We start from the raw sequence: 57,671 nt of genomic DNA, 5'->3' as shown, positions 1-57,671 counted from the left end.
ACCTATATACAGTTCAATAAATAATTCGATAAATGATTTTAAAAATTCCGAAAACAGAGACAAGGTAATATATCTGTTTTCAGATGGAGAACGTTCAGCAGATTCAGGAACACTTAATGTTAAACAAATCACGGAACAGAACATAACAATATATTCAGTCTTTCTTGAATCTAATGCATCAGAAAGCAGCAGAGCGGAGGCAAAAAAGACAATGCAGTACATAGCCGACATCTCAGACGGTGTGGCACTAACCGCACCGACAAATGATGAAATAACTGAATGCGTGGCAAAACTTGCAAACGACATATTCATGGTTGCGGGTAAAAACATAGAACTTAAGATGAAATTAAATAAAGACATAAATCCTGATGATATTGAATTCAGCAATGCCCCTGATGAAATAATAAAAAATGATGATGGCACAAATACACTCTTATTTAAGACGGGCTACATAAGCGTAGGTCAGGATAATAATATGGAAATGAAAATGCCGGTAAGTGTTTCAGGCAATGAAGAAATAATTAATCTTATGGATGAGATAACACTTTCATACACAAATGAAAATGATGAAAAGGTTGAGCTTAAACTTGATCCTTTAACCATAAAACGAAAAATTACAACTGAAATTGTTGAAACGGAACCTGAGACAAAACAGAGTACAGAAGAAGTAGATAAAAAGGGAATATATGCCAAAAATGTTATCCCAAAGGAAAGTGACGAGCAGGGCAAAGCCATTAAGGGAAATGTAAGTGTGGACAACACGGATATGGAAACAGGAGATACTGCAAAAATTTCTTATGTAATCGAAAATAAAGGACAGGAAAAGGAAAACGGCATTTTAAAAATAAGTGCAATAAACATAAAGAACAAAAATGTAACTGAATTGGAAAATAAGGAAACGAAAATCGGACAGGGAGATAAAATTACTGAAACCATAGATACAGACACTTCATTACTTGGAGAAGGAAATTTCTTAATCATATATCAGTTTGTGACAGATGATGAAGTATTTCTGATGGATGAGGCAGGATTTAAACTTACAGACCATGCTTATAATTTTAAAATTCAGTGTACCGATGGTGGAAGCATTATCTCTGAAACAAATGATGCCTATAAGGAGGGACAGAGCATAAGCCTTGAGGCAGTAGCAGATGAAGGATACATATTTGCAGGATGGGAGTGTGACTATGGAGCATTCTCTGACAGGTATGATAAATCTACAATGTTTACAATGCCGGGTAATGATGTAACGGTAAAAGCCATATTTGCGAAAAAGAAAAATATGGAAAATCACGACAACAGTATTAGTGAATACGTAACAAAAGATAATAGCGGTGAAAAACCGGGCAATGAAATTACAACACAAAAAGCCGTGAAAAAAGATGGAAATTCAAATGTTAAAGGCAGGTCGGAAAAGTCAGAAAAGAATTCTGCCACAACAAAGGGAAAGCATGAGAAGAATGCCAATATAAGTGGTAAACATAAAAAAGGGTATGGTAAGAATGACAGCATTAAGAAAAATAGTGATGGCATAAAAACATACAACGTGGATGAAAATAATCAAAACAACAAAGAAATAAAATCAGGCTCACCCGTAAAAACCGGTGATTTTGAAACAAGAAAAACAATTGCAGCATTGATGATTATTCAGTTCATTTCAATTATAGTCATTATATTTATGGCAGGAAAAAAGGAAAAAGAAGAACAATAGGGGTTAAAAAATGTATAAAGAGAAAAATTTTAACAGGGTTTTAAGTTTTATTCTGATAGTGGCAATGGTGACAGTGTCAATGTATGTGCCGGGAATAAAGCAGAATACCACTAAAAGTTCAGACATAAATGAAGCGTATCAGTTAAGTGAAGCAGAAGTTAAAACACAATCTGCAAAAAATGCTGAGAAGTTAAAAACATACATGGCTGAAAGTGTAAATAAAGTAAAATCAAAAAAAGAAACCGCAGAAAGTCTTAAAAATATTCTTGAATATGTGTCGGAACTTAAAAAATCTGTTACAGATGAAATGAACAAGGCACAAAAATATGCTAAAGAAGAAAATCTTAAAACAGTATTAAAGAGAGTAGAAGAAAGCAGAAAAGAAGTTAGCAAAGACTTTGCAGATACAGAAAATGACATAAACAGAGTGATAAAACTTTGTGACAAAAAAGATGTAAGCAACAAAGAACTAGATAATGAATACGCTAATCTTACAGATGAAGTCAGAAAGATAACGGAAAATGAAGACATAGAAACAAAAGTGCCCGATAAACCACATCAGACCTCTAAAAGTTATGATGTAAGTGAAAGTGTAGGAAAACAGACACCGGATAGCAGTTTGTACACGACATCTTTGTTAAAGAAAATAGAAAACGGAGAGTGTGATGGAGAGAGCACACAGGATGAAGCATTAATTTTAAGTGATGAGGCTAAAAAGATAGCCGATACGCTAAATACTCCTTATGAAATATATAAATATGTAAAAGATACAGTAGATTTTAAGCCTTATTACGGTTTAAGATATGGTGCTACAGGTACATTTACATGTAAGGTGGGAAATGATTATGATACGGCATCGCTTCTAATAGCAATGTTGAAATACAGAGGATTTGAAGCGAGATATGTAGTAGGAACAGTACAGATTGAAATAAAAGAGGCAATTAATCTTACGGGTGCAGACAATGAACAGGGCGCAGTTGATATTTTATCTATGCTTGGGATTCCGACAACGGTAGTAAAGACTGATGGAAAGATAACAGCCGTAAGAATTGAACATGTATGGGTAGAAGCGTACATTCCATATGACAGTTACAGGGGAAGTGGAAAAGTAGCCGGTGCAAAAGAATGGATTCCAATGGATGCCTCATATAAAAAATACGAAAAGCAGGAAAAGTTAAACTATGACAGTGATTTTAATGAGGAAATAAAAAAACTTAGTGAAGAATTAAAAAATGAAAACGCGACAGGGTTTAGTGAAAATCTTGAAAGCATTCAGGATAGGATAACTGAATACGCAAATGAAGAAAGTATTGAAACTGACACAATTCTTAGCAAAAGAAAAATAAAGGAAGACACTCTTAGCTTACTTCCGTCCGTACTTCCATATGAAGTAATAAAGGAAAATGCCGTATTTGACAGGGCACCTGAAAAGGCGAAGGCAAAGATAACATTTAAACTTACAACACCGTTTTACGGTACATACGCAATTGGAGATTCGGATAAAGAAGTAACATTTGAAGCAGCATCATTATATGGAAAAAATGTCTGGATTGAATATGTCCCTGAAACAGATGAAGATGAGAAGATAATAGAAAAATATGGCGATATATATAGCACACCTGCATATCTCATTAAGGTTATTCCATGCATAATGGCAGACGGGGAATGTGTTGCAAAGGGGAATGCAGTACGTCCCGGAACATATACAATATTTGGAATGGATATATATGAAGCAGGATGTGAAACAGTATCAGTTGACAATCCTCTTGTCGCGGGTGGAAGTTATGCGGTTTCATTTGATTATGGAAAAATAAGCGAAGCTGATTTAAGCGATGCAAAGACCGAACTGCTCAGTTTAAAGGAAAAACTTGAATCAGGAAAAGAAAGCAATGACAGGGCAATGGGGGAAACACTTTCAGGAATTGGCACAACATACTTTGCACAGCTTGATATGGCAGACAGTATGCTTGAGGGAATATTAAATGTTACAACATGGAGACAGATAAGTGAGGGAATTTTTGGATACAAACCAAGGGTCACAAGCATATTTGGTGCACCAATCGGAATATCTGAAGGCACAGTGTTTGTTGATATAGACACGGATACATATGGAGTTGCATACAACGGAGATAAAATCAGAACTTCTGAAGTAAACAATGATCAGGAAAATGAAAAAGACAGCAACGATGATAAAGAAAACAAGGTGGACCATAATCCGGTAAGGGATTTCATGGTATATAGCGGATTTGTAGGTTCATATCTTGAAAGCTTTGTCCTTGAGGAAACGGTTGGAACATTTGCCGTATCCACAATGGAAGTATTTAAGGTGGCGCTTTCAAGAGGCATGGAGCTTGTGAAGATAGATTCGCAAAATTCAGATGAGTTTGAAAAAATAAAAGCAGATGACAAGACATTAAGTGAGATGAAAAATGCAGTCAAAGCAGGGCGTACAATCATAGTACCAAGGGAAGAAATGTGTTACTATGGATGGAAAGGCACGGCATATATTGCACTTGATACAAGTACAGGCGAAGGAGCCTACATGATAAGTGGAAGTATGTGCGGTGGCAGTACGGCAATAAACATAATTGTGGGTACAATAAATGTAATAATCGCTGCATATGATCTTATTGCTGCGATAGATATGATTATTTTAGGCCTTGCAAATCCAGTGTTGCTGACAGTTGCACTTGTGTTTCTGGGAGTTGCCGTTTATGCATACATTGACAGTATGTTTACGCTGTTTATGTATTGCAGCACCGGAGAAGGACGGTACGGAGAAGAAATGATGACGAATCTGTACTTCAACGTGACGTTTGGTGTAATAACGAAGGTGGCGGGAACTTTAGGAAAGAAAGTCGTAAGGAAGATAGGGGACACGCTTGTGGAAATGGGCGTAGACAGTAAATATGTTAAAAACTTCTTTACGGAAGAATTTGGAGGAGTATCATGGGATGACAGCCCGGGAACAGGTGGTTCGGGAAGTCACGGAAGTGGAGGAAACGGAAGTGGTTCAGGAAGCCATGGAACAGGTGAAATACCGGGAGGCAGTTCAGGAAACCACGGAAGTGGAGGAACCGCAAGCGGTTCAGGAAGTCACGGAACAGGATATATTCCCGGAGGAGGAAGCCCGGATTACTGGAATTTCATTGATGCATGGGAGTTGCTTAGCAAAAAATACGGTGAAAAGGTAGCAAGCATACTGCAGGAGTTTGGAGAAGACGGACTAAAGCTTGCAGAAAAGTATGGAGATGACCTTGCAAGAATAATCGACAATCTGGAACCGACAGAAGCTAAAAAAGCAGTAAGCCTTATAAACAGTTATGGTGATGATGCACTGGAAATGTTTAAGGAAGGAAAAAGCTTTGATGAAGTAAAGAAGATTGTTGAGGGTGGTTTAAACTCTTATGCTGATTTTAGTAAAGCAATAAGCGATATTGGTATGAGAAGTGATTTGACTGATGCCCAGAAGATAAGAGAATTACAAAAATTGTTTGAAAGTTCGAATTATAAAGCTGATATCAATATACCAAGTGATATTCAGTATGTAAAAGGTTTTGATGCGAAAGGAAATGTAATATATGATTGGCCACCTAAATTAGGCTTTGATGAAAGCACAATCAAATCTATTTCCAGAACAGATGGGTTGCCTAATACTTGGGATAGATATGGATATATGGGAGGCTCTAATTTTGCAGATGTTCCTCCAACGGGTAAATACACATATAGTGAAAGAGCCATTCCTTATGTAGAGAATGAAGCAGCTTATCATACGGGAACTTTTAATAATGCAACGTATTTTGATAAAATAGATGCAATAAAAAATGGAGATATAGATGGATTGAATACAATTTTATCTAAGGAAGGAATAGCGAATGTTAATTCATCATATTTTAAGAATTTGCAAAATACATATAATGATTTTATTGAGGATACGACAGATGCAGTAGGAAGTAATATTGATGCCACTTACGGGTTAAAAGGAACAGCAGCTTCGTGGGGAGATATGTCTGGAGGAGCAGGACAATATGTTACTCCACTTAACGGAAATACCATGAAACGATTAGGAATTATAAATTGAGGTAGTACAAATGAATAGAAAAGAATTTTTGAAAATTAAAGAAGAACTACAATGTAAATTAGGAAAGTGGAAGTTGGAGATTGGCGATGAAATTTTTGCTGATTTTACAATAGGATGTTTTTATGATACATGTGAAAAGAAATGGAAAGTGTATGTCAATAATGAGCGAGGGAGACATAGAATTAGATTGATAACTGAAAACGAAGAGGAGGCTTTTGATGAATTGCTATCAATTGTAAACTTTGAGGTTGAAAATAATAGATATATTTAATTTTGCCTTTATAATAAGGAAATTCAAGACCTCATATTGAGTTTATTATGGTTATACTTTCGGACTCCCAACAACCTATAACTATTGCACGTCTATTAATTAACCATCATGGCTGTTGCGAAGCAATTAAGAATCCATGATGTTAATTTATAGACACTTGCGAAATTTTGCCGAGTTGGGTATACGAAAGGACATTGCAAATTCAATATGCTGAAGTAACGCACTCTTAGTAACAAAAAAATGTTGCAAAAAGGTGCGTTTTCCTGTGAAAGTATTATTATAAATGGTGCGGGTATTTTATAAAAGTCAGTATTACAAGCGGTATTTAAGACACATGGAAAAAATGTCTGGATTGAATATGTCCCTGAAACAGATGAAGATGATAAGATAATAGAAAAGTATGGCGATATATATAGCACACCTGCATATCTCATTAAGGTTATTCCATGCATAATGGCAGACGGGGAATGTGTTGCAAAGGGGAATGCAGTACGTCCCGGAACATATACAATATTTGGAATGGATATATATGAAGCAGGATGTGAAACAGTATCAGTTGACAATCCTCTTGTCGCGGGTGGAAGTTATGCGGTTTCATTTGATTATGGAAAAATAAGCGAAGCTGATTTAAGCGATGCAAAGACCGAACTGCTCAGTTTAAAGGAAAAACTTGAATCAGGAAAAGAAAGCAATGACAGGGCAATGGGGGAAACACTTTCAGGAATTGGCACAACATACTTTGCACAGCTTGATATGGCAGACAGTATGCTTGAGGGAATATTAAATGTTACAACATGGAGACAGATAAGTGAGGGAATTTTTGGATACAAACCAAGGGTCACAAGCATATTTGGTGCACCAATCGGAATATCTGAAGGCACAGTGTTTGTTGATATAGACACGGATACATATGGAGTTGCATACAACGGAGATAAAATCAGAACTTCTGAAGTAAACAATGATCAGGAAAATGAAAAAGACAGCAACGATGATAAAGAAAACAAGGTGGACCATAATCCGGTAAGGGATTTCATGGTATATAGCGGATTTGTAGGTTCATATCTTGAAAGCTTTGTCCTTGAGGAAACAGTTGGAACATTTGCCGTATCCACAATGGAAGTATTTAAGGTGGCGCTTTCAAGAGGCATGGAACTTGTGAAGATAGACTCAAAAAACATGGATGAGCTGGAAAGGATAAAGGCAGACGGCAAAACCATAAGTGAAATGAGAAATGCCGTCAGTTCAGGAAGAACAATCATAGTACCAAAGGAAGAAATGTGTTACTATGGATGGAAAGGCACGGCATATATTGCACTTGACACAAGTACAGGCGAAGGAGCCTACATGATAAGTGGAAGTATGTGCGGTGGCAGTACGGCAATAAACATAATTGTGGGTACAATAAATGTAATAATCGCTGCATATGATCTTATTGCTGCAATAGATATGATTATTTTAGGCCTTGCAAATCCAGTGTTGCTGACAGTTGCACTTGTGTTTCTGGGAGTTGCCGTGTATGCATATGTTGACAGTCTGTTCACACTTAGCATGTACTGTGCCACGGGAGAGGAACGGTACGGAAAGAAGATGATGACGGACCTGTTCTTCAACGTGACTTTTGCAGTAATGACAAAAGTGGCGGGAACTTTAGGAAAGAAAGTCGTAAGGAAGATAGGGGACACGCTTGTGGAAATGGGCGTAGACAGTAAATATGTTAAAAACTTCTTTACGGAAGAATTTGGAGGAGTATCATGGGATGACAGTCCGGGAACAGGCGGCTCAGGAAACCACGGAAGTGGAGGAACCGGAAGCAGTTCAGGAAGTCACGGAACAGGATATATTCCCGGAGGAGGAAGCCCGGATTACTGGAATTTCATTGATGCATGGGAGTTGATCAGCAAAAAATATGGTGAAAAGGTAGCAAGCATACTGCAGGAATTTGGAGAAGACGGACTAAAGCTTGCAGAAAAGTATGGAGATGACCTTGCAAGAATAATCGACAATCTGGAACCGACAGAAGCTAAAAAAGCAGTAAGCCTTATAAACAGTTATGGTGATGATGCACTGGAAATGTTTAAGGAAGGAAAAAGCTTTGATGAGGTAAAGAAGGTTATTGAGAGTGGTACAGAAACAATAAAATTTAACGAAGTTAAGACATTTACAGCAGAAGAAACTAATCAATGGTTTATTGATAATGTCAAGCCTGATTATAATCCACCATATAAACCTGGAACTTTAGTGAAGGAAATTGAACTTACTGAAAATACTACTTTTGTTAGAGTATATGATAATATGCCAGATGGATCGGGTATGTATGGAAGTTGGGTAATGAAAGCAGATGATATTAAAGGACTAACACCCTTAGAGATACAAAATAAGTTTGCTTTACCTAATACCCCTAAATATATATGCGATGTGGAATTGGAGGCTGGAACTCACATAAGAGTAGGCGAGGTCAATCCTTTAGATGGATGGGGGAATGGTGGTGGAACACAATATGATTTAATTGGGCAAAGAATTGGTGATTTTAAGAATGAGAGGCTTTTGGAGGGTAATTAAATGTATCAATACGAAAAGAAGCATATTGAAATCAACGGGAATAGTTATGATTTCGAATTTGATATTCGAGCTGTAGTCCAGTATAAAGAAAAGTTTATAGTATTACTTGGGATTCCATTTAATAGAACTGAGATTAATAACATTTATTGTTTGGATGCTCAAGCAAAATTAATTTGGCAATCAGAGGATTTATCTACTCGCTATCCAGAGTTAAAAAATCTTCTTCCTTATGAGCAGATAGGCATAAAAGATGATACTATTTTTGCATCGGATTTCTATGGACGTAATTATACAATTAATGTAGATAGTGGGAAGATAGAGGGATTTAATATTGTTAAGTAGTATCTTTAAAGAAAATTAATTATAATTTATTAGGGTTATACTTTCGGACTCCCAACAACCTATAACTCCTGCATGTCTATTAATTAACCATCATGGCTGTTGCGAAGCAATTAAGAATCCATGATGTTAATTAATAGACGCTAGCGAAATTTTGCCGAGTTGGGTATACGGACGAACATTACAAAATCAAAATAGAATATTTAGTTCCAATATGCTGATATAAACGCACTCCTAGCAACAAGAAAAAATGTTGCGAAAGAGTGCGTTTATATCAGTTTGTTAGGGAAGTAGATTTAGATACCATCAAAGAACGGCAGCCATACTGCAGGAATTTGGAGAAGACGGACTAAAGCTTGCAGAAAAGTATGGAGATGACCTTGCAAGAATAATCGACAATCTGGAACCGACAGAAGCTAAAAAAGCAGTAAGCCTTATAAACAGTTATGGTGATGATGCACTGGAAATGTTTAAGGAAGGAAAAAGCTTTAATAAGGTAAAGAATGTTGTTGAGAGTGGTAGAAAGGTTATTTCTTATACAGAATATGACAATATATATCAGAGTAGTATACATAATGCAGGCAAAGAAAAAGTAATGCTTGGAAAATATGATGGAGGTGATCCAACCAGTTATATAACAAAAGCAGGAGATGATTATACATATTTTAGTTTGGGGAATGAGTGGGATACTATTAAAACTAAATATGGATATACGGATGATGAAATGTTTAAATTGTTTAATGAGGCATTCCTAGATGATGGAATAAATGAAGGAAAAACATTTCAGTTTTCACATAATCCGATTAATGATACTGGTGCATTAGGAAAAGAGTATCAATACCTATTAAAAAATAATTACAAGTGGGATGCTGAAACTATGACAATGAAACCATAATATTAAAGGAGAATAACAATGAATGTAGATGAATTATATGATTTAGTGGAAGATTTTTTTGGATATAAAGCAAAGATGAGGTATATTAATTCTGCAACAAAGGAAGTGGCATGTGTATTATATGATTCTTTTTTGTTAAAATGTAATTTAGATGATCAGTATGGAAGATTTGGAGCGGGTTTGGAAGTAGGAAAAGAAGGTGTTATAACAGAATTTTTAGGAAAAAGTTGTTCGTTAAATAGCGATGTTGAGTCAATTAAAAAAAGTTTGCAAATTATTGATGATTATTGTAGACTTCGTTTGCCAGATAAGTTTTTAGATTCATATTATAAAGCTTATGTGCTTAGTCAATATGATGATTGCGACATATAGAAGATTTAAACTTTAATTATGTTTAAATTTTCGAACTTAAAGCAACCCAGACTTAATGAATGTCTATTAATTAACAATCATGGTTGTTCAAAAGCAATTAAGGATTCATGATGTTAAAATAATAGACTGTATCAGGTATTTATAAGATTGATTTAAGTTATAAAACAATAAAAACAGGAGACAGTATGATGAAAGATGGAAAATACGCAATTTATTTAGGAAATGAATATACAGCAGGGGAAACTCAAGAAGGAAAAATAGTGTTACGTTCAACAGACATAGAGGATGTGAAAAATGGTTTTGAACCGTGTAAACCGTTTAATATTAAATATATTGAAGATAAAATAGTATGTATGAAATTTGTAAATAGCTCCGAAATAACTGAATATTATAGAATAAGGACAATGGCAATTTATAAAGGTTTTGAATTTGAAATTGTTGAAGAAACAGAAGACAAGTTGTCTATAGTTACAATGATAGGTGATTGCAGGGAGTGGAAAAGATTAGGAATGAAGTGTATTGAAAGGTATGTATATCAGAAATGGATAAACAAAAATGAAGCAGAGATTAAAATAGTAAAGGAAAAATTTAAATTGTAATTATAAGAGCAATTTAAGGTAAATTAAGTAATTACGACAAGCGCATTCGAAAGGGAAATATTCGTTTTAGAATGCGTTTGTTGTAAAGATGAGAATAATCGACAGTCTGGAGCCGACAGAAGCTAAAAAAGCAGTAAGCTTTATAAACAGTTATGGTGATGATGCACTGGAAATGTTTAAGGAAGGAAAAAGCTTTGATGAGGTAAAGAAGGTTGTTGAGGGTGGCTTAGATACATCAATAAAAAATATAGACGAATTTATTGGAGGAAATAAATCATTTGATGATGTTTTAGATGATTATGCAAAAGTATATGCAGATAAAATTAACTCTAACCAAGCGTGGTCATGGGATGATACAATACCAGGAGGAGAGAATCTCACCAAAAAGCAAAGAAGTATTATTAAACAACAGGCTATAGATGCTGGATTAATTCCTGACATAAAGGTTACCAAAGTAGAAGGCATGAGATATGGCTTTGCCGATTTTGAATCTGCAGGAGTAGTAAAGGAAACACAATATTTGCCAGAAAACATGTGGAAGATGAGCGATGCAGAGCAGTTTAAATGGCTGGATGAACAAATTGGTGGAACTGTAGACGGATATACATGGCATCATACAGAAATACCAGGTAAAATGCAATTAGTACCAACAGGAATACATAATATAACAACGCACAATGGAGGACGAACTGCTGGAATGTGGGCAGATGCCCCTCGATAATAGGAGGATATAAAATGACGATACAAGATAATACGATTATTCAACCGATACCAACTGATGAATTATTAGCAGAAAAAGAGAGAAAATGGAGATTGGTTTTGCCAGCGGATTACAGAAATTTTGTTGTGAATTATAATGGTGGTATACCAAATGAAAAATCATTTGAGTGTAATAAACATAATTATGCAGTTACAAGATTTTTGTGTATTTTGAAGAATGTTCAAGAAACTCAAAATGGTTGGTATGATATAAGCGTTGTAGAATCCCAAATAGGAGAGCGTTTGACGGATAATGAAGATTTAATTGGAGTAGAGGTTCTGCCAATAGCAGAGTTATTCGCAGGAGATTATGTATGTTTAGATTATAGAAAAAGTAAAGAGAAACCTTCAATTTGTGTATGGAGCCATGAGGAATCAGAAGATTTTGCTCCTGTAACATACAAGGTAGCAGATACATTCTCAGAGTTTGTTGAAATGTTGGGATAAAAAAACAGAAAAAGGCTTTGAATTTAGAGTTATGGATGAAACAGAAGACAAGTTGTCTATAGTGGCTATGGGAGGCGATTATAGAGAGTGGGTAAGATTGGGAATGAAGTTTGTTGAAAGGTTTGTATATCAAAAATGGATAAACAAAAATGAAGCAGAGATTAAAATAGTAAAGGAAAAATTTAAATTGTAATTATGACAAGCGCATTCGAAATGACAATATTCGTTTTGGAATGCGTTTGTTGTAAAGACGAGAATAATTGACAATCTGGAACCGACAGAAGCTAAAAAAGCAGTAAGCCTTATAAACAGTTATGGTGATGAAGCACTGGAAATGTTTAAGGAAGGAAAAAGCTTTGATGAGGTAAAGAAGGTTGTTGAGGGTGGAATAGAATCTTTTGATAAATTCAATAGAGTGGCATGTGAAATAGGAAAAAGAAAAGATTTAGATAATGTACAGAAAGTACAGAAAGTACAGGAATTACAGAAGTTATTTAAGGATTCAAAATATAAAACAGATGTAAATGTACCTAAGGATGTTAAATACATAAAAGAATTTGATTCAAATGGAAATGTAATATATGATTGGCCAATGAAACTTGGATTTAAGGATGGAACAATAGAACCAATAACAAGAGAGAATGGTTTGTCTATAATATGGGACAGATATGGTTATATGGGAGGCAATAATTTTGCGGATGTGCCGTTGTCAGGAAAATATACCTATAGTGAAAGAGCAATTCCTTATTTAGAGAATGAAGAGGCGTATCATATCGTAACATTTAATGTTGACTCATATTTTGATAAAATAGATGCAATAAAGAATGGGAACATAGATGAATTTAATAAGATACTAAAAAAAGAAAATATTGAAGAATGGGACATTGAGGAGTTTGAAGAATTACGTTACGAATATAAAATTTTCATGAAAAATATTCAAAAAGAAATAGGTAATATAGATGCAACATATGGTGTAAAAGGTATTGCAAGCGCTTGGTCAGAGTTGTCTGGTGGAGCTAGACAATTTGTAATGCCATTAAATGGCAACATTATGAAAACAATTGGAATATTGTATGAATAGAGGTGTAAAGTGGAAAAGAGAATATTAATTTCTAAAATATTATTATTTAGAGATAAAATAGAAAGGTGGAGAATATGTATAAATTATATATCAAATGCTGATTTTGTTTTGGGATATGGATTTGATAAAGATAAGAAAATGTGGAAAGTTTATGAAAATAATGAAAGAGGATTAAAATACGAAGAATATTTTAAAAGTGAAGAGGAAGCATTGGAAAAACTTTATAAAAAAGTAAAATTTTGCTATAGAACAATAAAATAAATGACGAAGGAAAAGTATTTAAGATGGCGCTTTCAAGGAAAAATGAGCTTGTAAAGATAGACTCAGAAAACATTGAGGAAATGGTAGAAAAATGGAGAAAAGAATTGTTTATTAACTTGTGGGAATAACTAAAAGAAAATGGTGCAAGCGATTTCACTGATGTATGGGAATCATTAAGAGAAAGTTACGGTGAAAGAACGGCAGCCATACTGCAGGAATTCGGACAGGATGGTCTGAACCTTGCAGAAAAGTATGGAGATGACCTTGCAAGAATGATCGACAATCTGGAGCCAACAGAAACTAAAAAAGCAGTAAGCCTTATAAACAGTTATGGTGATGATGCACTGGAAATGTTTAAGGAAGGAAAAAGCTTTGATGAGGTAAAGAAGGTTGTTGAGGGTGGTTTAAGTGAGAGTGTTTTAAAAACTAGTGGAATAAAGACATGGGATGAAATATTAGATATGTTAACGAAAGAAGGGGGAGATGAAAATAAGATAAGTGAAATACTTTCTACTCCGAAGGGAAGTAGACCTGACCCAGCTACTTATTTAAGCAAAGAATACATAGATAGTCATCTTAGTCATTTTCAAGATGGTGTAACAAAAATTAAATCAAAGGCACCTGTTGATACAGAAGGTGTAGGATTAGGTACTTTTGTTATGCCTAAGTCGGTTGCAGATGAAGTAATTTCACAGGCTGGTGGTGATGTTTCAAGATTAGAGGAATTATTAGGTCTAAATCCAGGAGATTTGGGAACTAACCCTGTAAGAGTAGATATACCAAATCCTCAAAATATAAGAATACCAAGTGGAAATGAAGCTGGTGCATGGCCAGGTTATTGGACGCCAGGTGGTGTTATGGAAGCGGTTATTGACCCTGTACCAAAAACAGAATACATAGTGACAGAAAATATTTTAGGAAAGTAGTAAGATGTTTAAAATGGAAAAAATTTTTACGGGAAATGGAATTGAAATAGTAAAATGTGATAATAGTTACTATATGATTTATGATGCTGGCGAAATATGTGATAGAATGGAGAAAATCCAGATAACCGAAGAGGAAGTTGTCTTGGCTCAAAAAAGTACAATGGATGCATATAATATAATTATAAAGTATCAAAACGAGAAGATGTTTGGAGATAGCAAATAAACAGGATTTTTTATAATGAATAATACAAGTTTGTTAAAATATATGCAGATAAAAATACATTATTAACGATTATATTTTAGAAATCACAACAACCTATCACTCCTGTACGTTTATTAATTAATCATAATGGCTGCCCAGAAGCAATTAAGAATTTATGATGTTAATTAATAGACACACCTGATATAGGACATGTTCCCAGAGGAGAAAGCCCTGATTATTGGAATTTCACTGATGCATGGGAGCTGTTAAGACAAAGTTACGGTGAAAGAACGGCAGCCATACTGCAGGAATTTGGACATGATGGTCTGAACCTTGCAGGGAAGTATGGAGATGACCTTGCAAAGATAATCGACAACCTTGAACCTGCAGAAGCCAAAAAGGCAGTAAACCTGATAAACAGTTACGGAGACGAAGCATTCGATTTATTTAAGGAAGGAAAAGGTGCGGATGAAGTAAAGAAGATTGTTGAGGGTGGATGTAACACTATTAATGGATTAAAAATAATTGATGGAAAAGTTGATGGAAAGATTCCACTGGCAGAATATGAAAAGTATCGAGTTGATAGTGTGCATAATGCAGACTCGAATATAATGACATTAGGTAAGTACGAACCGACTATAAGGGCGGACGGAACTAAAGATTATTCAGTACCAGGAACAGGGTCATATACTGTTAAGGCTGGAAATACAACATATTTTAGTCTTGGAACGGAGTGGGATAAAATTACGGATACATATGGTTTAGATGCAACAGGTCAAAATATGTTTGACTATTTTAATAAGCCTGCATTAGATGATGCTGTAAGTGCTAGTAAGGAAATACGATTTTCACATAATCCAGAGGCATATGGAGAATGTGCGTTAAAATGGGAATGGGATTATTTGCAAGAAAAACATGGATATTTTGCGTTGGAGAAGAGAGGAGATTTTTGGTATGCAATTAAATGATTTTAATAAAATTAGAATGGAAATTGGGAGAAAAATAAAGCAATCATTTGGCAATAAAATAAGAGGTATGGAGTTTTATGATATAGTTGAGAAAACAGGACATTGGTCATTTAAAATATGTTTTATAGCATATAATTACTTTTCGGTAGTATTTAGTTATGAGCTTGATATAATTGGATTCTCGATAGAAGTTGGAAATGGGAAGTTACTAAGTGTAATTAATGAACATAATTGTTATTCGAATATGGATATGGATAGCTATTTACAAAATGTTATTGAAGAGCTTGAGTTGAGAATTCCTGATAAATATTTAAAGATTCATGGTTGGAAGTAGTTTTATAAAAGTATGTCTTCACTTAAGGAAAGCAACAAAAAATTTAACTACGGTCAAATAATCGGAATGGTTCTCACCGAAGGTGATGTAATACATGTAAATTAAAATGTAGACACTAGATCAAAAATTACCAATTGGGTATACATAAGGACATTTAAAATTAAAACTGAATTTTTTTTAGATTTAGAACCAATATTATTTTGATGATGGTGCAAAAAGATTTTATCAGAGATAAATAAATTATATACTTAGTAAAGGGTATACATTTGAATCAACTGGTGATGGCTTGTGGAAAGCTGTAAGAAAGTAGGTAAATATGACATGTGAAGAGGTAAAAAAAGTATTTTTTAAGTATGATGGCTCATTGTTTGCAATGGCCATGGAAGAAAAAGAAGTTTATGAGAACTATAAATTGTTAAACATTTCTGAGGAAACGGTTGAAAAATGGAGACAAGAATTGTTAAAGTTTGTTTGGAAATTGGTAAAAGTTCAAACATCTGATGAAAAAATAAAGCTCAGGTTGGAAAGAAACATAAAGAAATGTTATTTAATAAGTTCTAAGATAAATTATTCAACTTTTCCAATTTAAATTAGGCTTATACTTTTGAACATTCAACGACCTACAACTTCTGCACGTCTATTAATTAATCATCATGGTTGTCCAGAAGCAATTAAGAAGCCATGATATTAATTAATAGACACACCTGATACAGGATATATTCCCGGAGGAGGAAGCCCGGATTACTGGAATTTCATTGATGCATGGGAGTTGCTTAGCAAAAAATATGGTGAAAAGGTAGCAAGCATACTGCAGGAGTTTGGAGAAGACGGACTAAAGCTTGCAGAAAAGTATGGAGATGACCTTGCAAGAATAATCGACAATCTGGAACCGACAGAAGCTAAAAAAGCAGTAAGCCTTATAAACAGTTATGGAGATGAAGCACTTGAATTATTTAAGGAAGGAAAAAGTGCGGATGAAGTAAAGAAGATTGTTGAGGGCGAAGGTAAAGTAATAAGTCAAGAAGATAGAGCAAAAATAGATGCTTGGAATAATACACCTAGCGACGAATTGTATTTGAAATATAAGGATGTATTTGACAATCCTAAGTATTATGATCAAATAACAGGAGAAATTCATTGGCCTCAAAACAATGGCTTTGCGAGAATACCTATAGATGAAGTTTTACAATCTGGAACGAAGATATGGAAGTGATTTTGGCACATTTACTTCTCCAGAAGGGATTCCATATGAGATGAGAGCGCTAGCACCAGGAACTGACATGAAACCATATAGTGTATTTGAAGTTGTTGAACCAATTAATGTGAAGGCAGGTGAAATAGCACCATGGTTTGATTAACCAGGAGGAGGAATACAATATTTATTACCTGATACAGTGGATAAATTACTAGATGCTGGTATATTAAGGAGGATTAAGTAGTGACAATAATAGAATTAGAACATGAATTAGTACAATTGGGAATAGCGAGTGATTTGTATTCTATAATGACGAGTGGATTACCTAATGAAAAACTATGTATTGTAAAGGATGATAAATGGCAGGTTTATTATAGCGAACGAGGAAAGAAAAGTGGACTAAAAATATTTGAAACAGAAACGGAAGCTTGTGAATATTTTTTGCATAAAATAAAAAGATATGCAACTAAATAATTTTGATTATGGTTGTACTTTCGGATTCCCAACAACCTATAACTCATGCATGTCTATTAATTAATCATCATAGTTGCCCAGAAGCAATTAAGAATCCATGATGTTAATTAATAGATACTAGCAAAATTTTGCCGAGCTTGGTATAAGAAAGGATATTGAAAAATCAAGATAGAATATTTAGTTCCAATATGCTGATATAAACGCACGCCTAGCAACAAGAAAAAATGTTGCGAAAGGGTGCGTTTATATCAGCGTGTTAGGGAAGTAGATTTAGATACCATCAAAGAACGGCAGCCATACTGCAGAAATTCGGACAGGATGGTCTGAACCTTGCAGGGAAGTATGGAGACGACCTTGCAAAGATAATCGACAACCTTGAACCTGCAGAAGCCAAAAAGGCAGTAAACCTTATAAACAGTTACGGAGACGAAGCATTCGATTTATTTAAGGAAGGAAAAGGTGCGGATGAAGTAAAGAAGATTGTTGAGGGTGGATTAAGTGAGACCAGAGTGGTAGTAAGACAATTGATTATGTTAAATTAAGTGATGAACTTGGAAATAAAATAACACTTGATGGATACAAAATAATAAATATTAAAGATGCAACGACTGCTAATGCAGATTGGGCAGATATGGGGTATGATTTATCACCATATTTAATAGGAGATAGTGATATTGAAACTAAATTTATCAATATTCAAAAAAATATATGACAGTTTGTATTTGGATGATGGAAAAGAATTCAAATATATTGGATTTAAGGATACTAAAAAGAAAAAATTTTTTTAAAGAATTGCTCATAGCAATCAATCTTCTAAAGAATAAACTGAATGATGAATATATTATTGATGATAATATGGATTTTTTAAAGAAAATTATCATTTAACTTGAATTATGTATTCAAATAAACAAGTTGACTTTTTCTCTGCAATTTGATAGCATTACGTGGTACACTTTAGTTTGATAAAGTAGTAAAACAATAAATGAAAGAAAACATCTTTAATTTAGGAGGAAATTATGAGAAAATTAGTAGCATTAGCTTTATCATGTGCAATGGTATTTTCAATGACTGCATGTGGAAGCAAGGATAATGGAAGTAAAGATAACAGTAGTAAGAATGACAGTGGAAAAACAACATTTACAGTAGGATTTGATGCTGAATATCCACCTTACGGATACATGGATGATAGTGGTGAATATACAGGATTTGACCTTGAACTTGCACAGGCTGTATGTGATATTGAAGGATGGGAACTTGTAAAGACTCCTATCGACTGGGATTCAAAGGACTTAGAGTTAAATAATGGAAACATTGATTGTATTTGGAATGGATTTACAATGAATGGAAGAGAAGATGATTATACATGGTCAGACCCATATGTAAATAATGAACAGGTTATGATTGTTGCTAAAGATTCAGGAATTAAGAAGTTAGCTGACCTTAAAGATAAATACGTAGGTGTTCAGGCAGGAAGTGCAGCACTTGGTTTATTAAAAGAAGGTGGGGATCAGGAAGATTTAGCTAAGACATTTGCAGATTTACAGGAATATGCAGATTACAATACAGCATTTGCTGAATTACAGGCAGGAACAGTAGATGCAGTTGCAATGGATATAGGGGTTGCTAAGTATCAGATTGAATCAAGAGATGACGGATATGAAATCCTTGATGAGAAATTGAATTCTGAACAGTATGCAATTGGATTTAAGAAAGGCAATACTGAACTTAGAGATAAGGTGAATGCAGATATTAAGAAGTTGTATGAAGACGGAACAGTAACAAAACTTGCTGAAAAATATGGAATTGATGATATGATTTGCTTAGGAGAATAATCTAAGATAATCTGGAGGAAATAATGACTTTACAAACAGGAATGATGTTGTTAGCAGCAAAAATGCCATTGGATATGATGATATCTAAGATGTCAGAAGGTATGGTAGAAACATTAAAAATATTTTTTCTAACCCTTCTGTTTTCATTACCGCTTGGTTTGGTTATTGCATTTGGCAGAATGGCAAAAAACAGAATAATAAGATATATAGTAACAGTGTACATAGCAATAATGAGAGGAACTCCATTGATGTTGCAGGTAATGGCAATTTATTTTGGACCTAATTATTTACTTCATATTCGTATACCAAGAAGTTACAGATTTATTGCTATAATAGTTGCATTTGCCTTAAATTATGCAGCTTATTTTGCAGAAATATATCGTTCAGGTATTGAATCGATGCCTGTTGGACAATATGAGGCAGCAAGATTACTTGGATATAATAAGGCACAGACATTCTTTAAAATAATTTTACCGCAGGTTATTAAAAGAATTCTTCCATCAATTACAAATGAAGTAATATGTCTTGTAAAGGATACTTCACTTGCATTCTCAATTGCTTATTTGGAAATGTTTACAGTAGCAAAGCAGATTGCATCATCTAATACAAGCTTTACACCATTTATTATTGCAGGTGTGTTCTATTTTATTTTTAATAGTGTAGTTGCATGGGTAATGAACTTTGCAGAAAAGAAATTAAATTATTACAAGTAGGAGGGGAATATGAGCGTTTTAGAAATGAATAATATTCAGAAACACTTTGGTGATTTAGAAGTGTTAAAAGACATTTCCCTTTCAGTTAATAAAGGTGAAGTATTGTCTATCATTGGACCGTCAGGTTCAGGAAAGTCAACATTATTAAGATGTGCAGTTAATTTAGAAAAAATTGATGGTGGAAAAATAACATATAATAATGATGTGATGGCTGATACACAGAATGGCAAAGTAATGTATGCAAAGAAAAATGAATTAAAGAAAATCAGAGATTCATTTGGGCTTGTATTTCAGAATTTCAATCTTTTTCCACATTATTCAGTATGGAAAAATGTTATTGATGCACCAATTCATGTACAAAAAAGAGATAGGGCAGAAGTTGAAAAGACTGCGATGGAATTGCTTGAAAAAATGGGTATAGCAGATAAGAAAGATTCTTATCCATGTCAGTTATCAGGTGGTCAGCAGCAAAGAGTTTCTATTGTAAGAGCACTTGCAATGGAACCGGATATTTTGTTTTTTGATGAACCAACATCAGCTCTTGATCCCGAGTTGACGCAGGAAATTCTTAAAGTTATAAAAGAATTGGCAGATGAACATATGACAATGGTTATAGTTACTCATGAAATGTCATTTGCAAAAGAAGTTTCAAACAGAATTATATTTATGGAACATGGTGCTATTGTAGAAGATGGAACACCGAGTGAGGTATTTGCATCAGAAAATCAGAGAACAAAAGAGTTCCTTGGTAAATATAGAAATTTGTAAATTTAATAAATAAAGAAATTATAGCGTAGTGGTTTGTACCAAATCTAAAAAGGTTAGACATAAATCTGACAATTGTAGGTTGGAACAACAGCTACGCTTTTATTATTGTTATAGAAACTGTGAATTATATAATTACATTAAATTAGAGTTGCGAGTTTTTAGTTATAATACATTTAACAAATGATTGCATTTTTTAGAAAAAAACTGAAAAATTTTATTTCTGGTTATTTTGCATCACATAATATGTAGTTGACATACAATACTATACACCATATAATATATATAACAAAATAATATGGAGGAAAGCCTATGATATTTAATACAGGAGCTGATTTATTGGATGCAATAGTATTAGCCGTCGTATCTAAGGAAAAGGAAGGAACCTATGGATATAAGATAACTCAGGATGTTAGAAGTGTTCTTAGCGTATCTGAATCAACGTTATATCCGGTACTTAGACGGTTACAGAAGGAAGGATATTTTGAATTGTACGATAAAGCCATAGATGGAAGGAATAGAAGATATTATAAAATTACTGATACAGGAAGAAGCCAGCTTAATATGTATGTAACTGAATGGGGTAATTATTCTAAAAAGATAACGGATTTATTTGAAAATGAAAAATCAGGAGGTAATGAAAATGACTAGAAAAGTTTTTATGGAAACGTTAGAAAGAATGTTATCAGATGTTTCTTTTAATGATAGATATGATGCTTTAAGTTATTATAAAGAATATTTTGATGATGCAGGAATCACGGAAGATATGGTTGTACCTGAAAGTGTAGGAACACCTGAACAGATAGCGATGAGATTAAAGAAAAGCATTAATAGCGGAGAGAATATAACCAGTGAAAATATTAATATAGGTGGAACTTATAATAGAGATAATACAAGTGGTTCATACAATACAAAGCAAAATACCGGCAATAGCTATAATAATAGTCAAAATGCAGGACAGTATTCATATAATAATTCTCAAAATACAGCACAATATGAATATAATAATGCAGGACAATACAATAAGAAAAATGATGAAAGAGCAATTAAAATAATTGTTGCTATCATAATTGCGGCAGTTACATTTCCAATATGGAGTGGAATATTAGGAGTTATTATAGGAATTGTTTTTGGTCTTGGCGGAACTATAATTGGGTTAGGAGTAGCAGGAATATCATTGATTGTAGTTGCAATAGTTTCAGGGTACGGATTTGCAACATCAATACTTCTTATGGGAATTGGTTTAATTTTATTTGGTATAGCTGTTTTACTGGTAGTACCGGAAGTTCTGTTTTGCATAAGATTTTTGCCTTGGTTATTTAAACAAGTTGTAGAATTGGTTCACAAAATAACAGGCAGAAAGGAGTTTAATGTATGAAGAAATTTATAAAAATTACGGCAGTTGTTGGTGCTATTATTGTTGTACTAGGAATCGTGTGTATAGTGGCTGGAATCTCGAAAGGTGGAAGTAATATTGTTAAAGAAGAGATAGGGAAGACTTTTGCGAAGGCTAAGGTTAAGATAGAAAAGAACGATACTACAGGAATGACTAAATTAGAAAATAATAGTGATACAATTGATATGGTGTCAGTGAATAATTTAAAACTTGATTTATTGACAGCGTCATATGATGTTGAGGAATGGAACAAAGAACAGATAGGATTTTCTTATAATGCAGATATAATGGAAGTTTATTATATAAATGAAGGAGATTCCTTAAATGTTTTAATACAATATAAGAAAAAATGGAAAAAGGGCACACAAGATGTAACTGTATATTTACCAAGTGGAAAATCATATGGTAATTTTAATTTGAGTCTTTCAGCAGGAGAGGCGGATATTGAAAATATGTCAGCTGTATATACAACAATTAATTCCAGTGCAGGAAGTATATCAATCGACAATTTACAATCATCATCTGCTGACGTTGAAATAAATATGGGAGAAATTTCAATTGATAGAATAGCAACTGATACATTAAATGCTGATATATCTATGGGAGATTTAGATATAGAAGGAGTGATAAATGGTGCGGGAAAGATTGTCTGCTCTATGGGAAATGCAGAAATGACATTGAATGATGGAACTAGTGCATATAATTATCAGTGGGATATAAATATGGCTGATTTGTATGTTGAAAATTGTATCGACAAATCTGATTTTTCAAGTGATGGAAATAAAGATAATGGTGCAGAAAAGATGATAAGTATAGAATGTGATATGGGAAGCGTTGAAATTGATTAACATTTTTCTACTATAATGTGATAAAATGCTATGGCAGGTGTGCAAATAAGTATACCTGCCATAATATTTTTACATAATAAGAATAGCATTTAAAAAATGGGAGAAATTTAAATGAAAAGTTTATTAAAGTATTTAAAGAATTATAAGAAAGAATCAGTGTTTGCTCCCCTCTTTAAGATGTTAGAAGCATCGTTTGAATTATTTGTGCCTTTAGTAGTGGCGAAAATAATAGATAATGGTATTGCTAAAGGGGATAATATTTATGTTCTGAAAATGGGAGGAGCTTTACTTTTACTTGCTATAATTGGACTTATATGCTCTTTAACGGCACAGTATTTCGCAGCAAAGGCAGCGGCAGGATTTGGAACAGAAGTAAGACATGCATTGTTTAAACACATTCAGACATTTTCCTATGATGAGATTGACAGATTAGGCTCATCTACACTTATTACAAGATTGACAAGTGATTTGAATCAGGTTCAGTCTCAAGTTAATATGTTTTTAAGATTGTTCCTAAGGTCTCCGTTTATTGTGTTTGGCGCAACAATTATGGCATTTACGGTAGATGTTAAGGCAGCACTTGTATTTGTTGTAGCGATTCCCATTCTTGCAGTAATTGTATTTGGAATTATGCTTGCAACAATCCCAATGTATAAAAAAGTTCAGAATGGTTTGGATAAAATTTTATCTGAAACAAGGGAAAATCTATCCGGAACAAGAGTAATCAGAGCATTTAATAAAGAACAGAATGAAATTGATAGTTACAATGAAAGTAATGATGCATTAAATAAATTTCAGATTTTTGTTGGAAAAATATCCGCAGTTATGAATCCACTCACATTCGTGGTAGTAAATTTTGCCATGATTGGAATTATTTATGTAGGGGGAATAAGAGTAGATGCCGGATATCTTACACAGGGAATGGTTGTAGCACTTATCAATTATATGTCACAGATTTTAATAGAATTGATAAAACTTGCAAATCTTATTATTAATCTGACGAAAGCGTTTGCCTGTGCAAATAGAATTGAAGATGTTATGAAAGTTGAATCTTCAATGAAATTTGGAAATGAAACAGAAGGAAAGAATAAAGAAATTGAAGTCGAATTTAAAGATGTTTCACTTATGTATGCAGGTTCTAGTGAAAATACGATAGAAGGACTTAATTTAAAGGTTCTAAAAGGACAGACTATAGGTGTAATAGGTGGAACAGGCTCAGGTAAAACGTCTCTTATAAATATGATTCCAAGATTTTATGATGCAACTAAGGGTGAAGTCTTAGTAAATGGAACAAATGTTAAGGAATACACTGAAGAATGTCTTAGAAATAAAATAGGAATTGTTCCACAAAAAGCAGTTTTATTTAAAGGAACAATTAGAAGTAATCTTTTATGGGGAAATGAGAGTGCAACAGAAAATGATTTGATGGAAGCGTTAAAGCAGGCACAAAGCTATGATTTTGTTATGCAGAAAGAAAATGGAATAGATTCTGTTGTAGAACAAAATGGACGAAATTTCTCAGGTGGACAGAGACAGAGACTTACAATTGCAAGGGCTTTAGTAAGAAAGCCGGAAATTCTTATATTAGATGACAGTTCATCAGCACTTGATTATACAACTGACGCTAATTTGAGAAAAGAGATAGCAAAGTTAAAAGATATGACAGTATTTATTGTGTCCCAGAGGACTGCTTCAATTATGGATGCAGATCAGATTGTTGTGCTTGATGATGGAAATGTTATGGGAATTGGAACTCATAAGGACTTATTAGAAAATTGTGAAGTGTATAAGGAAATATATGAATCACAGTTTAAAAAGCCGGAAAAGGAGGGAATGTAAGATGGAAGAAAAAACATTGACTCAAAAGCAGGCTTTGGAAAAAGTAATAAAGCATATAAAAAAATATTGGTATTTACTTGGTGGTTCACTATTTTTTGCACTAGTGTATGTTGCTCTTTCATTGTATGTACCAATTCAGTTAGGAAATGCTACAGACCTTATCTTAGGTAAGGGAAAGGTAGACTTTACAGAGATTGGACTTATAGCTGTTAAAATAGCCACGTTTACTTTAATAGCTGCACTTGCACAGTGGATAATGAATAACTGTAATAATAAAATTACTTATAATGTAGTAAGAGATATTAGAGAAGAGACATTTGAACACTTACAGAAATTGCCACTTAAATATATTGATAGTCATTCTAATGGAGAAACAGTAAGTAAAATAATCACAGATGTAGACCAGTTAGCAGATGGCTTGCTTATGGGATTTTCTCAGTTATTTACAGGTATTGTTACAATTATATTGACGTTAGTATTTATGCTCACAATAAGTATTAAAATTACATTGGTTGTAGTTTTAGTAACACCTGTTTCTTTATTTGTAGCTAAATTTATTGCAACAAGAACTTATTCAATGTTTAAAAAACAGTCAGAAACAAGAGCTAAGCAGACGGCATTGATAGATGAAGTGATTGGAAATGGAAAAGTTGTAAAGGCTTTTGGAAGAGAAGATGAAGTTGTAGAACAGTTTGATGAAATTAATGAGGATTTAAGAAAATATTATTTAAAGGGTACATTTTTCTCATCAATCACAAATCCGTCAACAAGATTTGTTAACAGTCTTGTTTATGCAGGAGTAGCAATTTCAGGTGGTATTATTGCAATAACAGGAGGAATTACAGTAGGTAATTTACAATGTATTTTAAGTTATGCAAATCAATATACTAAACCATTTAATGAAATTTCAGGCGTTGTTACGGAACTTCAAAATGCGATTGCCTGTGCAGGAAGAGTATTTGTCCTTCTTGAAGAAGAACCGGAAATCGAAAATAAAAATGCAATAGATATTGAAAATGCATCAGGAAGTGTTGAATTAGACCATGTTAATTTCTCATATACACCTGATAAGAAATTAATTGAAGATTTAAATTTATGTGTCGAACCGGGTAAAATGATTGCCATTGTAGGACCGACAGGATGTGGAAAGACAACTATAATTAATCTTTTAATGAGATTCTACGACGTTAACAGTGGAAAAATCACGATGGATAGCCATAATATAAAAGATATAACAAGAAAAAGTCTTAGAAAATCTTATGGAATGGTGCTACAGGAAACATGGCTTAAGAATGGTACGATAAGAGATAATATAGCAATGGGAAAAGAGGATGCAACATTAGAAGAAGTAATAGAAGCAGCCAAGTTATCCCATGCGCATAGCTTTATAAAGAGACTTCCAAATGGATATGATACTGTAATTGGTGATGATGGCGGAAATCTTTCACAGGGACAGAAACAGTTACTGTGTATAGCAAGAGTTATGCTTTGCCTTCCACCAATGCTTATTTTAGATGAAGCTACATCATCTATTGATACAAGAACGGAAATACGAATCCAGAAAGCATTTGCTAAGATGATGAAAGGAAGAACAACTTTTATTGTTGCGCATAGACTTTCAACTATCAAAGAAGCAGATACAATACTTGTCATGAATGATGGAAAGATTATAGAGCAGGGAAATCATAATCAGCTGCTTGCAAATAAAGGATTTTATTATGAACTTTACAACAATCAGTTTAGTTCAGTAAATTCTTAAACTTTTGCCATTGTTTATAGGCAAATGAAAAAAATATAAGGCTAATAATTATAGCACACAAAAATTGCGAGCCATAATTAAAAATTAAAGAGTGGGAAGTTGACGAACCACTAAAAATATGTATGAAAATATAACCTGTTGTCAGGCTTAAGGTTAGCCAGATGACAGGTTTTATTATGTTCGCAACAGGAGAAAAATTAACAGTAACTTCTTTAGAAATGTAGCGTAAATGAAGTGAAACAGTTATCAATTCGCTTAAGAGCATTCCCCAGAAATAAGCTTTTATTCCATAAAAAGGAACAAGTAGAAGTAAAAATAATAATCTAATAATTATGGCGGCCATATTATGAATAAACGCAGCAGTAGTTTTGCCAAGACCATGCAAAATAGAGCCAAAAGATATGGACATGTACATTAAAGGACATAACCATGAAAGTGTTTTAATATAAGAACCGGCACTTGCATGACCAAATATATCTTTCCCAATAAAATCTCCGAAAAAAGTAAAAAAGCCAATACAAAAAATACCTGTAACTAAAGAAAACCATATTGTGAAATTTGTTGTAATTTTTATTTTTTCTTTGTTCCCTGAAACATTTGCGTCAGCAATTGTAGGCATAATCATCATTGCAATAGAATTGCTAATAGCTGATGGAAATGTAATTACAGGCAAAGTTATTCCTGCAAGAATTCCATATAAGGTAATAGCTGAATTAGAACTTAGGCCGTATTTGACAAGCATAAACGGAATAAGTATTGCTTCGGCACTTTGAAAGAAAGTCAGTAAAATTTTATTAAGAGTAAGAATATAAGAGACGTTAAAAAGCATTTTCATTTTTGAAAAAATGTTTGAAAAATTATCTTTTGAAAAGAACGAAATCCCATAATTTGAAACAACAAGAATGCAGTAAACAGTTCCCGCAATTTCAGATAAAATAAGAGAGAAGACAGCAACTTTAGGTGTTAGGGCATACCCTTTAGATGTAAAAATAACATAAAAAATAAACAAGGAAGCCAATTTGAATACCTGTTCTAAAACCTGAGCTATTGATGGGATAAGAGGCTTTTTTAAACCAAGATAAAAACCTACGGTACAGGCATGGAGAACAGTCATAGGTATAGTGTAAGAAGCGTATTTTAAGAGTACGGCACAATTTGGTTCGCCTAAAAAAGAAGCCAAAACATTAGAAAAAAAATACATAATAAACGAGGCGATAACAGCAAGAAATTCAGACATGATAATACTTGCCGTAAATATTGAATAACTCTTTTTTAAATCTTTACTTTCAGCAACAAATCTTGATACAGCAGTTTGTATTCCACCGCATGAAAAAGAAATAAAGAAAGCAAGTACGGGAAAAATCATTTGAAAAAGGCCAAGCCCTTTAGCACCAATTAAGTTAGATAAGAATATTCTATATAAGAAACCAATAACTCTGCTTGCAATCCCGGAAAATGTAAGCATAATGGTTCCTAAAATAATAGTAGTCTGTTTTGACATAAAATTCTCCATTCTGCTTTTTACTATAAAGAAAAATAAAGCAGAAAATTTATTAGTTCATAATATGATGCAAAGTACTTAAAAATGATTAATGAGAGGGTGAAATTTTGATATATTTAGATAACGCTGCAACTACGGCAGTATGTAAAGAAGCAAAAGAAGCGATGGTTCCGCTTTTAGAAGATGAGTATGGAAATCCATCTGCAAATTATCCTTTTGGAGATAGGGCAGGAAGTATCGTCGAAAGAGCAAGAATAAGGATGGCAGCAATGATTAATGCAAATCCTGAAAATATCATATTTACATCAGGAGGAACTGAATCAGATAATAGTGCTGTGCTTAAAATAAAGGATATTGAAAATTCGCATATTATTACAACAAAAATTGAACATCATGCAATATTAAATACCTGTGAATACGCTAGAAAAAAAGGTGCAGAAGTAACCTACCTAAATGTAAATCCGGATGGAGAAATAAATATTGATGAATTAGAAAAATCTATAAAGGAAAATACAAGGCTTATATCGGTCATGTTTGCAAATAATGAAATAGGAACAATAGAACCGATAGCAAAGATAGGGCGTTTAGCAAGAGCATATGGAATAACTTTTCATACAGATGCCGTACAGGCATTTGGTCATGTTCCGATAAATGTTGCAAGGATGAATATTGACATGATGAGCGTAAGTGCACACAAATTTAACGGACCTAAAGGTGTTGGGTTTCTCTATGTAAGAAATATAGATGATTTTGAACCACTTATATGGGGTGGTGGACAGGAAAATGGAAAGCGTTCAGGAACTGAAAATGTAGCAGGAATTGCTGGAATGGAGCAGGCAGCAATTCAGTCGATTAAGAACATGAGTTATAGAATGCAAAAAGAACAGTATTTGCGTAATTATCTCATAAATCGTGTTATGAATGAAATTGATGATGTAAAACTTAACGGACATAAATTTAAAAGGCTTCCCGGAAACGCAAATTTTAGTTTTAAAAATATAAACGCTGCTAAATTGGTTGAAGATATGGGAAATGAAGGCATTTGTATTTCAGCAGGCTCGGCCTGTGCGGCGGCAGGAGGAAAACCGTCGCAGGTTATTATGGCTATAAATGTTCAGAAAGAGTATGCTTATGGAACAGTAAGAATAACTATATCACATGAAAATACAAGAGATGAAATTGACAGGACAGTAGAAATAATGAAAAAGTTAATAAAACTGCAAAGAGAACAGTAGAAAACTAATGAATTATATAAAAGTAAAAGCATCCGCATAAACATCATTGTTATAAAATAAGTTTGTGTGGATGTTTTTATATGTATTCAATAATCTTTGAATTTCAACAGTAAAATTATGAAATAAAACAGTAAAATTATGAAATAAAACAGTAAAACTATATCATAAAATATCAAATAAATATAATGAAACAGAGAAGAATGTAATAACTTTGTTACCTAAATATTACATAAGTCCGAAATTTATTAAATAAAGATTAACTTTGTCAAAATCTGTTGTTTTTTGTTGTTTATATGATAGAATGGCTATGGCTATTACGAAAATTATTGGCCTTAAATAACATTACTTAAAGAAAAGTCAGATTACAATAATGCTGGTTAGTAAGAGGAAAGATAATATGAAAATGATGAATAATAAGAAAAACAATAGGACAAGTATAGTTTTAGGCACGATAATGATTGCTATCATAGCAGCTATTATTATTTGTGTAGAAGGAGCAGGATTTGGGCTTGAATCTAAAATGATTAAATCATTAGCAGATAATATACATGAAAATGTACCTGAGGCACAAACTTACAAAAGTAAGTATAGAAAAGCAAACAGACATGATAGTGAAAATGAAACTACAAGAACAAAAAGAGAATATGGAAAATATTTGTTTGTAGGAGATTCCAGATATAAGGGAATGGAAAAAGCAAATGCGACAGATGAAGATGTGTTTATTTGTGAAGTTGGTGAAGGATACGACTATTTGATAAACCAGATGAATAATATAAAGTATGAGATTGATGATGATACAGCATTAATTATAGGATTAGGAGTTAATGACTTAGTAAACATCGACAAATACGTAGATAAAATAAATGAAATGTCACAGACATTTGATTGTCAGATTTATTATATGCTTGTAAATCCTGTATATGAAGAACAGGAGACATATAGTGGTTATCACATTAAGAATGATGACATAGATTATTTTAATCAGGAAATCATAGACAGATTAGATGAAAATGTCATTGTAATAGACACAAACAGTTATTTGAATGCCATCGGATTTGAAACTCAGGATGGACTTCATTATACCGAAGAAACTTATGAAAATATTTATAATTATATAAAGTCACAGTTATAAAATAATTGTGTATGACACAGGCGGAGGAAGAGATGTTATTTTGCAGTAATCAGTTTATATTTTATTTTTTACCGATAGTGATATTGATATATTTTTTAGTACCAATGAAGTTTAAAAATATATGTTTATTTATCGCAAGCTTAATATTTTATGCAGTCGGTGAAATGAAATATGTTCCATTAATTTTATTATCGCTGACAGTAAATTATTTTGCAGCTATTTTTATCAGAAAATTTCAATATGATAATCAGATACTTGAACATAATGGAGAAGAAAAAAATAATTATGACAAAATAACATTAATCGTAGCTTTAGTATATAACTTCCTGTTTTTATTTGTGTTTAAATATTTTACTTTTTTTACGGGAATAGAAACAAGTCTTACATTACCACTTGGAATTAGTTTTTACACATTCCAGATAGCATCTTATGTTATTGATGTTTATACAAAGAAAACAAAAGCAGAAAAGAACTATATTAACTTAGGAGTTTATCTTTGTATGTTTCCGCAACTTATCGCAGGACCGATTGTTGTATATAAGGACATTGCTAAACAGATAAGAAAAAGAAAAGTATCATTACTTTTATTGCAGGATGGAATAAGAATTTTTATTATGGGTCTTGCATCAAAAATGCTTTTGGCAAATATAATGGGAATGTGCTGGGAGTCAATCAAGACTTACGGAATTGCAAGCATATCAACTCCAATGGCATGGATTGCGATGTTTGCATATACATTCCAGATTTACTTTGATTTTTATGGATATTCACTTATGGCAATAGGTCTTGGAAAAATGTTGGGATTTAAAATTCCAAGAAACTTTAACAATCCATATATATCAACATCCGTTACTGAATTTTGGAGAAGATGGCATATTACTCTTGGAAGTTGGTTTAGAGATTATGTTTATATTCCGCTTGGTGGTAATAGAAAAGGATTTGCAAGAACAATATTTAATATGTTTGTGGTATGGGGACTTACGGGATTGTGGCATGGAGCAAGCTGGAATTTCGTATGTTGGGGATTGTTGTTCTTTGTATTATTGACAATAGAAAAGCTTGGATTAAAAAATATATTAGATAAATATCCTGCACTTGGACATTTATATATAATATTTATAATTCCGATGAGCTGGATGGTATTTGCACTTGATAAAATGGGAGACATAAAATTATATTTTGCAAAATTATTCCCAATGATTTCACATGTAAGCACAGAATTTGTAAATAAATTAGATTATGTTGATGCAATAAAACATTACGGAATATTCTTTGTATTTGCAGTTATCTTTAGTTTAAGTATTCCAATGAAGATATTTGAAAAATACAGAAGAACAAGAGTCGCGTCAGTAATTTTAATTATAATATTCTGGGTATGTGTGTATAGAATGAGTACAGCGGCAAGCAATCCGTTTTTGTACTTTAGATTTTAAAAATGATAATAACCTCTTAGTGGATTAAGGTTTAAGTTAATATTTATATTTTAACAGGAGAAAACAGATGGATAAAAAGGCTATATTTGATAAATATGGATTCTTGATTGTGATGGTTGTATCTGTTGTGATTTTTGGAATATTTCTGGGAACAAAAGACATAATAAAATACAACGAAACTAAAAAGATAGTGGAACAGGAAAGTAAAGAGAATAAAGGGAAAAAAGTAATCCAAAGTGATACCGGAGAAATCCAGATAGTTACGGATGAATCGGGAGAAACTCAGACAGAAACCGTTACAGAGGAAAAAGCACATCGTGATTTTGTAACTGTAGACGAATCTTATCTGGATGGGGCATTATTTATAGGTGATTCACGAACACAGACAATATCGTTATATGCAAATTGGGACAAAACAGTATTTTATGCAGAACAGGGTGTGTCCGTATGGAAGATTTTAGATGAAAAAATCGTTAAATCAGGAAAGAAAAAAATAACTGTAAAAAAAGCCCTTGAAAAAAATAAATTTGAAAAAATTTATATAATGCTTGGAATAAATGAAATTGGAACAGGAACAGCAGATACATTTGCTGAGCAATATGGTAAAGTAATAAATACTATTAGAGAAAAACAGCCTGATGCAATAATATTTATTCAAAGTATTATGCATGTGACAAAAAAGAAAGACAAAGAAGAAACTTATATAAAAAATAAGGAAATAGATAAAAGAAATAAGAAACTTAAGGAACTTACAAATGGATACGATATAATATGGCTTGATGAAAACGAAGTGTTTGATAAAAAAGATACAGGCGCTCTTGACCCTAAGTACACAAGTGATGGGGTTCATCTTATGCCTTCATGTGTGCCAAGATGGAAACAGTTTTTCCTTGAACATGGAATAGTAAAATAGGATAAATTAATCTTTATAATAAAAATGAAAAAACTACAAAACTTCAGATTGTTAAATGAAGTTTTGTAGTTTTTTTAGTTATTCATTAATATTTTTAAAATTAAAATGTTCTATCAGTTGCGTGGCTTTATCAAAACCATATCCTATATTACCGGCAATATGGGCATCGGAGCCTACAGCCACAAGTTTTCCGCCAAGATCTTTATAAAATGAAAGTATATCAAAGTGGGGATTTGCAAAATCCATTCCTTTTGCAAGTGCACCGGTATTAATTTCCAAAGCAATATCTTTATGAATTATTTCTTTAAATATCTGTTCTACAATGTTAAAATAATCGCTACAATTATAGTTTTTATCTTTATTTGGCGCATATCTGACTATGTAGTCTAAATGGCCTAATGTATTGAATGAATTAAACAATTTTAATGCATCAAGTAAAGTTGAAAAATAAGTCCTGAAAGCTTCAGCTTCATTGCGATTTTCCCAAAATTCAGAATAATATGGGTCCATGTTGTCTACAATATGACAGGAGCCAATGACATATTCAAATGGATATGATTGCAAAAAATCAGCATTTTTTTTGTAGTTGTCGCATGTAATGCCAAGTTCAACTCCAATATGAAGATTGATTTTTGAAGAATATTTATTTTTTAATATGTTTAATTCATTAAAATATGAATCGGTATCTATATCAAATGATTCACCCGGAACAGGCCAGAACCAGTCCTGATGATCAGTGATGCAAATATCTTTCATATTTAAACTTATGGCTTTGCTAATTATATTTTCCAAATCTTCATCTGAATCAGTAGAAAATTTAGAATGTACATGAAAATCAGATAACATAACGTATATTCTCCTTATGTAATATGTATTGCAACTTGTTAATGTTTCAGATTCAGGTATAAATATATATTCCAAACACGTTGTTTTTCTTATTTTTCTGTGCCGTTTATAATAAATAAAAAAGTAAAACTCGCCTAAAGACTCAAACATTACTTTTTTATTTACACTATGCTCGCAAAATTGCGAAAAACTTCCTATCGTTTGTTATATATATTTATACTGAATCTGAAATAATTACAAATTAGCAAAGAAAAAATTTATGAGTAGAATATAACAAATTTTGCTGAAAATTACTATATTAATGAGAAGATAAAATTAAAAACGTTTTATTTGTCAAAAAATTAACAAAATATGAGAAAAATGCAAAAAACTTCTTGATATTTGGAAAGTATTTATGTAGAATAATCAATAGGTTAATATTAATTAACAAAATATATCTTATTTAATAGGAGGACAATTAAATGTCAGTTAAAGTTGCAATTAACGGTTTTGGACGTATCGGACGTCTTGCATTCAGACAGATGTTTGGAGCAGAAGGTTATGAAGTAGTAGCTATCAATGACTTAACAAGTCCTAAGATGTTAGCTCACTTATTAAAGTATGATTCATCACAGGGTAAATATGACAAGGCTGAAACAGTTTCAGCTACAGATGATTCAATCATCGTTGATGGAAAAGAAATCAAGATTTACGCAGAAGCTGATGCTTCAAAGTGTCCTTGGGGCGAATTAAAAGTAGACGTAGTATTAGAATGTACAGGTTTCTATACATCTAAGGCTAAAGCACAGGCTCATATCGATGCTGGTGCTCGTAAGGTTGTTATTTCAGCTCCAGCTGGAAACGATCTTCCAACAATCGTTTACAATACAAACCACGAAACATTAAAGGCAGAAGATACAATCATTTCAGCTGCTTCATGTACAACAAACTGCTTAGCACCTATGGCTGATGCACTTAACAAGTACGCTCCAATCCAGAGTGGTATCATGTTAACAATTCATGCTTACACAGGTGACCAGATGACTCTTGACGGACCACAGAGAAAAGGTGATTTAAGAAGATCAAGAGCTGCAGCAGTTAATATCGTACCTAACTCAACAGGTGCTGCTAAAGCTATCGGATTAGTTATTCCTGAATTAAACGGAAAATTAATCGGTTCTGCACAGAGAGTTCCAGTTCCAACAGGTTCTACAACAGTTCTTACAGCTGTAGTTAAAGGAAAAGATATCACAGTTGAAGGTATCAATGCAGCTATGAAGGCAGCTTCAAACGAATCTTACGGATACAATGAAGACGAAATCGTATCAAGCGATATCGTTGGAATGAGATATGGTTCATTATTTGATGCTACACAGACAATGGTATCAAAGGTTGATGATGATACTTATGAAGTACAGGTTGTTTCATGGTATGACAATGAAAACTCATACACAAGCCAGATGGTTAGAACAATCAAATACTTCTCAGAATTAGCATAATTAATAAGAAATCTTTAAATAAGATCCATAAGGGTCCGGTCTTAATTGGACCGGACCCTTTTATATTGCGCTGAATAAAATGAACGCCACATCTATATGGATGTACATTTCATGGGCGCATATAATCTTGGAATAAAGTTTATACTGATTCCGGGATTTATGAGACTACGCGTATGACGCGCTTAAATGAAAGGAGCACATATAATGCTTAATAAGAAATCAGTAGATGATATCAATGTAAAAGGACAGAGAGTGTTAGTTCGTTGTGACTTCAACGTACCATTACAGGATGGAAAAATCACAGACGAAAACCGTTTAGTAGCAGCTTTGCCAACAATAAAGAAATTAATAGCTGATGGTGGAAAGGTAATCCTTTGCTCACATCTTGGAAAGCCAAAGGGAGAACCAAAGCCGGAATTATCATTAGCACCAGTTGCAGTAAGACTTTCAGAATTATTAGGACAGGAAGTTAAATTCGCAGCAGATCCTGAAGTAGTAGGACCAAATGCTAAGGCTGCAGTTGAAGCAATGAAAGACGGAGATGTTATTCTTCTTGAAAACACACGTTATCGTGCAGAAGAAACAAAGAATGGAGAAGAATTCAGCAAGGAATTAGCTTCACTTTGTGATGTATTTGTAAATGATGCGTTCGGAACAGCTCACAGAGCACATTGTTCAAACGTTGGTGTAACAAAATTTGTTGACACAGCAGTTGTAGGATACTTAATGCAGAAGGAAATCGATTTCCTTGGAAACGCAGTTAACAATCCGGAAAGACCATTCGTAGCTATCCTTGGTGGAGCAAAAGTTTCATCAAAGATTTCAGTTATTGAAAACCTTCTTGAAAAGGTTGATACATTAATCATCGGTGGTGGTATGGCATACACATTCATGGCTGGTCTTGGTGAAGAAGTAGGTAAATCACTTCTTGAAGAAGATTACAAAGAATATGCTGTAAACATGATGAAGAAAGCTGAAGAAAAGGGTGTTAAGTTATTAATCCCTATCGATACAGTAGTTGGAGATAACTTCTCAAATGACTGCAACTTCAAGGTTGTAGGACGTGGAGAAATCCCAGCTGATATGGAAGGTTTAGATATCGGACCAAAGACAGCAGAATTATTTGCTAATGCTATTAACGGAGCTAAGACAGTTGTATGGAACGGACCAATGGGATGTTTCGAAATGCCTAACTTTGCTAATGGTACAATTGCAATTGCTAAAGCTATGGCAGATCTTAAAGATGCTACAACAATCATCGGTGGTGGTGATTCAGCAGCAGCAGCTAACCAGTTAGGATTTGGTGATAAGATGTCACATATTTCAACAGGTGGTGGAGCTTCTCTTGAATTCCTCGAAGGTAAGGAATTACCAGGTGTTGCAGCAGCAAACGATAAGTAGGATATACAATATTATATAAGGCATCATCAGCAGTTAAAGGCTTAATATGCTTTTAACTGATATGTCTTAAATATAGAGGAGATTATATAATTATGAGAAAGAAAATTATCGCAGGTAACTGGAAAATGAACAAAACTCCTAGTGAGGCAGTTGCTTTAATCAATGAATTAAAACCTTTAGTAGCTAATGAAGATGTAGATGTAGTATTTTGTGTACCAGCTATTTCAATAGTACCGGCTATGGAAGCAGCAAAGGGTTCAAACATCAACATCGGTGCTGAAAATATGTATTTTGAAGAAAGTGGTGCATATACAGGAGAAATAGCTCCTAACATGTTAACAGATGTTGGAGTTAAGTATGTTATCATCGGACATTCAGAAAGAAGAGAATATTTCGCAGAAACAGATGCAACAGTAAATAAGAAAGTATTAAAAGCTTTTGAACATGGTATTACACCTATTATTTGCTGTGGTGAAACTCTTGAACAGAGAGAACAGGGTGTTGCAGTTGATTTCATCCGTCAGCAGATTAAGATTGCATTCTTAAATGTAACAGCAGACCAGGCTAAGGAAGCAGTTATCGCTTACGAACCAATCTGGGCTATTGGAACAGGTAAGACAGCTACATCTGATCAGGCAGAAGAAATTTGTGCAGCAATCAGAGAATGTATCGCAGAAGTATATGATGATGCAACAGCAGCAGCTATCAGAATTCAGTATGGTGGTTCAATGAACGCTGGAAATGCAGCAGAATTACTTGCTAAACCTGACATAGATGGTGGTTTAGTTGGTGGTGCAAGCCTTAAAGCAGAATTTGGAAAGATTGTCAACTATAATAAATAAGATTTTAAATAAGGGTTGTTGCAACAAAATTGCATCAGCCCTTTATTGAAGAACAGATTGAGTATTTAATAACAATTAACTATTATCAGATATTAAATTTAAGGAGTAAGTTTTAAAATTAAAATTCTTTTGTTTAATATCAGACAAAAAATTCGTTAGGAATATGAATATGAAGAAAAGAAATAAAATAATTATAAGATTAGTGTCTACATTGGCAGTTATGCTATGTGTAACAGGAGTAACCCATATACAGGCAAAGAATGTATATGCTAAGAAAACAATAACAATGACAACAAAGTCAATTCCTTCAGAAATAAAAAAGTATTCTAATTATAACAAATATACGAAGTATACAGTGGCTTTTAATTATTATATGAAGCAATTAGAAAAAGCAGGCGGTGGTAAATTTATTATAAAAAAAGGCACATACGAAATGTCTAATTCTGTATATATTCCATCAAATGTTCAGGTTGTGTTGAAGAATGGAGTTGTATTAAAAAATATATATCAAACTGGTGGAGCAGGATATCCACCATCAAATAATGTATTTTCATTATGTCCACCATCAAAAAGCAAGATAAAAGGGTCATGTAAAAAAGTAAGTGGTGCAAAGAACATTTCAATAACAGGTAAAGGGAATGCTACAATTGACAATAATTTTGTTGAAGGTGGAGGAACAATTGTAATATCCCACAATAAAAATGTAAAAGTTTCAGGAATAACATTTAAAAATCAGAATGGAGGACATTTCCTTGAAATAACAGGTGTAGAGAATGTTGTTATTGAAAATTGTACATTTAAAGGTTCTAAAGCAAGTACAAGGGCTAAAAATTATATGAAAGAGGCTATTAATCTTGATACTCCGGACCCTGAAACACATGGCCTTAATGCAGTGTGGGTTGCACAGGATAGAACAGATAATAAAAATATAACAATAACAAACAATGTATTTGATGGAGTTACACGTGGTGTTGGTACACATAAGTATTCACAGAAGAATGGTGAAAATGTTTATCACGAAAATGTAGTAATAACTAATAATACATTTAAAAATATTTTTGACAATGGTGTATTTATACTTAACTGGAAGAATGCAACCATTGAAAATAATACTTTTAACAAAATTGGATTAAAGAGTAAGAAAGCTTATAGTAGTGGAGCACATGCTATTTCAGGTGGCGGAATAGAAGGCATACATGTAAAAAATAATACATTCTCTAATGTTAAGAGAAATCCAATATATTTTTGTGTGCAGCAGAATGTAGGCTCTGCAAGCAGCTACTCAAAAGTAAAGACTAATATTACAAAAGAACAGACTGAGGAAATGTTAACCAACACAGTTAGTAACTGTGGTTATGATATGAATGTTATTTTCAAAGGATACGATATTTTGTATTTCAGAGGAAATAGCGAAAGAACCCGTGAGAATGCAGTGGCAATTAATTTGAAGAAGCAGGAAATTTCATGGGGAATAGAAAAATAAAGTTTAATTTAAGGAGAGAAAAATGAGCAAAAAACCAACAGTTTTAATGATTTTAGACGGATATGGATTAAATGAAAATGCAAAAGCAAATGCTGTTGCAGAAGCTAAAAAGCCTGTAATGGACAAGCTTATGGCAGAATATCCTTTTGTAAAAGGTTATGCAAGTGGAATGGCAGTAGGCCTTCCTGACGGACAGATGGGAAATTCTGAAGTAGGTCATTTAAATATGGGTGCAGGAAGAATTGTATACCAGGAATTAACAAGAATCACAAAAGAAATTCAGGATGGAGATTTCTTTAAGAATGAAGAGTTAGTTAAGGCAATGGAAAATTGCAAGAAAAACAACAGTGCATTACACATCTTTGGATTATTATCAGACGGTGGTGTACACAGCCATAATACACATATTTATGGAACAATTGAAATGGCTAAGAAATTTGGTCTTGAAAAGGTATATGTACATGCATTCTTAGATGGTAGAGATACACCTCCTGCATCAGGAAAAGATTATGTTCAGGAATTAGTAGATAAGATGGCTGAAATTGGTGTTGGAAAGATTGCTTCAATTTCAGGACGTTACTATGCAATGGATAGAGATAATAACTGGGATAGAGTTGTTAAGGCATATGATGCTATTACAAAGGGAGAAGGAAATAAAGCTACAGACCCTGTACAGGCAGTTGCAGATTCATACGCAGTAGATAAGACAGATGAATTTGTTATTCCTACAGTAATTATGGAAAATGATGCTCCTGTAGCAACAGTAAATGACAAAGATTCTGTTATTTTCTGTAACTTCAGACCAGACAGAGCACGTCAGATTACAAGAGCATTCTGTGCAGATGATTTTGATGGATTTGATAGAGGAAAAAGATTAGATTTAGTATTTGTATGCTTTACAGAATATGATGTTACAATTCCTAACAAATTAATCGCATTTAAGAAAGTTGAAATTAGAAATACATTTGGTGAATATTTAGCTGCACATAACATGACTCAGGCTAGAATTGCTGAAACAGAAAAATATGCTCATGTTACATTCTTCTTTAATGGTGGTGTAGAAGAACCAAATAAGGGAGAAGATAGAATTTTAGTAAATTCACCTAAAGAAGTAGCAACATATGACCTTAAGCCTGAAATGAGTGCTTATGAAGTATGTGATAAGCTTGTAGACGCAATTAAAGGACAGAAATATGATGTTATTATCATTAACTTTGCAAATCCTGACATGGTAGGACACACAGGTGTTGAATCAGCAGCTATTAAGGCTATTGAAGCAGTAGATGAATGTGTAGGCAGAGCAGTAGAAGCTATTAAGGAAGTTGATGGACAGATGTTTATCTGTGCTGACCACGGAAATGCTGAGCAGTTAGTTGATTATGAAACAGGCGAACCATTTACAGCTCACACAACAAATCCTGTACCATTTATCTTAGTAAATGCTGATCCTAAGTATAAATTAAGAGAAGGTGGATGCTTAGCAGACATCGTTCCTACATTAATCGAATTAATGGGAATGGAACAGCCAAAAGAAATGACAGGAAAATCATTACTTGTAAAATAATAAATAGAGAGGTCAATGTAGAACTCTTTGACTTAATTGAATAAAAATAAGTAACAGGGAAACACTAGTAAAATAGTGTTTCCCTGTTTTTGTATAAAGAATGTATATAACAGTGTTTTATACAAAGAACGTATATAAATTTGTTTTATATAAAAGACATATATATATCGTTGTCTAAATAGTAAGAGCTTCGTGAAAATAGTGAGGCATAGTAGATTGAAAAATCTTTATATATTAACGGAACATTAAATAATATAGGAGAAATGGGGTGCTAAAAATGCATCTAATAGAGAATATGGAACAATATTTAAAGATTGTAAATGTAAAAGCAAGAGAAATTTTAGATTCACGTGGAAATCCTACAGTTGAAGCAGAAGTTACGGTTAGAGGGGAAAATCCAAAAACTGATTTGATTACAGGAAGAGCAACCGTACCGTCCGGTGCATCAACAGGAAAATTTGAAGCAGCGGAGATTAGAGATGGTGAAGATAGATATTTAGGAGCAGGTGTAAAAAAAGCTGTAACAAACGTAAATACAATAATAAATGAAATGCTTATAGGACAAAATGCACTTAATCAAAGAAGAATTGACAGAATGATGTTAAGTGAAGACGGAACAGATAATAAATCAAAATTAGGTGCAAATGCAATATTGGCTGTTTCGATGGCTAATTTAAATGCATGTGCAAAAGCATTAAATATTTTTACTTACAAATTTACAGGAGGCATAAGTGCGTGCAAAATGCCTATGCCCATGATGAATATTTTAAACGGAGGTGCTCATTCATCTAATAATATAGACGTGCAGGAATTTATGATTTTACCTGTTGGAGCGACAACATTTAAAGAAGGATTGAGATGGTGTGCAGAAGTTTACCATGCACTGAAAAAATTATTAAAAGACAAAAATTTATCTGTTGCAGTTGGTGATGAAGGTGGATTTGCACCGGATTTAAATAACGAAATGGAAGTACTTGATTTAATTATTGAAGCAGTTAAAAAGGCAGGATATATTCCTGAAAAAGACTTTAAAATATCTTTGGATGTAGCAGCTTCAGAATGGAAAGCAGAAGTTACAGGAAAATACAAATTACCTAAAAAAGGAATCGAATTGACAACAGATGAATTAATAGATATGTGGAGTGATATTGTTGACAGATATCCGATATTTTCAATAGAAGACCCATTAGATGAAGAAGATTGGGATGGATGGAAAAAGATTACTGAGAAATTAGGTAGAAAAATCCACTTAGTCGGTGATGATTTATTTGTTACAAATGTAGAGAGATTAAAAAAGGGAATAAAAGAGAAATGTGCAAATGCAATATTGATAAAACCAAATCAGATAGGAAGTATAACAGAAACGATTAAAGCTGTGCAAATGGCACAAAGTCATGGATATATAGCTATCATGTCACATCGTTCAGGAGAAACAGAAGATACAACTATTGCAGATTTGGCGGTAGGGCTTAATACAGGTTTTATAAAAACAGGGGCACCATGTAGAAGTGAAAGAACAGCAAAATATAACCAGTTATTGAGAATTGAAGAAAAATTATAAATAAAAATAGAAATAAAGTTGACAAACGATGAGAAAGACAATACCTACTAAATGAATAGAAAATAATAGGAAATAAACAAAAGATAAAATAAAAAGGAGGAAACAACTACTGCAGTCAGTGTGGCAGTAAACAAACAGAATGAAATAAAAATACAGAGAGTAATGTAGTGACGAATGAAAAAAGTGCTTCTGTAAGTACAGGTACAGCAAAATCAAAAAGTAAAAGTATAAATTCAAGTAAAAGTAAAAAAGCAAGTGACGACTCAAAAAATAAAAAGACTGATAAAAAGAAGAAAAATGCAGATAGCAAACAAAATGAAACAGAAGATGTAACTATTCAGGAAACAACGATAGAGACTACCAAGTCTGATGAAACAGAATCCATAGAAGAACAACAAAATACAGAGATAGTACAAAGCAAAAGTGAAAATATAGAAATAGAAACTGAAATCAGTAATTTACAGGAATTAGTGAATGAAGGCAATCAGCAATAGGAAGAAATTTAGATGATAAAATTAGAAAAGATTGGAATAATTACTTGATAATAGCATACAAATATGATAATATTTATGTATTCGCGTTTGAATAGATATAGAAGGAAACGAAATGAATGAAGTTCATTTTTAATAAATGTTTCCGATGACTAGCCGCTGACCCAAGGGAGGGGGCAATACATAATAATAGGAGGTTCGAAATGATTACATTATTAAGAGTATTATCAGTGATATACATTATCATCTGTGTAGTTATAACAGTAGTAATACTACTTCAGGAAGGAAAGCAGGCTGGACTTACAGGAGCAATCAGTGGTGCAGCAGAATCATACTGGGGAAAGAATAAAGGACGTTCAATGGAAGGAAAGTTAGAAAAGATTACAAAGGTTATGATTGTTTTATTCTTTGTACTTTCAATTGTTCTTAATATGAAGTTCTTAAATTTTTAGGATAATTATGATTTTTAAAGTGTTCCTTTTAGGAACACTTTCTTTTTATTATAAAAAGAAAAAATGGCTAAAATAATTATAGAAATAAATTTGAAATGAAGAGATTTCATTTGAAAAATAAATGCATAAATAGAAAGTATTTTACAAATTTATAATAATAGAGTAAGGAGAAATCATGGAATTAATTAATGAAAGAAAGAAAATCATATTAGATTTAATGAATGATAAAAACTATGTTCCTATGAAAATAAAAGAATTAGCAATAATATTAAATGTAAAAAAGGAAGATAGAGGATTATTAGAAATAGTCTTAAATGAATTAATAAATGAAGGAAAGATATCTGTTTCAAAAAGAGGAAAGTATTCGATAGCAAAAGAAACATTAGTTACAGGTATATTTACTGCACATGAAAAAGGATACGGATTTGTTACTGTAGAGGGTGAAGAAGAGGATTATTTTATTCCGGATGCGAATGTTAATAATGCTTTTCACCATGATACGGTTTTAGTTGCAGTATTACCTGAAGACAAAACTAAGAATGATGGAACAAGAAAAAGAAGAAAAGAAGGTAAAATTATAAAAATCATATCCCATGAAATAACAGAAGTTGTTGGATTATTTGAAAAAAGCAAAAACTTTGGATATGTATTACCGGATAATCAAAAAATTGTAAAAGATATATATATTCCACTCAAAGCATCTATGGGGGCTGTTAACGGACATAAAGTAGTTGCCAAGATTACTGATTATGGAAAGGAAGGAAGAAAGCCGGAAGGAAAAATAGTTGAAATTATAGGTCATGTAAATGACCCGGGAGTAGATATTTTATCTATCGTTAAAGCTTATGATATACCTACAGAGTTTCCGGAAGATGTAATGGAACAGATAGAGAACATACCTGATTATGTAAGAGAAGAAGAAAAGAACGGAAGAAAAGATATTAGAAACTGGCAGACTGTAACAATAGATGGAGAAGATGCTAAAGATTTAGATGATGCTATCACAATCTCTAAGAAAAATGGAGTTTATACTTTAGGAGTTCATATTGCGGACGTAAGTAATTATGTTACGGAAAATTCTCCATTAGATAAAGAAGCTAGAAAAAGAGCCACAAGTGTTTATTTAGTAGACAGGGTAATACCAATGCTTCCACATAAATTGTCTAATGGTATTTGCTCATTAAATCAGGGAGAAGACAGACTTGCACTTAGCTGTATTATGGAAATTGATGAAAATGGAAATATTATAAGTCATGAAATAGTGGAAACATTAATTAATGTAGACAGAAGAATGTCTTATACACAGGTAAGGGATGTACTTATAGGTGAAAAAGAGGCATGCGAAAAACATAAAGATTTCATTTCGATGTTTAAGTTAATGAAAGAATTGTCTGATATTTTGCGAAAGAAAAGATATGGAAGAGGAGCAATTAATTTTGAATTCCCTGAATGTAAAATTAAATTAGACGATAAAGGAAGAGTTATTTCCATTGAACCCTATGAGAGAAATTCAGCAACTAAAATTATAGAAGATTTTATGCTTATGGCAAATGAAACGGTTGCAGAAGAGTATTATTGGCAGGAACTCCCATTTGTATATAGAAATCATGATAAGCCGGATGTCGAGAAAATGACACAACTTGCTACATTTATAAATAACTTTGGATATCATATAAAGATGATGGGAGATGAAATTCATCCAAAAGAACTTCAGAAGTTATTAGAAAGTGTGGAAGGAACAAGTGAAGAAGCTTTGATAAGCAGAATTACTTTGCGTTCAATGAAGAGAGCAGAATATACTCCGGAATGTAAAGGACATTTTGGATTATCAGCAAAATATTACTGCCATTTTACATCTCCAATACGAAGATATCCTGATTTGCAGATACACAGAATTATTAAAGAAAATATTCATGGCAAGTTAAATGAAAAATATATAAGACATTACAATACAATTTTGCCTGATATAACTAAGAATTGTAGTATAAACGAAAGACGTGCTGATGATGCAGAAAGGGATACTGAGAAATTAAAGAAAGTTGAATATATGAGAAGTTATATCGGAGAAGAATTTGAAGGTGTAATTTCAAGTGTTACCGGCTGGGGAATGTATGTTGAGTTGCCTAATACAATAGAAGGAATGGTTCACGTAAGCAATATGGAGGATGACCATTATATATATGATGAACCAACATATTCTCTTGTAGGTGAACATACAAAAAAGACATACAAATTAGGACAATCTGTAAAGGTAAGAGTTGTTCATACAGATAAGATGACAAAAACAATAGATTTTGTACTGGCATAATCAAATATATACAAATTTATAGTGAAATTAGTAATAAAATGATGTAAAATTGTATGGAAAAAGTTGTAAAGTTAATATGGAAAGGTGAAGATATGGCAAAGGCAGCGAATAGATTAATTGAAAATAAAAAAAAGGCCCGCCATGACTATTTTATTGAAGATACTTATGAGACCGGAATTGTACTTCATGGTACTGAAGTTAAGTCTTTAAGGCAGGGAAAATGTAGCATTAAAGAGTCATTTATCCGTATTGAAGACGGAGAACTGATTATTTATGGAATGCACATAAGCCCATATGAAAAGGGAAATATCTTCAATAAAGATCCGCTTAGACCAAAGAAATTAATGATGCATAAATATGAAATAAATAAACTTGTTGGTAAAATTAAAGAAAAAGGTTTGACATTAGTACCTTTGCAGGTTTATTTTAAAGGAAGTCTGGTAAAAGTGGAAATTGGTTTGGCAAGAGGTAAAAAATTATACGATAAGAGAGACGACATTGCAAAACGAGACCAGAAACGTGAGCATGAGCGTGAATTTAAAATACAGAATTTGTAAATGATGCATGACTATAAAAATAATCTGTAAGATATATTTTGGTACTGACAGCATAAAAATACAAAATTAATTTTAAAGGAGAAGAGATATGTTTGTAGAAGATATGGTACATTTAGGAAAAGTTCGTTCAGAAATAAGAGAAATATTTGAATATGGAAATAAACGTAAACAGGAAATTGGTGCAGAAAATGTATTTGATTTCAGTATTGGTAATCCAAGTGTTCCTGCTCCGGAAAGTGTAAAGAAAGCAATTATTGATATTGTTGAAAATGGCGATCCGGTAGCTACACATGGTTACACATCAGCACAGGGGGATGCCCATGTAAGAGATACAATTGCTAATTATATAAATAAAAAATTTGGAACAGATATAACAAAAGATAATATCTATATGACTTGTGGTGCAGCAGCATCTCTTACAATCGTATTGAATGCAATAATGGAAAAGGATGAAGAATGTATCGTATTTACGCCGTTCTTCCCTGAATATACTATTTTTATTAAGGAGTCAGGTGCTAAGGTTGTACAGGTTCCGGGAGAAGAAGGAACATTTCAGATTGACATGGAAAAATTTGAAGCAGCAGTAAATGAAAAGACTAAAGCAGTTATTGTTAATTCACCTAACAACCCGTCAGGTGTTGTGTATTCAGAAGAAACAATAGTTAAAATGTGTGATATCCTTAGAAAAAAAGAAAAAGAATATGGACATCCTATTTTCTTAATTACTGATGAACCATATCGTGAATTAGTATATGATGATATTGATGTACCATATATGATTAATTATTATGATAATACATTTGTATGTTATTCATACAGTAAAGCATTATCATTACCTGGAGAAAGAATTGGTTACATAGTTGTGTCAAACAAAATGGTTGACAGCAAGGATGCATATGCAGCTGTATGTGGAGCAGGAAGAGTATTAGGATATGTATGTGCACCAAGTTTATTCCAGAAGGTTATTGAAAGATGTATTGATGACACAGCAGATATTTCGATATATAAAACTAACAGAGATTTATTATATAACAGTCTTACGGAAATGGGATTTGAATGCGTATATCCCGATGGAGCTTTCTATTTATTTGTAAAAGCAATGGAGGATGATGCAAAAGCATTTTGTGAAAAAGCAAAAGAACAGGAATTGTTGCTTGTTCCTGCAGATAGTTTTGGTACACCGGGATATGTGAGAGTATCATATTGTGTACAGACAGAGCAGATTGAAAAAGCATTGCCTGCATTTAAAAAGTTAGCAGATAGTTATAAGTAAAAATAAATCGATTAGTACTATAGGAGTTGCAAATATAATTGGCAACTCCTATAGTATGTAAGTAAAAGATAGTGATATATGATGTTGATGAAGAGTAGTATTACAAGAAATCATGTTATGTGACAAAGAATGCAACATTGCATACTTACATCATAATATTAAAAACTAGGAGGAAAAAAATGGGTCAGTATAGTTGCGAATTTTGTAGCAATTATGTATATGATGAAGAATATGAAGAATATGGATGCGTTGTAAGCATGGATGAAGATGATTATGCAAGACAGTTGCAGAATCCTACGGCAAGCTGTCCGTATTTTTCTTATGGTGATGAATACAGAATTGCAAGAAAGCAATAAGGTGATTTATGACAGAAAATGATTACAGAAAAATAAGTAACAAAATAAGAAAATATAAATATGGAGAGCAGATAGTAAGAAAACTTAATTTATTTTCAACATCTGTTGTTTATATTATTTATATTTTAGTTGTTGTGTTTATGATTATAACTAAGGAATGTGATGTTATAAGGATTGTTGCTGTCACGGCAGTTTCATTTATAGGTGTATCTTATTTTAGAAAAAAATTTGATGCACCGCGTCCTTATACGGTATATAATTATGAACCAATAATAAAAAAGGAAAAAGAAGGGAATTCATTTCCAAGCAGACACGTATTTTCAGCTTTTGTTATAGCAACTACATTCATATATGCTAACTTAGAATTAGGCATATGTTTATTTGCTATAAGTTGTTTGATAGCTGTGCTGCGTGTTATCGGAGGTGTTCATTTCCCAAAGGATGTAATCGTAGGAGCGATTACAGGAAGTATATGTGGGGTTTTAGGAAGTCTGTTATTTATAGCTATTAGATAAAAGCAGATTATAATTATTCAAGGTTAAAAAATAAATTATACAGAATGGAAAGGTTAAAAACCTAATAAGGAGTAACTATGGAAAATAAAAGAGTTAAGGATATGACAAAGGGAAACCCTGCAAAATTACTTCTTCAGTTTACAATTCCTTTGTTGATAGGTAATGTATTTCAGCAACTTTACAATATGGTAGATTCTATTGTTGTAGGAAACTTTGTTGGTGAAAATGCTTTAGGAGCTATTGGTACAACTAATTCATTACAGTTCTTTTTCTTTTCGCTTGTTTTAGGATTATCAATAGGAATTGGGATTGTAGTTTCACAATACTTTGGTTCATCAGATGAAGAAAACGTAAAGAATACAATAGGTAACGCAATATGGGCAATTTCGATTTGCTCAGTATTAATGTCGTTAGTAGGATTCTTCCTTGCAAGACCGGCACTTGTATTAATGAATACTGATCCGGCAATATTAGAAGATGCAGTTATATATTTAAAAGTTACTGCAATTGGTTTTATTTGTGTAGGAATGTATAATGGTGTATCAAGTATTTTAAGAGCACTTGGAGATACTAAGACACCACTTACATTTTTAATTGTAGCCAGTTTGATAAATGTAGCATTAGATTTGCTTTTTGTACTCCAATTTAAATGGGGTGTTGTTGGCGTTGCAGTAGCTACGGCATTTGCACAATTGATATCAGCAGTGGCATGTATTATATATGCCGTTAAATGTACAACATTTTTCAGACTTACAAAAGAAAACTTAAAGATAAAAAAAGCAATATTATATAAATGCTTACAGTTAGGAATTCCGGTTGCATTGCAAAATGCATTGATAGCTGTTTCACTTATTGTTTTACAGGGAGTAGTAAATGGATTTGGTGCAACATTTACAACGGCATTTACAGTTGTTGCAAGAATTGAACAGTTAGTTCAGCAGCCATTTATGTCATTAGGTTCAGCCATTTCTACATTTACAGGACAGAATATGGGAGCAGGAAATGTAAAGCGTGTAAAACAAGGCTTTTTCTCTGGAACAATTATAAGTACAGTATTTGCATTGGCTGTATTACCAATATTCTGGGGATTTGCACCACAGATAATATCTATATTCGGAAAGAGCCCGGATGTAATTGCAATAGGTACTGTAGGTCTTAGAATAGATAGTTGCTTTTTAGCATTTTTAGGATTAATTTATACTACTAGAAATGTCTTGAATGGAGCAGGAGATGCAATGTTCTCATTAATGACAGGAATAGTAGAAATGTGCGGAAGAATATTCCTTGCAAGACCACTTACGATGGTGCCTATGTTTGGAAGATATGGTGTATTTTTTGCAACAGGACTTACATGGTTCTTAAACGGAACAATAAGTTTAGTAAGATATAAACGTGGCAAATGGAAAAAATTAAATGTAATTTCAAAGATAAGTGAGAACTAACAATAAAACGAGGTGATGTATTTGGCAAAATTAATTGAAAATAAAGAAGAAATTGAAAAAGTTATTCTTGTGGCTGTATCATTAGATGACAGCAATGATGCGGATGAATCATTATATGAGTTAGAAGAACTTGTAAATACTGCAGGTGCACAGGTAGTTGGAAGAGCAATTCAAAACAGGGAGGCAGTTCATCCGGGAACTTATGTAGGTAAGGGAAAAGTCGAAGAATTAAAAGATTTGATATGGGAGACACAGGCAACAGCTATTGTGTGTGACGATGAGTTAACACCTGCTCAATACAAAAATTTAGAAGACGAACTTAACGTAAAAGTTATGGACAGAACATTGATTATATTAGACATTTTTGCAGGCAGGGCAAAGACTGCAGAAGGAAAAATACAGGTAGAACTTGCTCAGCTTAGATACAGATCCTCAAGACTTATAGGTATGAAAAATCTGTCAAGACAGGGTGGTGGAATAGGAACAAGAGGTCCCGGAGAAAAGAAACTTGAAGTTGACAGAAGATTGATAAGGGACAGAATTTCTCAGTTAAAAGCAGAAGTTAAAGATATGGAAGCACATAGAAATGTTACACGAGCTAAGAGATCTCAGAATCCTGTGCCTGTAGCAGCAATTGTTGGATATACAAACGCAGGTAAATCTACATTATTAAATACTCTTACGGATGCAAAAGTTTTAGAGGAAGATAAGTTATTTGCTACGCTTGATCCTACAACAAGAAATTATAAACTTCCTGACGGACAGGAGATTTTGTTGACAGATACAGTTGGATTTATCCGAAAACTTCCACATCATTTAATAGATGCATTTAGAAGTACATTAGAGGAAGCAAAATATTCAGATATTATTATACATGTAATTGATAGTTCAAATCCACAGATGGATAAACATATACATGCTGTGTATGAAACATTAGAACAGTTAGACGTAAAAGATAAAATTATAATTACAGTATTTAACAAGCAGGACAGACTTGAAAATAAGCCGATTTTAAGAGATTTTAAGGCTGATTATATTGTTAATGCTGCAATAAAAAATAAAGTTGGTATTGAGGAGTTAAACGATGCCATAAGCAAAGCTCTTAAATCAATGAGAGTTCATATTGAAAGGGTATTTTCTTATGCTGATGCCGGAAAGCCCGGTCTTATAAGAAAATATGGACAATTATTGAAAGAAGAATATAGAGATGATGGAATTTATGTTGAAGCATATGTTCCGTCAGAAATGATGGACAGACTATAAATTTACAAAGGAGACAATAAAATGGTAAAGAAAATTAAAAACAATGATTTTAGCGAAGTAGAAGCAAGTAAAATAGCGATAGTTAATTTTTCAGTTACAGGAAATGAATCATGCCAGATAATGGAACAGATAATTAACGAAACAGCAGATGAATATGCAGGAAAAGTTGATTTTTATAGAGCTAATATTGCAATAAATCAGGAATCACCTAAAAAATATGATGTTGAAAATATTCCGGCTGTAACAATGTTTATTAATGGTGAAAAAATTGCTACAAGAACAGGATTTCAGCCTAAAGAAATAATAGAAGCATGGATTGAAAGTAAATTATAATAATAAAAAATTAAATTCATTTGTGAAATATTAAAAAAGTTTATTTAATAGTGAAAGATAAAAATATGAGTTTATTTTAATAGTTAAAGGTTAAGTTGCTCATTATTAAAATAATAAAAAGATTAAAATAATAAAAAGATAGATTTTTGAATTAACGTATCGCTGATTAATCGTTTAATTAAATATGAAACGAAGCGATATGAAATTTCTAAATCTATCTTTTTTATTATTTATTAAATTAATTACAATAGCGTTGATTTAAAAACTGATTCCGATTCCAACAGCTCCGGGACCGGTATGACATGCAATACTTGCAGATAAAGGCCCATAGAATACTTTCGCATTTGGAAAAGCTTCTTTTACCATTCCAAGCCAGTTTTCAATTTCTTCTTCTGATAATCCGGCACCTGCGGCACCAACTTTTAACCTGGATATATCATTATGTGAAAAACGACCGGCAATTTCGCTTTTTAAAGCTTCAAGCATCTTATCCTGACACTTTTTCATACTTCTTGCCTTTGCAAATGAATCAAGCTTTTCACCCTGTATTGTTAAGATAGGCTTAATATTAAGCATTGTTCCAATCATTGCAGCAGCAGGAGTGATACGGCCACCTTTCTTCAAAAATTCCAACGTATTAACTGAAATATATATACTTGAGTTATAAGCATCATCTTCTAAAGCCTTTTTAATTTCAGCACCAGATTTGCCTTCGTCAGCAAGTTCTTTTGCTGATAAAACAGATTCTCTCATTGTAACTGAAATTCTGTGGTTATCTGCTACAAATACTTTATCTTCATATTCAAGAGCAAGTCCCATAGCGGCAGAACATGAATTGCTTAATCCGCTTGACATAGGAATATATACAACCTGATCATAATCTCCACTTTCAAGGATAGAGTCCCACATATCCATTACTTCTCCGGGAGAAGGCTGAGATGTGGAAAGATTTTTATCACCGGTTAAAGCTTCATAGAATTCCTTCTCAGTTATATTTATACCTTCATAATAAACTTTATCATCAATAATTATCGGCATAGGAATGACAAAAATTCCTAAAGATTTTCCTTCTTCAGTTGTAATACCACTATTGGTATCAGTCATAATAGCTGTGCGCATTTGATTCTCCTTGTAAAAATTAATTTATAACTATGAATTGAAAAACAATTTCTTACTTAGTACATTTAGGCACTAGTCAAATAATTTTAACATTAAATGTGCGATTTTTCAATATTTATAAATTATAAATCACAATTAATTAAAGCCACATCTGATACAATAACAAATGAAAATAGTTATTTTTAATAAATATCAAGGTCAGATGTATAGTCAGAAATATAGGAATCTGACGAATCAAAATCTGAAGAGTCGTAGTCCGATATATCAAAGTCAGAAGTATTATAATCAGATGCATCAAAATCAGAGAAATTATAATCAGATGCATTATAGTCATTCTTTAAAGATGAATAATAACCTAAAGTGTCTGATACTATATCTGAGTATGAAATATCAAGATTTGCTCTTGAAGCAAAATCATTAATAAATGATTCAATGTTAAAATTAGAAATATAGTTATCTAGCGCATTTGAGTCAGAAACATCGATAAATGTTGAATTAGTATCAGGAAAATCGATATCAGCTTTGTTTGTAGATTCCTGTTTAAGTGTTAATATACCACAACTGTTTTCTTTATCTAGGGCTTCAACTTTAACCAAACTGCTTAAAAGAGATGTTTTTACTGATAAATTCAATTTATAGTCTTCTAAATCTTTGTAAGTAGTAGTAAGAGTTATATCACCATTAAATGTTCCATCTAACAATTTAGAAACATCACCATTAGATACTGTTGCGTTTATTGTTACCTCTTCAGTTGGGAAAGTAATTACAAAATCTCCACTAAATTCAGTTAATGTAGATGAACCTTTTCCTTTAACTAAAAATACTACCTTATCGCCTTCTTTAATAGTTGACTCAATTCCTAAAGAAGTTGCTTTTATAGCACGTTTATATTCTATGGTGTATGTTTTATCAGCTGTAATAGTTATTGTACGTCCAATAATATTTCCTTTGTTATCAACATAAACAAACATATCTAATAAGTCTTCATATTTTGTAAATTCATCTTTTGATTCTTCAAGTTCCTGTATAAGTGAATCAATATCTTCATAATATGATTTAGAAGTGACATCATTTAAGTCTGAAGAAGAATCAATTGATTTAATGTAATCAATCATATCATCAATGATAGATTGTATATCTTTATCATCTTTAGCAGTTTCTAATATAGTATGAATAGAATCATAAAGTTCCTGACCACTCATTTTAACGGTAAGTCCTACACAATCCTGAGTTATACTATTTGCAGTTATAGTTGTTTTAGTTTTTTCTACATTACTAACTGAGTTGACAAAAAGAGTTGAATATTTTTTTAATATAGATTCGAGTTTTTCAGGTTCAGGGTATAAATCAGAAAAAGAACCAAGTGATTTTAATGAATCAATATTAACATCATATTCCTCAGAGTTAAGATATGAAGAAAAATCTAAATAAGAGTCAGAAATTTCAGGAATCTGACCATATATTTTTGCATTGTCAAAATCAATAAAACCATTACCTGAAACAAGGTTAGCATCATTGATTTTTGCAGCTAAGGTAACAGCTTCTTTTGAATTGTCAAATGAAGATTTGTAAGTCAATTCTGCTGAATTAATCTGATTTAATTTAGAATTTATTTTTACTAATTGATCTTTTAATTCGTCACTAAAATCTAAATGTATAGATGCAGTTGATGAGTATTTTTTTGAAGTTATTAATTTATAAGCAGTAGAGTAGGATTTAATACTGTTATCAATGTCATTGTTAATATTATTGTTTTCAACTCTGTGATAATAATCTTCAGGTTTAGCAAATTTTTCCTGAAAGATATTAGAAATAACGCTTCTTGAAGCGTAAACAGAACCACCAATTATGGTGACAAGTATAACTGCAATAATAATTACAGGTATAAATTTCTTTTTCTTTGGTTGTGTAGATGTTTCAAATTGGTTCATAAGCCCTCCATTTTTTGTTAATGTATTAATATAATATACATCATATAGATAATTTGTTACATCTAAACTATAAAAGATATTGAGAGTTATGTCAATATATGTTGAAAAATGAGAATATAGAAGTTAAAATTTGAAATGAATTAAGTATAGCACGGAACAATCCGTATCCATCAAAGTTGGGGGATTTTGACTCCGGCATCATTATACTTAAATAGAATTGATAGAGAATTAATTAAAAAAGAGGAATGAAAAAATGAACGGTTACAAAATATTAGAAAATAATCTTATAGATATAATAAAAGAAGAACAGGCAAAACTTGGATATCGAAAGGAAAAAATCAGATTGTATTATCCTTTAAGTTCACTTAATAATATGTTTTCAAGTCAAGATAATGTTTATGAAATGGCTGAAAGATTAAAAAAACTGTCAGAGTATACTAATGAAACATTAGGAGAAATAAACGTGTCAAATAAGGCTGATAGATTTTGCTTTTATATAAGTGAACAAGGTGTTGAATATGTTCATAATAATACTAAAGAAGATGAGTTTATTAAAAAATTAATTGAATTGGTTGGAAAGCATGAAACAAAGATGCAGGATATAGAAAATTTATTCCTTTCTAAATCATCAAAAGTCCATATAGAAAAGATGGAAGATAATGAGTTTGATACACTTATATATTTTGAGGAGGATAGTGAAGATACGTATTATTATTGCTTTAAAGATGAAGGCTTCCATATAATATATCATAGATTTTTACCAGATGATTATAAGGATATGTATCAATAAAAATGAACTAAACTTAACATGAAAACTTCCCGTAAAATTTGATATTTTTTTATTATTGATATTTAATGAAGAAAAATATAGCAAATTTCACGGGAAGTTTTTGTGTTTAAGCATATTATATAGCGTAGAGTACAGATTATTATAAATAACACGACAACATAAATTGTTATATGAGTTCGTTAGCTAAAGCTTCGAGAGAAGCGATGTCTGTATCTTTTAAAGTTGATTTGATTGTTACCATATTTTCACAATAGGTTAAATCTTTCATTCCGTCTAGAATAGATTTCATAGACTTTCCAGCCATTGGAGCCCATGACCCGTTTTCAATGATTCCAATTTTACGCTTTTGATAATTCTTGTGAGCAAGTCTGTTAAGAAAATCTTCCATAGGTGGAAATACACCACCATCATATGTAGCAGCAGCTAAAACCAACTTATCATATCGAAAAGCATCTTCAATTGCTTCAGCCATATCATCTCTTGCTAAGTCAGTAAATGCAACTTTTTTGCAACCCTTTTCTTTTAAAATATCTGCGAGTTTTTCAGCAACCATTTTTGTATTACCATGAATTGATGCACAGGCGATAAGAACACCTTCATCTTCAGGTTCATAACTGCTCCATGTAAGATATTTTCCAATATAGTAATCTAAATTCGCATTAAGTATTGGACCATGCAATGGGCAAATGGTTTTTATGTCAAGAGTAGAAGCTTTTTTTAGTAATGTCTGAACGGGTGCACCGTATTTGCCGACAATATTAAAATAGTATCTTCTTGCTTCACAAGCCCAGTCTTCATCAGCAGATAAAGCACCAAATTTGCCGAATCCATCAGCAGAGAAAAGAATCTTTTCGCTTACTTCGTATTCAACCATAACCTCAGGCCAGTGAACCATTGGAGCCATAATAAATTTTAATTTATGAGAACCTAAATCAAGTTCATCTCCGTCTTTAACAACTAAACAAAGGTCAGAGAGATTTTCAATATCAAAAAACTGAGGCAACATAGCAAATGCTTTAGCACTAAGAACTAATTTGACATTAGGATATTTGTCTATAAGATTTTTTATATTAGAAGAATGGTCGGGTTCTAAATGTGAAATAATAAGATAATCGACGTTTCTTCCAGCTAATTGAGAGTTAAGATTAGAAAACCATTCATCAGTTTTTCTCGCATCGACAGTGTCCATAACAGCAGTTTTTTCATCAAGAATTAAATAAGAATTGTAAGAAACACCGTTAGGTACAATGTATTGACTTTCAAATAAATCAATATCAATATCATCAACTCCGATATATTTTATTGAATCTGAAATATAAGTGTTGTTCATTATAAATTCCTCCTGTATTGTATTGCTCCGTTTTTTTACGGTGGCTGTTAGTAGGAAACATTGGTAAAATATGAATTTTATAAATATTGTTTCCAAATATAAATATAGACATATTATAACACTTATAATATAGAATGAGAATACAAACACGCATCAAAAAAACGTCGTGTTTGTAATGGAATTATAATTTGTGTAATCAGTAATGCCGTGACCAATATTTGGATGAAAATTTGAATAAATGACATCACTTAAACAAATGACAAATAAAATTCCAAATATGATAGAAATATAACGTAGTCGTATTTTGGCAAGCATGTTGTCTAAAATAGGGGCAATAAAATATACGATTGCAAGCCCACCAATTCCAAACATAAGTAATCCTTCTGCACTAATTCTGCCTTGTAAATTTAAAAAGTAGCAGTGTTGTGTAAAATTAGAATTAAGTAAAAAAAATAAAATGTTTAGAAATTAGCACAAAAAATAATATCAATGGTTGTTCATTTGCAAAATAAATAGTAAAATACGTTGTGGAATAAAGGAAGAGTAACAATTTTTAAGAAGTAAGTTACTTTATTTTAATAAGTTAGAGGAGATAACAAATGCCGGTATTTGATTTTAGCAGCGCACCTGTAGATAAGAAAGAAGCAATATGTACATACACAACATTTCAATCGAACAATTCAGTTCCAACAGGTGATAAACCTATAATGGTGCTTGATAATAGTAAGAAGAAATGGAACCATCATTCAAGTGGAATTTTTACAAATCCATGTAAAAGAACTTCATTTGAATTTAACGAAGATGATGGTATTGTAAGTGCTGATATTTTAAAGATAGATTCAAGATTTGTAAGCTTGCTTAAATGGTTAGGAGAAAATCATATTAATGTTCGTCTTTCGGGAGAAAATAACGAAGAAGGTTATGCAGTATATAAGATTAGAGAAACTTTATCAGGTGGTGGTACAAAACTATCAGCAGAAGACGGATTCCTTCAGTTTATGATTGACAGATTGTTAGCAAGTAATGCACCTTCAGAAGAAGTCATTGATGATGATATGGATGAAGAAGGAGACAGCATGAAGCTTACAAGTATTCAAAGCATTACTGATTTTATGAATTGCGCCGGAAGAACATTACCTGATAATATCAGATTATGGGCAAGAAGAAATCTTGCAGTTGCACGCTCAAGCGAGGTATCTCAGGAGGAAAGACATCATGCACAAAGAGCACTTTCAATAATGATGAATATTCAATGGAAGAATAATTATTTTGAAGCAATTGATCCTGATGAAGCACGTAGAATATTAGATGAAGAATTATATGGTATGGAACGTGTAAAACAGAGAATTATGGAAACAATAATTCAGATTAACCGTACACATACGCTTCCTGCATATGGACTTTTATTAGTAGGACCTGCCGGAACAGGAAAATCACAGATTGCATATGCAGTTGCAAGAATATTAAGACTTCCATGGACAACACTTGATATGAGC

The 57,671-nt window shown here is 32.6% G+C and carries 57 protein-coding genes (2 of these 57 running past the window's edge); 51 read left to right on the top strand and 6 right to left on the bottom strand.

What is annotated here, in order from left to right:
- From CCC31_RS01280 to CCC31_RS01140, 29 genes are all read left to right on the top strand, one after another.
- Positions 1–1,711: the final stretch of a VWA domain-containing protein gene (locus CCC31_RS01280; RefSeq protein ID WP_290848968.1), read on the top strand. The gene continues 1,877 nt to the left of window position 1, outside the view; 1,711 of the gene's 3,588 nt are visible here — the last part of the coding sequence; its start codon lies off the left edge, out of view; the stop codon is at positions 1,709–1,711.
- Between the two features lie 10 nt (positions 1,712–1,721).
- The gene (locus tag CCC31_RS01275) at positions 1,722–5,792 is read left to right on the top strand and encodes a transglutaminase domain-containing protein (protein WP_290848967.1); all 4,071 of its coding nucleotides are present in this window, start codon (positions 1,722–1,724) and stop codon (positions 5,790–5,792) included.
- 10 nt (positions 5,793–5,802) lie between these two features.
- Entirely contained in the window at positions 5,803–6,063 is a 261-nt protein-coding gene (locus tag CCC31_RS01270; protein ID WP_118565958.1) for a hypothetical protein, read from the top strand.
- Between the two features lie 453 nt (positions 6,064–6,516).
- Positions 6,517–8,622 (top strand): hypothetical protein, encoded by a 2,106-nt coding sequence (locus CCC31_RS01265; protein ID WP_290848966.1) that lies wholly within the window; start codon positions 6,517–6,519, stop codon positions 8,620–8,622.
- Positions 8,623–8,964 (top strand): hypothetical protein, encoded by a 342-nt coding sequence (locus tag CCC31_RS01260; protein WP_022089250.1) that lies wholly within the window; start codon positions 8,623–8,625, stop codon positions 8,962–8,964. It abuts the gene before it with no gap.
- 463 nt (positions 8,965–9,427) lie between these two features.
- Complete coding sequence (locus tag CCC31_RS01255) at positions 9,428–9,856, top strand: hypothetical protein (RefSeq protein ID WP_290848965.1); 429 nt, start codon at positions 9,428–9,430, stop codon at positions 9,854–9,856.
- Positions 9,857–9,874: 18 nt separating this feature from the next.
- Positions 9,875–10,228 (top strand): hypothetical protein, encoded by a 354-nt coding sequence (locus tag CCC31_RS01250; RefSeq protein ID WP_118565947.1) that lies wholly within the window; start codon positions 9,875–9,877, stop codon positions 10,226–10,228.
- Between the two features lie 185 nt (positions 10,229–10,413).
- A complete protein-coding gene (locus tag CCC31_RS01245) occupies positions 10,414–10,827 on the top strand; it encodes a hypothetical protein (RefSeq protein WP_147365057.1) in 414 nt (137 codons plus the stop codon).
- Positions 10,828–10,915: 88 nt separating this feature from the next.
- Positions 10,916–11,548 (top strand): HNH endonuclease, encoded by a 633-nt coding sequence (locus CCC31_RS01240; protein WP_290848964.1) that lies wholly within the window; start codon positions 10,916–10,918, stop codon positions 11,546–11,548.
- A 14-nt stretch (positions 11,549–11,562) separates the two neighbouring features.
- Positions 11,563–12,033 carry an SMI1/KNR4 family protein gene (locus CCC31_RS01235; RefSeq protein ID WP_118565945.1) on the top strand — a complete coding sequence of 157 codons (471 nt, stop codon included), beginning with the start codon at positions 11,563–11,565 and terminating at the stop codon, positions 12,031–12,033.
- On the top strand, positions 12,014–12,226 hold the full coding sequence (locus tag CCC31_RS01230; RefSeq protein WP_290848963.1) for a hypothetical protein: 213 nt from the start codon (positions 12,014–12,016) through the stop codon (positions 12,224–12,226). The genes CCC31_RS01235 and CCC31_RS01230 overlap by 20 nt, the downstream gene beginning before the upstream one ends.
- Before the next feature lie 141 nt (positions 12,227–12,367).
- On the top strand, positions 12,368–13,114 hold the full coding sequence (locus CCC31_RS01225) for a hypothetical protein (RefSeq protein ID WP_022089261.1): 747 nt from the start codon (positions 12,368–12,370) through the stop codon (positions 13,112–13,114).
- A gap of 9 nt (positions 13,115–13,123) precedes the next feature.
- A complete protein-coding gene (locus CCC31_RS01220; protein WP_022089262.1) occupies positions 13,124–13,375 on the top strand; it encodes a hypothetical protein in 252 nt (83 codons plus the stop codon).
- A 272-nt stretch (positions 13,376–13,647) separates the two neighbouring features.
- Positions 13,648–14,301, top strand: a complete 654-nt coding sequence (locus tag CCC31_RS01215) for a hypothetical protein (RefSeq protein WP_290848962.1) — start codon at positions 13,648–13,650, stop codon at positions 14,299–14,301.
- Between the two features lie 4 nt (positions 14,302–14,305).
- The gene (locus CCC31_RS01210) at positions 14,306–14,524 is read left to right on the top strand and encodes a hypothetical protein (RefSeq protein ID WP_022089265.1); all 219 of its coding nucleotides are present in this window, start codon (positions 14,306–14,308) and stop codon (positions 14,522–14,524) included.
- Positions 14,525–15,114: 590 nt separating this feature from the next.
- Positions 15,115–15,471 carry a hypothetical protein gene (locus CCC31_RS01205; RefSeq protein WP_118565788.1) on the top strand — a complete coding sequence of 119 codons (357 nt, stop codon included), beginning with the start codon at positions 15,115–15,117 and terminating at the stop codon, positions 15,469–15,471.
- Positions 15,458–15,805, top strand: coding sequence for a hypothetical protein (locus CCC31_RS01200; RefSeq protein WP_022089267.1), 348 nt, complete (start codon positions 15,458–15,460; stop codon positions 15,803–15,805). The genes CCC31_RS01205 and CCC31_RS01200 overlap by 14 nt, the downstream gene beginning before the upstream one ends.
- Positions 15,806–16,121: 316 nt before the next feature.
- Entirely contained in the window at positions 16,122–16,394 is a 273-nt protein-coding gene (locus CCC31_RS01195) for a hypothetical protein (protein ID WP_022089268.1), read from the top strand.
- A 180-nt stretch (positions 16,395–16,574) separates the two neighbouring features.
- Complete coding sequence (locus tag CCC31_RS01190) at positions 16,575–17,018, top strand: hypothetical protein (protein ID WP_290848961.1); 444 nt, start codon at positions 16,575–16,577, stop codon at positions 17,016–17,018.
- The gene (locus CCC31_RS01185) at positions 16,981–17,163 is read left to right on the top strand and encodes a TNT domain-containing protein (RefSeq protein ID WP_022089270.1); all 183 of its coding nucleotides are present in this window, start codon (positions 16,981–16,983) and stop codon (positions 17,161–17,163) included. Before CCC31_RS01190 ends, CCC31_RS01185 begins: the two co-directional genes overlap by 38 nt.
- A gap of 80 nt (positions 17,164–17,243) precedes the next feature.
- Entirely contained in the window at positions 17,244–17,474 is a 231-nt protein-coding gene (locus CCC31_RS01180) for a hypothetical protein (RefSeq protein ID WP_022089271.1), read from the top strand.
- Between the two features lie 1,016 nt (positions 17,475–18,490).
- A complete protein-coding gene (locus CCC31_RS01175; protein WP_290848960.1) occupies positions 18,491–19,306 on the top strand; it encodes an amino acid ABC transporter substrate-binding protein in 816 nt (271 codons plus the stop codon).
- 62 nt (positions 19,307–19,368) lie between these two features.
- Entirely contained in the window at positions 19,369–20,019 is a 651-nt protein-coding gene (locus tag CCC31_RS01170) for an amino acid ABC transporter permease (RefSeq protein WP_117909502.1), read from the top strand.
- A gap of 9 nt (positions 20,020–20,028) precedes the next feature.
- Positions 20,029–20,787 carry an amino acid ABC transporter ATP-binding protein gene (locus CCC31_RS01165; RefSeq protein ID WP_290848959.1) on the top strand — a complete coding sequence of 253 codons (759 nt, stop codon included), beginning with the start codon at positions 20,029–20,031 and terminating at the stop codon, positions 20,785–20,787.
- A 309-nt stretch (positions 20,788–21,096) separates the two neighbouring features.
- Entirely contained in the window at positions 21,097–21,435 is a 339-nt protein-coding gene (locus CCC31_RS01160; RefSeq protein ID WP_290848958.1) for a PadR family transcriptional regulator, read from the top strand.
- Positions 21,428–22,162: a hypothetical protein gene (locus CCC31_RS01155; protein ID WP_290848957.1), complete on the top strand. Its 735-nt coding sequence runs from the start codon at positions 21,428–21,430 to the stop codon at positions 22,160–22,162. Before CCC31_RS01160 ends, CCC31_RS01155 begins: the two co-directional genes overlap by 8 nt.
- Positions 22,159–23,028: a DUF4097 family beta strand repeat-containing protein gene (locus CCC31_RS01150; protein ID WP_290848956.1), complete on the top strand. Its 870-nt coding sequence runs from the start codon at positions 22,159–22,161 to the stop codon at positions 23,026–23,028. The genes CCC31_RS01155 and CCC31_RS01150 overlap by 4 nt, the downstream gene beginning before the upstream one ends.
- A gap of 111 nt (positions 23,029–23,139) precedes the next feature.
- Entirely contained in the window at positions 23,140–24,867 is a 1,728-nt protein-coding gene (locus CCC31_RS01145; protein WP_290848955.1) for an ABC transporter ATP-binding protein, read from the top strand.
- A 1-nt stretch (position 24,868) separates the two neighbouring features.
- Positions 24,869–26,626 (top strand): ABC transporter ATP-binding protein, encoded by a 1,758-nt coding sequence (locus tag CCC31_RS01140; RefSeq protein ID WP_290848954.1) that lies wholly within the window; start codon positions 24,869–24,871, stop codon positions 26,624–26,626.
- Here CCC31_RS01140 and CCC31_RS01135 read toward each other — a convergent pair.
- Complete coding sequence (locus CCC31_RS01135) at positions 26,607–28,127, bottom strand: oligosaccharide flippase family protein (RefSeq protein ID WP_290848953.1); 1,521 nt, start codon at positions 28,125–28,127, stop codon at positions 26,607–26,609. The two genes, CCC31_RS01140 and CCC31_RS01135, sit on opposite strands and share 20 nt — an antisense overlap.
- A gap of 107 nt (positions 28,128–28,234) precedes the next feature.
- On the opposite strand from CCC31_RS01135, the gene CCC31_RS01130 reads away from it, so the two are divergent.
- The 4 genes from CCC31_RS01130 (at position 28,235) to CCC31_RS01115 (ending at position 32,840) form a co-directional block, all read left to right on the top strand.
- Complete coding sequence (locus CCC31_RS01130; RefSeq protein WP_290848952.1) at positions 28,235–29,362, top strand: cysteine desulfurase family protein; 1,128 nt, start codon at positions 28,235–28,237, stop codon at positions 29,360–29,362.
- 397 nt (positions 29,363–29,759) lie between these two features.
- Entirely contained in the window at positions 29,760–30,494 is a 735-nt protein-coding gene (locus CCC31_RS01125; protein WP_290848951.1) for a hypothetical protein, read from the top strand.
- A 32-nt stretch (positions 30,495–30,526) separates the two neighbouring features.
- Positions 30,527–31,927, top strand: a complete 1,401-nt coding sequence (locus CCC31_RS01120; RefSeq protein ID WP_290848950.1) for an MBOAT family O-acyltransferase — start codon at positions 30,527–30,529, stop codon at positions 31,925–31,927.
- Between the two features lie 67 nt (positions 31,928–31,994).
- Complete coding sequence (locus CCC31_RS01115) at positions 31,995–32,840, top strand: GDSL-type esterase/lipase family protein (protein ID WP_290848949.1); 846 nt, start codon at positions 31,995–31,997, stop codon at positions 32,838–32,840.
- Between the two features lie 78 nt (positions 32,841–32,918).
- On the opposite strand, the gene CCC31_RS01110 is transcribed toward CCC31_RS01115, so the two are convergent.
- Positions 32,919–33,686 carry a histidinol-phosphatase HisJ family protein gene (locus CCC31_RS01110; RefSeq protein ID WP_022089286.1) on the bottom strand — a complete coding sequence of 256 codons (768 nt, stop codon included), beginning with the start codon at positions 33,684–33,686 and terminating at the stop codon, positions 32,919–32,921.
- Between the two features lie 461 nt (positions 33,687–34,147).
- Between CCC31_RS01110 and gap the strand changes: the two genes are divergently transcribed.
- The 16 genes from gap to CCC31_RS01030 all read left to right on the top strand — a co-directional run bounded on the left by gap (position 34,148) and on the right by CCC31_RS01030 (position 51,005).
- A complete protein-coding gene (gene gap, locus CCC31_RS01105) occupies positions 34,148–35,164 on the top strand; it encodes a type I glyceraldehyde-3-phosphate dehydrogenase (RefSeq protein WP_147585736.1) in 1,017 nt (338 codons plus the stop codon).
- A 204-nt stretch (positions 35,165–35,368) separates the two neighbouring features.
- The gene (locus CCC31_RS01100; protein ID WP_290848948.1) at positions 35,369–36,565 is read left to right on the top strand and encodes a phosphoglycerate kinase; all 1,197 of its coding nucleotides are present in this window, start codon (positions 35,369–35,371) and stop codon (positions 36,563–36,565) included.
- Between the two features lie 89 nt (positions 36,566–36,654).
- On the top strand, positions 36,655–37,407 hold the full coding sequence (gene tpiA, locus CCC31_RS01095; RefSeq protein WP_118565794.1) for a triose-phosphate isomerase: 753 nt from the start codon (positions 36,655–36,657) through the stop codon (positions 37,405–37,407).
- A 169-nt stretch (positions 37,408–37,576) separates the two neighbouring features.
- Positions 37,577–38,890 carry a right-handed parallel beta-helix repeat-containing protein gene (locus CCC31_RS01090; RefSeq protein ID WP_022089290.1) on the top strand — a complete coding sequence of 438 codons (1,314 nt, stop codon included), beginning with the start codon at positions 37,577–37,579 and terminating at the stop codon, positions 38,888–38,890.
- Between the two features lie 22 nt (positions 38,891–38,912).
- Entirely contained in the window at positions 38,913–40,454 is a 1,542-nt protein-coding gene (gene gpmI / locus CCC31_RS01085) for a 2,3-bisphosphoglycerate-independent phosphoglycerate mutase (protein ID WP_022089291.1), read from the top strand.
- 277 nt (positions 40,455–40,731) lie between these two features.
- On the top strand, positions 40,732–42,015 hold the full coding sequence (eno, locus tag CCC31_RS01080; RefSeq protein ID WP_243003020.1) for a phosphopyruvate hydratase: 1,284 nt from the start codon (positions 40,732–40,734) through the stop codon (positions 42,013–42,015).
- A 167-nt stretch (positions 42,016–42,182) separates the two neighbouring features.
- Positions 42,183–42,509, top strand: coding sequence for a hypothetical protein (locus CCC31_RS01075; protein ID WP_117909091.1), 327 nt, complete (start codon positions 42,183–42,185; stop codon positions 42,507–42,509).
- Positions 42,510–42,709: 200 nt separating this feature from the next.
- On the top strand, positions 42,710–42,958 hold the full coding sequence (gene secG, locus CCC31_RS01070; RefSeq protein ID WP_022089294.1) for a preprotein translocase subunit SecG: 249 nt from the start codon (positions 42,710–42,712) through the stop codon (positions 42,956–42,958).
- A 175-nt stretch (positions 42,959–43,133) separates the two neighbouring features.
- Positions 43,134–45,266 carry a ribonuclease R gene (rnr, locus tag CCC31_RS01065; RefSeq protein ID WP_290848947.1) on the top strand — a complete coding sequence of 711 codons (2,133 nt, stop codon included), beginning with the start codon at positions 43,134–43,136 and terminating at the stop codon, positions 45,264–45,266.
- A 92-nt stretch (positions 45,267–45,358) separates the two neighbouring features.
- Positions 45,359–45,823, top strand: coding sequence for an SsrA-binding protein SmpB (gene smpB, locus CCC31_RS01060; protein WP_290849074.1), 465 nt, complete (start codon positions 45,359–45,361; stop codon positions 45,821–45,823).
- 88 nt (positions 45,824–45,911) lie between these two features.
- Positions 45,912–47,096, top strand: coding sequence for a pyridoxal phosphate-dependent aminotransferase (locus CCC31_RS01055; RefSeq protein WP_022089297.1), 1,185 nt, complete (start codon positions 45,912–45,914; stop codon positions 47,094–47,096).
- Between the two features lie 179 nt (positions 47,097–47,275).
- Positions 47,276–47,452, top strand: a complete 177-nt coding sequence (locus tag CCC31_RS01050) for a DUF6472 family protein (RefSeq protein ID WP_022089298.1) — start codon at positions 47,276–47,278, stop codon at positions 47,450–47,452.
- 8 nt (positions 47,453–47,460) lie between these two features.
- Positions 47,461–47,967, top strand: a complete 507-nt coding sequence (locus CCC31_RS01045) for a phosphatase PAP2 family protein (RefSeq protein ID WP_118565798.1) — start codon at positions 47,461–47,463, stop codon at positions 47,965–47,967.
- Between the two features lie 77 nt (positions 47,968–48,044).
- Complete coding sequence (locus CCC31_RS01040) at positions 48,045–49,409, top strand: MATE family efflux transporter (RefSeq protein ID WP_022089300.1); 1,365 nt, start codon at positions 48,045–48,047, stop codon at positions 49,407–49,409.
- 21 nt (positions 49,410–49,430) lie between these two features.
- Positions 49,431–50,672 carry a GTPase HflX gene (hflX, locus tag CCC31_RS01035; protein ID WP_363347149.1) on the top strand — a complete coding sequence of 414 codons (1,242 nt, stop codon included), beginning with the start codon at positions 49,431–49,433 and terminating at the stop codon, positions 50,670–50,672.
- Between the two features lie 21 nt (positions 50,673–50,693).
- Positions 50,694–51,005: a thioredoxin family protein gene (locus CCC31_RS01030; protein ID WP_117909099.1), complete on the top strand. Its 312-nt coding sequence runs from the start codon at positions 50,694–50,696 to the stop codon at positions 51,003–51,005.
- A 258-nt stretch (positions 51,006–51,263) separates the two neighbouring features.
- Here the strand turns inward: CCC31_RS01030 and CCC31_RS01025 are convergent, their stop codons facing one another.
- Entirely contained in the window at positions 51,264–52,124 is an 861-nt protein-coding gene (locus CCC31_RS01025) for a DegV family protein (protein ID WP_290848945.1), read from the bottom strand.
- A gap of 182 nt (positions 52,125–52,306) precedes the next feature.
- Complete coding sequence (locus CCC31_RS01020; RefSeq protein ID WP_290848944.1) at positions 52,307–54,055, bottom strand: hypothetical protein; 1,749 nt, start codon at positions 54,053–54,055, stop codon at positions 52,307–52,309.
- A gap of 253 nt (positions 54,056–54,308) precedes the next feature.
- Between CCC31_RS01020 and CCC31_RS01015 the strand changes: the two genes are divergently transcribed.
- Entirely contained in the window at positions 54,309–54,845 is a 537-nt protein-coding gene (locus CCC31_RS01015; protein ID WP_290848943.1) for a DUF3877 family protein, read from the top strand.
- Between the two features lie 166 nt (positions 54,846–55,011).
- On the opposite strand, the gene CCC31_RS01010 is transcribed toward CCC31_RS01015, so the two are convergent.
- Both CCC31_RS01010 and CCC31_RS12655 read right to left on the bottom strand, forming a co-directional pair.
- The gene (locus tag CCC31_RS01010; protein WP_117909107.1) at positions 55,012–56,175 is read right to left on the bottom strand and encodes an MBL fold metallo-hydrolase; all 1,164 of its coding nucleotides are present in this window, start codon (positions 56,173–56,175) and stop codon (positions 55,012–55,014) included.
- A gap of 153 nt (positions 56,176–56,328) precedes the next feature.
- Positions 56,329–56,634, bottom strand: a complete 306-nt coding sequence (locus CCC31_RS12655) for a hypothetical protein (RefSeq protein ID WP_363347212.1) — start codon at positions 56,632–56,634, stop codon at positions 56,329–56,331.
- 140 nt (positions 56,635–56,774) lie between these two features.
- Between CCC31_RS12655 and CCC31_RS01005 the strand changes: the two genes are divergently transcribed.
- On the top strand, positions 56,775–57,671 hold the 5' portion of the coding sequence (locus tag CCC31_RS01005) for an AAA family ATPase (RefSeq protein ID WP_290848942.1). It continues 588 nt past the right edge of the window; 897 of the gene's 1,485 nt are visible here — the first part of the coding sequence; its start codon is at positions 56,775–56,777; its stop codon lies off the right edge, out of view.

The sequence above is a fragment of the Eubacterium sp. LMAG:50 genome (assembly GCF_008680265.1).
In the GTDB taxonomy this organism is placed as follows: domain Bacteria; phylum Bacillota; class Clostridia; order Lachnospirales; family Lachnospiraceae; genus Eubacterium_U; species Eubacterium_U album.
Note: the sequence above shows the minus strand (reverse complement) of the source record. Positions and strands in the feature narration are given on the sequence as shown.

Excerpts from the sequence above, each read along its gene's own strand:
- CCC31_RS01275 (WP_290848967.1), top strand. The coding sequence starts at position 1,722 with ATGTATAAAGAGAAAAATTTTAACAGGGTTTTAAGTTTTATTCTGATA.
- CCC31_RS01270 (WP_118565958.1), top strand. The coding sequence starts at position 5,803 with ATGAATAGAAAAGAATTTTTGAAAATTAAAGAAGAACTACAATGTAAA.
- CCC31_RS01265 (WP_290848966.1), top strand. The coding sequence starts at position 6,517 with ATGGCAGACGGGGAATGTGTTGCAAAGGGGAATGCAGTACGTCCCGGA.
- CCC31_RS01260 (WP_022089250.1), top strand. The coding sequence starts at position 8,623 with ATGTATCAATACGAAAAGAAGCATATTGAAATCAACGGGAATAGTTAT.
- CCC31_RS01255 (WP_290848965.1), top strand. The coding sequence starts at position 9,428 with ATGTTTAAGGAAGGAAAAAGCTTTAATAAGGTAAAGAATGTTGTTGAG.
- CCC31_RS01250 (WP_118565947.1), top strand. The coding sequence starts at position 9,875 with ATGAATGTAGATGAATTATATGATTTAGTGGAAGATTTTTTTGGATAT.
- CCC31_RS01245 (WP_147365057.1), top strand. The coding sequence starts at position 10,414 with ATGATGAAAGATGGAAAATACGCAATTTATTTAGGAAATGAATATACA.
- CCC31_RS01240 (WP_290848964.1), top strand. The coding sequence starts at position 10,916 with ATGAGAATAATCGACAGTCTGGAGCCGACAGAAGCTAAAAAAGCAGTA.
- CCC31_RS01235 (WP_118565945.1), top strand. The coding sequence starts at position 11,563 with ATGACGATACAAGATAATACGATTATTCAACCGATACCAACTGATGAA.
- CCC31_RS01225 (WP_022089261.1), top strand. The coding sequence starts at position 12,368 with ATGTTTAAGGAAGGAAAAAGCTTTGATGAGGTAAAGAAGGTTGTTGAG.
- CCC31_RS01215 (WP_290848962.1), top strand. The coding sequence starts at position 13,648 with ATGATCGACAATCTGGAGCCAACAGAAACTAAAAAAGCAGTAAGCCTT.
- CCC31_RS01210 (WP_022089265.1), top strand. The coding sequence starts at position 14,306 with ATGTTTAAAATGGAAAAAATTTTTACGGGAAATGGAATTGAAATAGTA.
- CCC31_RS01205 (WP_118565788.1), top strand. The coding sequence starts at position 15,115 with ATGACATTAGGTAAGTACGAACCGACTATAAGGGCGGACGGAACTAAA.
- CCC31_RS01200 (WP_022089267.1), top strand. The coding sequence starts at position 15,458 with ATGCAATTAAATGATTTTAATAAAATTAGAATGGAAATTGGGAGAAAA.
- CCC31_RS01195 (WP_022089268.1), top strand. The coding sequence starts at position 16,122 with ATGACATGTGAAGAGGTAAAAAAAGTATTTTTTAAGTATGATGGCTCA.
- CCC31_RS01185 (WP_022089270.1), top strand. The coding sequence starts at position 16,981 with ATGAAGTTTTACAATCTGGAACGAAGATATGGAAGTGATTTTGGCACA.
- CCC31_RS01175 (WP_290848960.1), top strand. The coding sequence starts at position 18,491 with ATGAGAAAATTAGTAGCATTAGCTTTATCATGTGCAATGGTATTTTCA.
- CCC31_RS01170 (WP_117909502.1), top strand. The coding sequence starts at position 19,369 with ATGCCATTGGATATGATGATATCTAAGATGTCAGAAGGTATGGTAGAA.
- CCC31_RS01165 (WP_290848959.1), top strand. The coding sequence starts at position 20,029 with ATGAGCGTTTTAGAAATGAATAATATTCAGAAACACTTTGGTGATTTA.
- CCC31_RS01160 (WP_290848958.1), top strand. The coding sequence starts at position 21,097 with ATGATATTTAATACAGGAGCTGATTTATTGGATGCAATAGTATTAGCC.
- CCC31_RS01155 (WP_290848957.1), top strand. The coding sequence starts at position 21,428 with ATGACTAGAAAAGTTTTTATGGAAACGTTAGAAAGAATGTTATCAGAT.
- CCC31_RS01150 (WP_290848956.1), top strand. The coding sequence starts at position 22,159 with ATGAAGAAATTTATAAAAATTACGGCAGTTGTTGGTGCTATTATTGTT.
- CCC31_RS01145 (WP_290848955.1), top strand. The coding sequence starts at position 23,140 with ATGAAAAGTTTATTAAAGTATTTAAAGAATTATAAGAAAGAATCAGTG.
- CCC31_RS01140 (WP_290848954.1), top strand. The coding sequence starts at position 24,869 with ATGGAAGAAAAAACATTGACTCAAAAGCAGGCTTTGGAAAAAGTAATA.
- CCC31_RS01135 (WP_290848953.1), bottom strand. The coding sequence starts at position 28,127 with ATGTCAAAACAGACTACTATTATTTTAGGAACCATTATGCTTACATTT.
- CCC31_RS01125 (WP_290848951.1), top strand. The coding sequence starts at position 29,760 with ATGAAAATGATGAATAATAAGAAAAACAATAGGACAAGTATAGTTTTA.
- CCC31_RS01120 (WP_290848950.1), top strand. The coding sequence starts at position 30,527 with ATGTTATTTTGCAGTAATCAGTTTATATTTTATTTTTTACCGATAGTG.
- CCC31_RS01115 (WP_290848949.1), top strand. The coding sequence starts at position 31,995 with ATGGATAAAAAGGCTATATTTGATAAATATGGATTCTTGATTGTGATG.
- CCC31_RS01110 (WP_022089286.1), bottom strand. The coding sequence starts at position 33,686 with ATGTTATCTGATTTTCATGTACATTCTAAATTTTCTACTGATTCAGAT.
- gap (WP_147585736.1), top strand. The coding sequence starts at position 34,148 with ATGTCAGTTAAAGTTGCAATTAACGGTTTTGGACGTATCGGACGTCTT.
- CCC31_RS01100 (WP_290848948.1), top strand. The coding sequence starts at position 35,369 with ATGCTTAATAAGAAATCAGTAGATGATATCAATGTAAAAGGACAGAGA.
- CCC31_RS01090 (WP_022089290.1), top strand. The coding sequence starts at position 37,577 with ATGAAGAAAAGAAATAAAATAATTATAAGATTAGTGTCTACATTGGCA.
- gpmI (WP_022089291.1), top strand. The coding sequence starts at position 38,913 with ATGAGCAAAAAACCAACAGTTTTAATGATTTTAGACGGATATGGATTA.
- eno (WP_243003020.1), top strand. The coding sequence starts at position 40,732 with ATGCATCTAATAGAGAATATGGAACAATATTTAAAGATTGTAAATGTA.
- secG (WP_022089294.1), top strand. The coding sequence starts at position 42,710 with ATGATTACATTATTAAGAGTATTATCAGTGATATACATTATCATCTGT.
- rnr (WP_290848947.1), top strand. The coding sequence starts at position 43,134 with ATGGAATTAATTAATGAAAGAAAGAAAATCATATTAGATTTAATGAAT.
- smpB (WP_290849074.1), top strand. The coding sequence starts at position 45,359 with ATGGCAAAGGCAGCGAATAGATTAATTGAAAATAAAAAAAAGGCCCGC.
- CCC31_RS01055 (WP_022089297.1), top strand. The coding sequence starts at position 45,912 with ATGTTTGTAGAAGATATGGTACATTTAGGAAAAGTTCGTTCAGAAATA.
- CCC31_RS01050 (WP_022089298.1), top strand. The coding sequence starts at position 47,276 with ATGGGTCAGTATAGTTGCGAATTTTGTAGCAATTATGTATATGATGAA.
- CCC31_RS01045 (WP_118565798.1), top strand. The coding sequence starts at position 47,461 with ATGACAGAAAATGATTACAGAAAAATAAGTAACAAAATAAGAAAATAT.
- CCC31_RS01040 (WP_022089300.1), top strand. The coding sequence starts at position 48,045 with ATGGAAAATAAAAGAGTTAAGGATATGACAAAGGGAAACCCTGCAAAA.
- CCC31_RS01030 (WP_117909099.1), top strand. The coding sequence starts at position 50,694 with ATGGTAAAGAAAATTAAAAACAATGATTTTAGCGAAGTAGAAGCAAGT.
- CCC31_RS01025 (WP_290848945.1), bottom strand. The coding sequence starts at position 52,124 with ATGCGCACAGCTATTATGACTGATACCAATAGTGGTATTACAACTGAA.
- CCC31_RS01020 (WP_290848944.1), bottom strand. The coding sequence starts at position 54,055 with ATGAACCAATTTGAAACATCTACACAACCAAAGAAAAAGAAATTTATA.
- CCC31_RS01015 (WP_290848943.1), top strand. The coding sequence starts at position 54,309 with ATGAACGGTTACAAAATATTAGAAAATAATCTTATAGATATAATAAAA.
- CCC31_RS01010 (WP_117909107.1), bottom strand. The coding sequence starts at position 56,175 with ATGAACAACACTTATATTTCAGATTCAATAAAATATATCGGAGTTGAT.